We start from the raw sequence: 55,822 nt of genomic DNA, 5'->3' as shown, positions 1-55,822 counted from the left end.
CCGGTTTCCTGAAGGACGCCTGCACGGCCTTCGGCGGCCACATCATCGTCGGCCTCGATGCGAAGGACGGCAAGGTGGCCACCGACGGCTGGAGCAAACTGACCGGCCACGAAGTGGTGGACCTCGCGAAGAAGTTCGAGGACTGGGGCGTCGAATCCATCATCTACACCGACATCGGCCGCGACGGCATGCTCACGGGCATCAACGTCGACGCCACGGTGAAGCTGGCGCAGGCCCTGACGATCCCGGTCATCGCCTCCGGCGGCCTGTCCTCCATGCAGGACATCGAGGCCCTGTGCGCCGTGGAAGACGAAGGCATCGAGGGCGTGATCTGCGGCCGCGCGATCTACTCGGGCGACCTGGACTTCGCCCAGGCGCAGGCGCGGGCCGACGAACTCAAGGAATAGTCCTTGCTCGCCAAGCGCATCATCCCCTGCCTGGACGTCACCGGCGGCCGGGTCGTCAAGGGCGTCAACTTCGTGGAACTGCGCGATGCGGGCGACCCGGTGGAGATCGCCGCGCGCTACAACGAGCAGGGCGCCGACGAACTCACTTTCCTGGACATCACCGCCACCAGCGACGGGCGCGACCTGATCCTGCACATCATCGAGGCCGTGGCCTCGCAGGTGTTCATCCCCCTGACCGTCGGTGGTGGCGTGCGCACGGTGGAAGACGTGCGCCGCCTGCTGAACGCGGGCGCGGACAAGACCAGCTTCAACTCCGCCGCGGTGGCCAACCCCGACATCATCTCGGCGGCGTCCGCCAAGTACGGCGCGCAGTGCATCGTGGTGGCCATCGACGCCAAGCGCCGCAGCGCCGAGGACGCCGCCACCCGCGGCCCGGGCTGGGACGTCTACACGCACGGGGGCCGCCGCAACACGGGCCTGGACGCCGTCGCCTGGGCCACCGAGATGGCGAAGCGCGGCGCCGGCGAGATCCTGCTCACCAGCATGGACCGCGACGGCACGAAGTCCGGCTTCGACCTCGCGCTCACCCGCGCGGTGAGCGATGCCGTGCCGGTGCCGGTGATCGCCTCCGGCGGCGTCGGCAACCTCGATCACCTCGCCGACGGCATCCAGCAGGGCGGCGCCGACGCCGTGCTGGCCGCCAGCATCTTCCACTACGGCGAGTACACCGTCGCCCAGGCGAAGGCGCGGATGGCGGAGCGGGGCATCCCGGTCCGCACCTGAGCGCGGATCGCGGCGGCGTGTCGTGGGACAATCGGGCCATGGACTGGCTCGATGAAGTCAAGTGGGACGCCCAGGGGCTCGTCCCGGTGATCGCCCAGGAAGCGAAGACCGGCGACGTGCTCATGTTCGCCTGGATGGACCGCGCGGCGCTGCAGAAGACGGCCGAACTCGGTCGCGCGGTGTATTTCAGCCGCTCGCGCGGCAAGCTGTGGTTCAAGGGCGAGGAGTCCGGCCACGTGCAGCAGGTGCACGAGATCCGCATGGACTGCGACAACGACGTGCTGCTGCTCAAGGTGACGCAGCTCGGGCACGACCCCTCCATCGCCTGCCACACGGGCCGCCACAGCTGCTTCTTCCAGCTCTGGCGCGACGGGCAGTGGCAATCCGTGGAGCCGGTCTTGAAGGACCCGTCCACCATCTACAAGTAGCGAGACATGAGCGATCCCCTGGCCCGCCTGGCCGACGTCATCGAAAGCCGCAAGCCCGCCAACGGCGGCGATCCCGACGCGAGCTACGTCGCGCGGCTGCTGCACAAGGGGCCCGACGCGTTCCTGAAGAAGATCGGCGAGGAGGCGACCGAGGTCGTCATGGCCGCCAAGGATTGCGACCAGGGCGGCGACCCGAAGAAGCTGGTCGGCGAAGTGGCCGACCTCTGGTTCCACAGCATGATCGCGCTGGCGCACTACGGCCTGAAGCCGGCGGACGTGATCGCGGAACTGCAGCGGCGCGAGGGCCTCTCCGGGCTGGAGGAGAAGGCCCTGCGCAAGGCGCAGGCCCGCGAGGCCGGGGGCGAATGAGACTCTCCTGGGGGTTGCCATGGCGGAAACCGACTACGTGACGCTCGAAGACGACAACGGCAACCCGGGCCGCCGCACCGTGATGCACGTCCTGTACGGCATGCACACGGTGGCGCCGTTCACGCTCTGGAGCCTCTCGCTGATCGCGCTGGTCGTGCACTACGTCAAGCGCGCGGACGAGACCGACGCCCGCTACGTGGCGCACCACAGCTACATGATCCGCACCGTGTGGTGGACGCTGCTGTGGCTGCTGATCACGTCGCCGCTGTGGCTGCTCTTCGTCTTCCCCGGCGCGATCGCGTACACGCTCATCGGCGCCTGGTACCTGTACCGCTGCCTGCGCGGCTGGCTGCGCTTCAACGACAATCGCTATCCCGATTGAGTCCCGCGGCCATGAACCACGACCCGAACTGCATCTTCTGCAAGATCGTCGAGGGGAAGATCCCCTCGAAGAAGGTGTACGAGGACGAGGACGTCCTCGCCTTCCACGACATCCACCCCTGGGCGCCGGTGCACTTCCTGCTGATCCCCAAGGAGCACGTCACGTCGATGGCGCACGTCGAGGAGCGGCACGCCGCGGTGCTGGGCAGGATCATGACGCTCGTGCCGAAGCTCGCGCAGCAGGAAGGCTGCCGGCCGTACCCGGAAGGCGGCTTCCGCATCGTGTGCAACACGGGCGCGGACGGCGGACAGGAAGTGCCGCACGTGCACTTCCACGTCATCGGCGGGCCGCGGCCCTGGCTGAAGGGCTGAGCAGTTCCCACACGGGGCGAACTTCCCAGCCCGACTAGAATCCGAGCAGTAAACAGGAGTAATCCATGGGTTCCTTTTCCATCTGGCACTGGCTGGTCGTGCTGTTGATCGTGGTGCTGGTCTTCGGCACCAAGAAGCTGAAGAACATCGGCTCCGACCTCGGTGGCGCCGTCAAGGGTTTCAAGGACGGCATGAAGGACGGCAGCCAGCCGGACACTCCCGTGCCGCCGCAGTCGCAGGTCACCGCGTCGCAGGGTCCGTCCGGCGCCCCCGCGGACAAGACCACCATCGACGTCGAAGCCCGCAACAAGTCCTGATCCGCGGTTCCTGAGTGATCGACCTCGGCCTGTCCAAGATGGCGCTGATCGGCGCCGTGGCCCTGATCGTGATCGGGCCGGAGAAACTGCCGCGCGTCGCGCGGACGGTGGGCACGCTGCTGGGCAAGGCCCAGCGCTACGTGAACGACGTCAAGGCCGAAGTCAACCGCTCCATGGAGCTCGACGAGCTCAAGAAGATGAAGGAGACGGTGGAGAGCGCGGCCCGCGACGTCGAGAGCTCCGTGTCCACCGCCGCGTCCGACTTCGAGAAGCAGTGGCAGGACGCGACGTCCACCGCGCAGGATGCGCTGCCCGACGCTTCGCCGTCCTATCCCGAGTACAAGCACCCGAAGAAGAAGTGGCGCGTGAAGCAGGGCGCCGTGCCCCACTGGTACAAGGCCCGCACGGGCGTGCGCACCCGGGCGCTGTCCGGTGCGGCCCGTGTGGCAAAGTACCGCCCGCAGAAGTTCAACTGAAAGCGGGGCCGGCAGCGCCGGCGGCCGTTCCCCTATGTCCACAACACCGAACGACCAGGAAGACGAGCTGGCCGGCACCGAGCAGCCCTTCGTCGCGCACCTGATCGAGCTGCGCGACCGGCTGATCAAGGCCGTCATCGCCATCGCCGTCGTCGCGGCGGTGCTGGCCGTCTACCCGGGTCCCGCCGCCCTCTACGACCTGCTGGCGCAGCCCCTCGTGGCGCACCTGCCCAAGGGCGCCACCCTGATCGCCACCTCGGTGATCTCGCCCTTCGTGGTGCCGCTGAAGATCCTGCTGATGGCGGCCTTCCTGGTCGCGCTGCCCGTGGTGCTGTGGCAGGTGTGGGCCTTCGTGGCGCCGGGCCTGTACTCGCACGAGAAGAAGCTGGTGCTGCCGCTGGTGATCTCCAGCACCATCCTGTTCTTCATCGGGGTGGGGTTCTGCTACTTCTTCGTGTTCGGGAAGGTCTTCTCGTTCATCCAGAGCTTCGCGCCCAAGAGCATCACGGCCGCGCCGGACATCGAGGCCTACCTGAGCTTCGTGCTCACCATGTTCCTCGCCTTCGGCGCCGCCTTCGAGGTGCCGATCGTGGTGGTGGTGCTGGCGCGCATGGGCATCGTCTCGGTGGAGAAGCTGAAGGAATTCCGCGGCTACTTCGTGGTCCTCGCCTTCATCATCGCCGCCGTCATCACGCCGCCCGACGTGGTGTCGCAACTCGCGCTCGCGATCCCGATGTGCCTGCTGTACGAAATGGGCATCTGGGCGGCGCAGATCTTCATCAGGCACACGAAGGCACCGGACGAAGAGGGCGAAGCGGCGAAGCCTTGATCCCGTCGTTCCCGCGGAGGCGGGAACCCACGGCTTCCTCGAAGATGCGGCGCACTGCGCCGCATTTGCTTTCCTGGCGGGTACGGAGGCTGGGTTGCCCGAAGGGCACCCCAGCTTTTCGCAACGGCGCGGGTTGCTGGGGTGCGCTCCGCGCAACCCAGCCTACAGGGCTCGGTCCGTCCCAGCCCTTTGCGGCCGGATCAGCGCTGCTGCGGCAACCCCGGCTGCTGCGGCACCTGGCGCGGTTTCGGACGCTTGCCGGGGGTGACCGTGACGTCCAGGTTGTCCTCCCGGCGCTGCAGCTTGAACTGCGTGGCCATGCCGGGCTTGAGGGCGGCGACCGAGGTCAGGAGTTCGGAGACGTTGGCGATGTCCTTGCCGCCCACCTGCACCACGACGTCGCCGGGGCGGATGCCGGCCTGCGCGGCGGGGCCGTTCTGCAGGACGCCGGTGATCAGCACGCCCTTGCGGGCCTTCACGCCGAAGGTCTCCATCAGCTCCGGCGAGAGGTCGGCCGGCTCCACGCCGATCCAGCCGCGGGTGACGACGCCGTCCTTGACGATGCCCTCCAGCACCAGCTTGGCCGTGGAGACGGGAATCGCGAAGCCGATGCCCATGCTGCCGCCCGAGCGCGAGTAGATGGCGGTGTTGATCCCCATCAGGTTGCCGTTGACGTCCACCAGCGCCCCGCCCGAGTTGCCCGGGTTGATGGCGGCGTCGGTCTGGATGAAGTTCTCGAAGGTGTTGATGCCCAGCTGGTTGCGCCCCAGCGCGCTCACGATGCCGCTGGTCACGGTCTGGCCGACGCCGAAGGGGTTGCCGATGGCCAGCACCTGGTCGCCCACCTGCAGGGCGTCGGAGTTGCCGAGGGTGATGACCGGCAGGCGCTCCAGGTTGATCTTGAGGATGGCGAGGTCGGTCTCGGGGTCCGTGCCGATGATGCGCGCGCGGGCCTTGCGGCTGTCGTTGAGGGCGACCTCGATCTCGGTGGCGCCCTCGACCACGTGGTTGTTGGTGAGGATGAAGCCGTCCGGGCTGATGATCACGCCGCTGCCCAGGCCGCTCTGCGGCACCGAGCCCTGGTCACCGAAGAAGAAGCGGAACCACGGGTCGTTGGACGAGGGGCGGTCGGCCGCCTTGCTGGTGTTGATGCTCACCACGGCCTGCGACGCCCGCTGGGCCGCGACGCGGAAGCTGCCCGCGGGCGGAGGCGCGTTGACCGACGTGGGCGCCTCCGACAGGGCGACGCCGGTGGTGCCCGTCGTGACCGGCCGGGTGCGCAGCCACTCCGGCTTCATCGTCAGGACCACGAAGTAGACCGCCAGCAGCACGGTGACGGCCTGGGAGAACACCAGCCAATAGCGTCGCATGTTGTATCTTGGGAAAGCCCGAGTGTATGCCCGCGCGACTGCGCGAGGGCCAGCCGCAGGGCGGCGCGGATCAGGTGGCGGCGCGCTGCGTGGCCGCCACCGGCTGCAGCAGGGGCCGGGCCGGCCGGCCGTGGAAGCTGGCCTGCTCCGCGGGCACCGGCTCGCCCGTCTGCGGGTCCGCCAGGGCGGCACGCGAGCGCATCTGCCGCGCCGCCTCGGCCAGGCGCTGCGCCTCGTCCAGCACGTCCTCGACTTCGAGGGGGCGGCGCCGCAGGTGCACGACGCCCACCCCGAAATCGACGCGCACCCGCATGGCCTCGCCGTTGCGGCCGGTGACTTCCACCGGCTGCCGCAAGGTGCCTGCCAGGCGCAGGCCGATGGTGCGCAGCCAGGGGCGGGCCGGGATGGTCTCCACGAGGCCGACGAAGCAGCGGTCCCAGTAGCGCCCGACCGGGTTCACCAGGCCGATCTGGCGCTGGATGCGCCCCGCCAGGGTCATCCAGACCTCGTTGAGGGCCGCGTTGCCCGCCAGCGTGGCGATGCGCTCCGGCTCGAAGATGGTGACGGCCAGCAGCGCGCCTTCGCGGCCGGTGCGGCGCCGCCGCTTCTGCGCGGCCAGCAGCTGCTGCACCAGCGCCGTGGAACTGTGGACCTGGGTCACCGGATCGATGGCCGTCGCGCCGCCCTCGCGCGTGCGCCAGGCGCGGCGCGCGCGCCGCCACAGGCCGTGGCCGGTGACGGCGTTGCTGCCGACCGCGGCGACGGCCAGCGCGACGTGCACCGCCAGCGGCCAGGGGCCCCGGTGCATGGCCAAGGCGTACAGGCCGGCGATGGCCGGCAGCGTCAGCGCGCAGCCGCCCGCCATGACCAGCGCGAGCCGGTCGCCGATGGTCCAGGCGCGGACGGTCAGCCAGCACGTGAGGCCGCTCCCCAGCAGCGAGAGCAGCGCCGCGGCGGGCAGCTGCAGCTCGCCCGGCAGCAACAGCGCGGCCACGCCGCCCGCCGGCACGCCGAAGGCGGCAGCGCGCAGCACCGCGGCCATGAGGCGGTCGCGCTCACCCGCGCCCAGCCAGCCCTGGATCCAGAAGCTGGAGACGCCGACGCACACCGGCCCGGCCAGCACCTGCAGCACGCGCAGCCGCTCCGGGCCGGGATGCGCCAGCTGCCGCAGCACGCCGCTTTCGACCAGCACCAGCAGGAACACGCTCAGGTGGAAGGCCAGCGCGCGCAGCTGCGCGGGACCGGGCCGCCGGAAGAGGTCGCCGGCCCGCGCGAGGCCCACGGCGGCGATCGCGCCGAGCGCCATGCTCCACACCACCAATGCGATCGTGCCCATGGACGCTCCTGTGCAAGCCGCCGATGGTGCGGCCGGCGGCCGCGCGGGGCATAGGACAATGGGGCCTGATCGCTGTGACCTCTTTCCCATGACCCACCGGCAAGACCTGCTGCAAGCCTTCGATTCCCTGCTCGCGCCGGAGCGCTTCAAGGACTACGGTCCGAACGGGCTGCAGGTGGAAGGCCGCGAGACCGTGCGCAGCATCGTCTCGGGCGTGACGGCGAGCCGCGCGCTGATCGAGGCCGCCGTGGAGCGCGGCGCCGACGCGATCTTCGTGCACCACGGCCTGTTCTGGCGCGGGCAGGACGGGCGCGTGACCGGCTGGATGAAGCAGCGCCTGGCGCTGCTGCTCGCGCACGACATCAACCTCTACGCGTACCACCTGCCGCTGGACGCGCACCCGGAGCTCGGGAACAACGCGCAGCTCGGGCAGCGCCTCGGCCTGCAGGCGAGCAGCCGTTTCGGCGAGCAGGACCTCGGCTTCATCGGCGGGCGCGCCGACGGCCAGGTGTTCGCGGACACCGATGCGCTGGCGGCCCACGTGCGCCAGGCGCTGGGCCGGCCCGTCACCGCGGTGGCGGGCGCGCCGGGCCCGATCCGGCGCGTCGCCTGGTGCACGGGCGGCGCGCAGTCGTACTTCGAGGCCGCGATCGCGGCCGGCGCGCAGGCTTTCCTCACCGGCGAGATCTCCGAGCCGCAGGCGCACTACGCGCGCGAATGCGGCGTGAGCTTCCTCGCCTGCGGGCACCACGCGACCGAGCGCTACGGCGCGCCGGCGGTGGCGGCGCACGTGGCGCGCGAGCTCGGGATCGCGCACGAGTTCGTCGACGTGGACAACCCGGCATGAAGCCGATCGCGATCACCATCGGTGATCCGGCCGGCATCGGGCCGGAGATCATCGCGAAGGCCTATGCGCAGGAGCCGGAGCTCACGCGCGGCACCTTCGTCGTCGGCGACGTCGAATGCCTGCGGCGCGGCACGCGTTCCGTGGCCGGCGACGCGCCTCCGCTGCCCGTCGCCGTCATCGACGATGTCGTCGACGTTGTGGACGTGCCGCCACGCTGCATCCCCTTGTTGCAGGTGGGCACACCTTTCACCGATTTGCCGACGATCGGGAAAGTCGACGCTGCCGCCGGCCGCCTCGCCGCGGAGGCCGTCACTTGGGCCGCCCGCGCCGCCCTGCGCGGCGACATCGCTGCGCTGGTCACCGCGCCCCTGCACAAGGAAGCGCTCGCCGCTGCCGGCGTGCCTTTCCCGGGCCACACCGAATTGCTGCAGGCGGAAGCCGCGCTGCATGCGGGCGTCGCCGTGGAGCAGATGCCCGTGCGCATGATGCTGGCCAACGAGGAATTGCGGACGGTCCTCGTGAGCATCCACGTGGCGCTGCGCGCCGCGCTCGATGCGGTGACCTGCGAACGGGTGCTGGAGACCTTGCGCATCACCGACCGCACGCTCACGCGCGCCCTCGGCCGGCGCCCGAAGGTCGCCGTCGCGGGACTGAATCCGCACGCGGGCGAAGGCGGCCTGTTCGGCCGCGAGGAACTGGACGTGATCGTGCCGGCCATGCAGGCCGCCGAGTCCGAGGGCCTGGACCTGCACGGTCCTTTCGCGCCCGACACGGTGTTCATGCGCGCGCGCCGCGGCGAATTCGACGTGGTGGTCGCGATGTACCACGACCAGGGGCTGATCCCCGTGAAGTACCTCGGCGTGGAAAAGGGCGTGAACGTCACGCTGGGGCTGCCGCTGGTGCGGACCAGCCCGGATCATGGGACGGCGTTCGATATCGCGGGGACGGGGAAGGCGGATGCGTCGAGCCTGGTCGAGGCGATCCGGATGGCGCGGGGGCTTGCTGGGGTTCGCTGACGCGAAACCCAGCCTACGGGCGCCGGCTTCCTGGGTTTCGTAGGCTGGGTTGCGCGAAGCGCACCCCAGCACCCCCTCACCGCGCCGCCGGCAACCCGTTCGTCTTCAGGCTGTCCCGGATCTCGCGCAGCAGCTGCACGTCCTCCGGCGGCGGCGCAGGTTCGGCCTTGGCTTCCGGCGCCGCGTTCAGGCGCCGCAGCCGGTTGACCTGCTTGACCATCAGGAAGATCACGAAGGCCAGGATCAGGAAGTTCACGGCCACGGTCACGAAGTTGCCCCAGGCCAGCACCGGCACGCCGGCCTTCTTCAGCGCGTCCAGCGTCAGGGGGGTGCCGGCCGGCGGCTCGGCGAGCACGAGGAACAGGTTGGAGAAGTCCAGCTTGCCCACGATGCGCGAGATGAGGGGCATCACCACGTCGTTCACCAGCGAGTCCACGATCTTGCCGAAGGCCGCGCCGATGATCACGCCCACGGCGAGGTCCACCACGTTGCCTTTCACGGCGAATTCGCGGAATTCGTGCAGCAGCTTCCCCATCGTCCTCTCCTCTTGCGCAAAAGCCGGAGTATGCGCGAGGCAACGCGAGGGTGGAATCCGGTGGATACGACCCGCTACAATCGCCGGTTGACCCTCAACAACGAGAGATCCTCGAGGACCCCATGAGCAACTCCACGGTGGACGCCAGCAAACGGACGTGGCTGATCGCGTCAAGTTGTGCGGGCGCGGTGGGCGCGGGCTTTGTCGCCGTCCCCTTCGTCAGCAGCTTCCAGCCTTCCGAGCGCGCCAAGGCCGCCGGTGCTCCCGTCGAAGTCGACATCTCCGCGCTCGCACCGGGCCAGAAGATGACGGTCGAATGGCGCGGCAAGCCCGTGTGGATCCTGCGCCGCACGCCGGAGCAGCTCGCGGGGATCAAGAAGGTCGACGCCGAGGTCGCCGACCCGCAGTCCAAGCGCACGGCCTACCCGACGCCCGAATACGCGCAGAACGAATACCGCTCGATCAAGCCCGAGATCTTCGTGGCCGTGGGCATCTGCACGCACCTGGGCTGCTCGCCCACCGACAAGCTGCAGCCGGGCCCGCAGCCCTCGCTGCCCGATGACTGGCAGGGCGGCTTCCTGTGCCCCTGCCACGGCTCCACCTTCGACCTGGCCGGCCGCGTCTACAAGAACAAGCCGGCCCCGGACAACCTGGAAGTGCCTCCGTACACCTTCCTGTCGGACACCCGCCTGCTGATCGGCGAAGACAAGAAAGCCTGAACGGACGCACCATGGCCGAATTCAAGGAAATCTCCCCGAACGCCAGCACCGGCGCCAAGCTGAACAACTGGCTGTACAACCGCTTCCCGACCGCGTACGACGCGTACAAGGTCCACATGTCGGAGTACTACGCTCCGAAGAACTTCAACTACTGGTACTTCTTCGGCTCGCTGGCGCTGCTGGTGCTGGTGATCCAGATCGTCACCGGCATCTTCCTGGTGATGCACTACAAGCCGGATGCGGCCGTGGCCTTCGCGTCCGTCGAGTACATCATGCGCGACGTGCCCTGGGGCTGGCTGATCCGCTACATGCACTCCACGGGTGCCTCGGCCTTCTTCATCGTGGTCTACCTCCACATGTTCAAGGCCATGATCTACGGCAGCTACCGCAAGCCGCGCGAGCTGGTCTGGATCTTCGGCTGCACGATCTTCCTGATGCTGATGGCCGAGGCCTTCTTCGGCTACCTGCTCCCCTGGGGCCAGATGTCCTACTGGGGCGCCCAGGTGATCGTGAACCTGTTCTCCGCCGTGCCCTTCGTCGGCCCCGACCTCGCCCTGCTGATCCGCGGCGACTACGTGGTGAGCGACGCGACGCTGAACCGCTTCTTCAGCTTCCACGTGATCGCGATCCCGCTGGTGCTGATCGGCCTGGTGGTGGCGCACCTGTTCGCGCTGCACGACGTCGGCTCCAACAACCCCGACGGCGTGGACATCAAGGCGAAGGACTACCCGAAGGACGCCAACGGCCACTCCGTGGACGCGGTGCCCTTCCACCCGTACTACTCCGTGCACGACATGGTGGGCGTGGCGGTGTTCCTGATGGTGTTCAGCGCGATCATCTTCTTCGCGCCGGAGCTGGGCGGCTACTTCCTGGAGTACAACAACTTCATCCCGGCCGACCCGCTGGTGACGCCCGCGCACATCGCGCCGGTCTGGTACTTCACGCCCTTCTACTCGATGCTGCGCGCCACCACCGAGGTGATGGTCAACGTGTTCTGCATCATCGTGGCGCTGGCGGCGGTCTGGGCCTTCTTCAGGAGCCGCCTGTCCTTCATGGGCAAGGTCGCCGCCGTCGTGGCCGCACTGGTCGCGATCGTGCTGCTCAAGACCTTCGACGCCAAGTTCTGGGGCGTGGTCATCATGGGCGGCGCCGTGGTCATCCTGTTCTTCCTGCCCTGGCTGGACAAGAGCCCCGTGCGCTCCATCCGCTACCGTCCGGGCTGGCACAAGGCGGTGTACGGCGTGTTCGTCGTGTTCTTCCTGGTGCTCGGCTACCTGGGCATCCAGCCGCCGTCGCCGCTGGGCACGCTGGCCGCGCAGGTCATGACCATCTACTACTTCGGCTTCTTCCTGCTGATGCCGTGGTGGAGCCGCCTGGGCGCCTTCAAGGCCGTGCCCGACCGCATCACCTTCGCGCACTGAAGCCCGGAGCCGACAGAATGAAAAAACTGATCCTCTCGTTCCTGCTGGCGCTGGGCGTGGCGGCCGGCGCGCACGCCGCCGGCGGCGAAACGGTGCACTGGGACAAGGCGCCCAGCAACACGAACGACCTGCCGTCGCTGCAGAACGGCGCCAAGCTGTTCGTCAACTACTGCCTGAACTGCCACTCCGCCGCCTTCATGCGCTTCAACCGCCTGCAGGACATCGGCATCAGCGAGCAGCAGATCAAGGACAACCTGCTGTTCATCAGCGACAAGGTGGGCGACACGATGAAGGCGCCCATCGACCCGAAGGAAGCCAAGGAGTGGTTCGGCGCGGTCCCGCCCGACCTGACCCTGATCGCGCGCTCCCGCTCGGGCCACGGCGGCACCGGTGCGGACTACCTGTACACGTACATGCGCACCTTCTACCGCGACCCGTCGCGGCCCACCGGCTGGAACAACCTGGTGTTCCCCAACGTCGGCATGCCGCACGTGCTGTGGGAGCTGCAGGGCGACCGCGAGCCGGTGTTCGACAAGCGCGAGGAGCACGGCCACGAGGTGAAGGTCTTCACGGGCTGGAAGCAGGTGAGCCCCGGCGCCCTGACGCCCCTGAAGTACGACCAGGCCGTCGGCGACCTCGTCGGCTACCTGAGCTGGATGGCCGAGCCGGCGCAGAACCACCGGGTGCGCGTCGGCGCCTGGGTGCTGCTGTTCCTGGCCGTTCTCACGGTCATTGTCTGGCGCCTCAACGCGGCGTTCTGGAAAGACGTTAAATAACGGGTTGTAAGCGGCCGGACGTGCGTCCGGCCCGCTCCCTTGTTCAGAGTGGGCTGCAGCCGCACCCACTCTTTTTGGTTTTCTGAGGACTTTCAATCATGATGGTGCTGTATTCGGGAACGACCTGCCCCTTCTCGCATCGCTGCCGTTTCGTGCTGTTCGAGAAGGGCATGGACTTCGAGATCCGTGACGTCGACCTGTACAACAAGCCGGAAGACATCAACGTGATGAACCCGTACGGCCAGGTGCCCATCCTGGTCGAGCGCGACCTCATCCTGTACGAGTCGAACATCATCAACGAGTACATCGACGAGCGCTTCCCGCATCCGCAGCTGATGCCCGGCGACCCGGTCGACCGCGCCCGCGTGCGCCTGTTCCTGCTCAATTTCGAGAAGGAGCTGTTCGTGCACGTGTCGACGCTGGAATCGCGCGCGTCCAAGGGCAACGAGAAGGCGCTGGAGAAGGCCCGCTCGCACATCCGCGACCGCCTCACCCAGCTCGCGCCGGTGTTCCTGAAGAACAAGTACATGCTGGGCGAGAACTTCTCGATGCTCGACGTCGCCATCGCGCCGCTGCTCTGGCGCCTGGACTACTACGGCATCGAGCTGTCGAAGAACGCCGCGCCGCTCCTGAAGTACGCCGAGCGCATCTTCTCGCGTCCTGCGTACATCGAGGCGCTGACCCCGTCCGAAAAGGTGATGCGCAAGTAAATGTTGGCCCCCACGCTTGCCGCCTTCGGCTTCGGCGCTGCCCCCCGAGGGGGCGTCGGCCGCCTTGGGGCGGCCCGGCGGCGGCCGAAGCGGTAAGCTAGCGGTTCAGCAGTTTCTCCGCCGCATGAACGCACTCGAATCGACCTCCACCCGCCCGTACCTCATTCGGGCCCTCTACGAATGGTGCACCGACAACGGCTTCACGCCGTATGTCGCCGTGCTCGTCGACGAGACGGTGCAGGTGCCGCGCGAGTACGTGAAGAACGGCGAGATCGTGCTGAACATCAGCTACGACGCCACCTCGTCGCTGAAGCTCGGGAACGACTTCATCGAGTTCAAGGCGCGCTTCGCCGGCAGCGCGCGCGAGATCATGGTCCCCGTGAACCGGGTGATCGCGATCTACGCGCGCGAGAACGGCCAGGGCATGGCCTTCCCCGTGCCGGTGCCCGGCGCGCCCGCGGAAGACGCCGCCCCCGCGCCGTCGAAGCCGTCGCCGCTCTCCAGCGTGCCCGCCGCGCCGGCGGAAGAGGGCAAGGTGGTGCAGCTGGTGACCCCGGAAGAGGGCGGCAAGCCCCCGGGCACCGAACCCCCCAAGCCGCCGGGCGGCCCGCGGCCGGCGCTGAAGCGCATCAAATAAGATCCGTCCGCACCCCGCCGGTTTAGCTCAGTCGGTAGAGCAACCGCCTTGTAAGCGGTAGGTCGTCCGTTCGATTCGGACAACCGGCACCATTCCCCCACGCCTCACGCGCGCCGCACCACCAGCGCCACGGCCGCGATGCGTTCCGCCTCCGCATACGCGGGCTCGTCCAGTTCCTCGCCGAACACGTCGGGGTCCAGCTCCTCGTAGCGCCAGTCCCAACCGCCTTGCTCCAGCTCGGGAGCGAGTGCCTCCAGCAGCGGATCGTGCCCCTGCGCCATTGCCACGCCCGTGTAGAGCACGAGGCGTCCCCCGGGCGCGAGCCGCGGCAGGCCTTCGCGCACGATGCGCAGGGAGAGCGCTTCGCCGAAGCGGCCACCGCCGTGGCGGTAGGCGCGTTCGGTGCGATCGTTCAGGTAAGGCGGGTTCGCCACCACGAAGTCGAGGTCGCCTTCCACGGGGGCGTACAGGTCCCCTTGCACCAGCGTGGGCGCGCTGCACCCGGCGTGCGCCGCGTTCGCGGAAGCGAAGGCAAGGGCCCGCGCATTGATGTCCGCCAGCACCAGCGAATCCATCGCACCGCCGCTTGCCAGTGCAGCCGCTATGCCGCCGGCCCCGCTGCCGCAACCCACGTCCAGGATGCGGGCACCCGGGCGCAGCGGCGAGCCGGCGAGTTCCTGCTCCACGAGCTGGACGAAGCGGTAGGTGTCCGGACCGAAGAACACGGCGTCCGGCGCCGTCGTGGGATACGCGTCGTGCGCACAGAGCTGCGCACCGAGCGAGGAGAAGCGCACCTTGCTGCGAAGCAGCCCGGCGCCCGCCGGCTCCGCGAGGCCTGCCGATTGCAGCAGGTCCATGGCACGCGCGGGCAGCAGCGCAGGGCGGAACGGTCGGCTCCAGCCGAACACGTCACGCAGGCCGCGTGCCGGCCCCGCGTCGCGCGCCAGCACCCGCGCGTGCGTGGCCGGCGTGACGGTGGTGAAGCGATAGCCTTCCGCGCGCAGCCACTGCGCCAGCGGCACCAGTGCCGCGGACAGCAGGGGGCCGGAAGCCTCCTGCCCCTCTTGCTGCGTGCTTCGCGATGACGAGCGTGCCTGGATCCTGGTCATGCTCGCAGCATGTCACAGGTCGCGTCGGCGCGGTGACGCGCTGTTGCATTCGTTGCGTTCACAGTCCAGCGATGCGGGATTGACGCGATGCGGCACGAGCCGCCAAATACGCGTCCCCCAAGCGCGCGGTACAGCGCGTGGTGGTCTGTCCGGAGGTGGACCATGTCATTCGCAGCAGCCGCCGATGTGGGCCTCGTCGGCCACAACCGCGGCTTCGGCGCCGCGCTGGAATTCGCGCGCAAGGCGGCGCGCCACACCTGCCCGCTGCTGATCGTCGGCGAGACCGGCACCGGCAAGGACCAGGTCGCGCGCCTCGTGCACGCCCTGAGCCCGCGCGCCGACGGCCCTTTCGTCAGCCTCAATTGCGCGGCGCTGCCCGACTCGCTGATCGAGAGCGAGCTGTTCGGCTACGAACGCGGCGCCTTCACCGGCGCGGGCCGCTCGTACGCGGGCCGCTTCATGGCGGCGGACCACGGCACGCTCTTCCTCGACGAACTCGGCGACCTGCCGCTCGCCTCGCAGGCCAAGCTGCTGCGCGCCATCGAGCACGGCGAGGTCACGCCGCTCGGCAGCACGCGCCCGCGCAAGGTCGACCTGCGCATCGTCGCCGCCACCCACCAGCCGCTGGAGGCCATGGTGCGCGAACACCGCTTCCGCCAGGACCTGTTCTACCGCCTCAACGTGGCGCGCGTGCACCTGCCGCCGCTGCGCAACCGGCGGGACGACATCCTCGAACTGGCGGCGCATTTCATGGAGCCGCTGCGGCGCACGCAGGAAGGCGCGCGCGTGGGCTGGTTCGACGCGTCGGCGCTCAACCGGCTCCTGGGCCACGTGTGGCCGGGCAACGTGCGCGAGCTGCGCAACGTGATCGAGGCCATCTTCATCGACCCGCCCGACGGCCCGATCACCGAGCGTTCGCTGCCGTCCTACCTCACGCATGCGGAAGGCTGGGAGGACCGCGGCGGCGGCGCGGCCGGCGAGGAGGAGGTGGACGAGCGCCAGCGCATCCTCGACAGCCTGTGCGCGACGCACTGGAACAAGTCCGCGGCCGCGCGCAAGCTGCGCTGGTCGCGCGTGACCCTCTACCGCAAGATGGCCAGGTACGAGATCACGCCCGCGCGCGGCGCGTAGCGGTCACGGGTCTTCGGGAGGGGCCGGCGTGATGGGACCGAAGGCCGCCTCGTACTCCACGATGCTGCGATCGAGCAGGGCCCGGAACACCTTCGCGTACGCCGGCGCCGTGACGATGCGCGTGTGCGCCAGCGCGAGGCCTTCCGCGCTTTCGTAGGCCTGCGCGAAATCCAGCAGGAACTCGAAGGCGTTGAAGCCCACCTCGAAGTGGTTCGCATACGCTGCCGGCTCGGCCGCCGCCTGGGGCGCAGGCGGCGGCAGCGCCGTACGCGCCCGGGGCGGGTCGAGCGGCGGCATGGTTCAGGCCACCGCGGTCCCGCCCTGTCCCGGACGACCCGGCGACGGGAAGTTGGGGATCATCCCCGGCAGCGCCCCCGCGGCCGGCGCCGGCCGCCCCGCGACGGCCGCGGGCGCGCAAGGCGCCTTGCAGTACTCGAAGTGGTGCGGGTCCGTCGGGGCGAACCGCGCGCCCCAGCGGAAGTGGAAGGCCTCGAACAGCGCGACGATCCGCGGGTCCATGCTGCCGAATGGCCGGGCGGCCACGTTGTCCACGTTCTCGGGATAGTTGAGGTCCATCGCGATCCCCGGCGCGTGGTCGGACATCGTGTGCGCGGAGATGGCCGCTGCGATGACGGCCGCGCGCGAGGCCGGCGTGGCGTCGGTATTGAGGCGGTTCACCTTCGCCTGGGTGGGCGCCGAGAACGGCGCGCCGATGGGGCCGCCGGTCGTGACGACGATGCGCGGGTTGTGCTTGACGCCGCGGAACGCGATGGCGCCACTGGTCTGGTACAGCAGGTCGTTCCAGCCGAGTTCGCGGAGCGCGCGGAACAGCGCGATGGCGACCGGGTGCAGCTGGTTGAGGAGCTGCATGCGGGTGGCGACGCCGCCGCCGTCGCGCAGCGGGAAGGTTCCGCGCGCGAGCTCGACGCCCTGCAGGTCGAACATGCCCAGCGCGCCGGCGGGCGCGTTGCCGGGCGCGTCGGTCCGCAGCATCTCGGCGTTGAGCAGGCCATCGAGCGTGATCGGCGCGCCGGCCACCAGCGGCGGATGCGCGGCATCCACGGCGGCCACGCGACGGTCCCACGCCGTCTTGAAGGCCGCCCGTTGCACGGCGGTGTTCACGTGCGCCGGCACGGTGAGCAGCCCGGAATACAGGGGCAGGCCGGGCGTCGCCGCATTCAGTTCCGAGTCCCACTGGCGGCCTGCGAGGCCCCGGCGCCAGGACGCGTAGCGCCCGTTCCAGTTGCCGGCCGGCATGGCCGTGTCGATGAAGCCGAGGCGGGTGATCACCTGGCGCACCTCCGCGCTCACCGCGGGGATCGGGTTCGGCACCGCCGTCACCCAGTCCGGCGCCGGCGGGATCCACCAGCGCGTGCCGGTGGCGTTCTCGACCTCGCGCCGCAGGTGCGACAGCATGGCCCACCCCAGGCATTCGAGCACGAACGCTTCCGCCGCCGACGTGGTCCGCCGCGCGAGCTCGCGGAAGTGCCCGGGAACGTGCAGCAGCAGGCGCTGCACCAGCTTGGGCGTGGCGGAGCGGCTGTCCTCGTCGAAGAACGCGGGCTCCCAGCGCAGGCGCGCGAACAGCTCCGTGAGTGCACTGGCGCCGAAGGCCGCGGCGATGGGCACGAGCCCGGCGCGTGGGACGCGGCCACGCTGTGCGGGCGTCAGTCCGGCCGTGGTCAGCGCCGCGTCGATCGCGGCGGTGGTGGCCGTGGTCGGCTCCGGCAGGAAGGAGGCCGGGACCACCGTGAACACCGCGGGCGCGTCGTTGAACACGCCTTGCCGCGGCACGAAGGCCACGCCGAAGCGCGCCGGCGCCTGCAAGGCCCACGCCTCGTCGTCCGCCAGCGCGGCCGGCGTTCCGCCGGCGGCCTGCAGCAGCTTGCGCAGGGGCTTGTAGTGGCCGTAGACGTGGGTGGTGTTCACGGGCGCCCAGGCGCTGTCGGCCGCCGCGAGGTCGCCGCTGCGCTCGAGCCGCCAGCCGGTGAAGTTCGCGGTGCCCGCCTTCTTGTCGGGCACGAGGCGCCAGTACGCGACCGCGGGACCGATGTCCTTCGGATTCGAGGAGCGCGATTCGGCGGTGCAGAAGACGATGCGGTCGCCGCGCCGCTCGGCCCACGCGAGGATGCGGATGTGCCCGGAGAGCCACATCGTGTCGCCGCCGCACAGATGCGCGGGATCGGTGACGCGCTCGAACGGGCCCTGCCCGCCCTTGAGCGCGGCGGAGTTCGTGCTGTGCGGCGCCGCGATGCTGTCGGCTGCCGTGGCGGTGTTGAACAGCCCGACCAGCTTGTTGATCGCCTGCGCCACGAAGCCCGAGCAGTCCACGCCCAGCCCGTAGTGCTTCAGGAAGGCGCGCAACGTGTCCGGCGTGGCGCTTCCCCCGACCACGGCATCCGTCACCAGCACGCCCTTGGCATCGGCCGCTTCCAGCAGCTCGCGGATCGAATCCGTCGTGGCCTTGCCGATGCGCGTGTTCAGGAAGCGCTTCTCGCCGATCAGCGAGCGCAGCGCGGCGGGCGCGGCGGCGCGGTGCTGCTCCGCGAGCTTCGCGCGCTCCTTGCTCGCGGCCCCCGACTTGTCGTTGACGTTGATGTAGTAGGGCGGATGCACGTTCACGGTCTGCGTGCCCACCTTCACCGGGATCGCCTTCCAGAGGGCGAGGAAGTCCTCCACCGTGCTGCGGATGCGCGCGTCCCACGTGCTGCCATAGCCCAGCGCGCCCGCCACTTCCCAGGTGCCGAGGGCCAGCGGGTCGTCGCTGGCCAGCGCCTGCGACTTCGCGGTCGCGGGCTTGCCGGAGCGGTCGAGCGTGTAGCGCGGATTCGGGATCGGCCCTTCCGCGGCGATCAGCGTGCTCAGCTGCGGATCCTTCAGCACGTCGGCCACCGTGCGCGTGGCGCCGTCGACCTTCATCGTCGGCCAGACCAGGCGCACGCCGTGGCTGTAGTCGACGAAGCCCGGGCCGTGCGCGAACGAGGGCCAGCCGCGCATCACCTGCCCGTTGCTGCGCGGCGCCTGGTAGGGGACGCCGGCGGCCGTGAAGGCGCCGTAGAAGGCGAGCGTGGCCGCCGGCTTCACCTCGCCGGTCTCCTTGTCCTTGCGCGGATGGATGTAGTTCCTGCTGATGACGAGTTCCTTCTTGTGCCCCGCCGTGAGGATGGTCGGCGGCCGCCGCAGCTGCGCGTCGATCTTGCGGCTGTGCACCAGGTACTCGCTGGTCGCGTCCTGCAGCTTCGCCCGCGAGGTGCCGGCATAGTTGCCCTCGATGAAGGCCAGCTTGGTGGGCGCCGCCTGGTAGACCTGTTCCACCATGCGAGCCGTGGGCAGCAGGCATTCGAAGAAGTCGGCCACGCGCTGCGCGGTCACCGGGTCCATGGGGATGCGCACGTTGTCGGACTCGCTGCCGATGCAGAGCACGTCGGGCGTCACGTAGTACTCGAAGTCGTGGCTGGTGCCGGACTTGTCCTTGCCGGTGAGCCGCACGGTGTGGAAGGCCAGCAGCGAGGGCGGGATGTTGCCCGACTTCAGCTGCTCGAAGATGCGGTTCTCGCGTTCCACGCCCTTCTTCTCGCCCAGGCTGGCGATGAACTCGGAACCGGTGGGCGCGATGGGCGGCCGCTCCATCTTCTTCTGCGGCATCGTGACGTCCTGCGCCTCGGCTTCCCAGTCCAGCGCCTGCGCGCCTTCGGCGTCCACGCTTTCGTCGACCCAGTCTTCGTACGCCTGGGCGCGCGCGGCCGGCGCCGGCAGGTCCGCCGCCTCGGGCGACAGGTCGTTGGCCGGATCGGCCAGCAGGCGCCCGCCGCAGGCTTCGGGCACGCGGCCGTGCCAGGTCTTGGACGTGTCGGTGATCGCCTGCGCGCGGAAGCGCTTGCGCAGCAGCTCGCGCACGCCGGGGTCCGTCACCGCGTCCAGCTGCTTGCGCAGGAAGGTCTCGGTGTCCTTCGCCACCTTGGCCGTGCCGGTCTTGTCGATGAACACGATGCGCAGGTGCGCGGCCGTGTCCTGCAGGTAGCGCCGGCGCTCCTCGTCGTTGCGCTTGCCCAGCGCCGCCGCATCGCGGGCGATCGCCCTGGCCACCCAGCCGTCGGCCGCGGTCAGCGTGGCGAGGCCGCCGTAGGTGGCGTCGAAGAACTCGCAGCCGCACAGCATGCGGTAGTCCTTCAGCGCCGCCAGCAGCTTGTCCACCGCCCGCCAGCCGCCGGAATGGCAGGTGAGCACCAGGCGCCCGCGGCTCAGGCTGCCGCCGCGCAGCGTGGAGAAGCGCTGCAGCGCCTCGTCGACGAAGGCTTCCATCTTCGCCTGCGAGAGGACCTGCGGGAAGTTGAAGCCGTCGCCGACCCGCGAGCCGTCATCCTCGTCGTACCACTTGAAAGGCACGCCGTGCGGCACCAGGCCCAGCGTGGGCCGCCCGACGCCGGGCGAGCGCAGCTCGATGCCGCTGCTCCTGGCCATGTGGCCCAGCGTCGCGGCCTTGCCGCGCTTGAAGTTCCAGTGGCCGTGGAAGTGGATCACCACGTCCACCGGCCCGCTGTACTTCGCCGGGATGCGGGCCCAGCGCAGGATGCAGTTGTCGCCGTTGAGGTCGTAGGGGAACTCCGGGTCGCGCGGCACGGCGAGCGACGCCAGGTGCAAGGCCTGCTCGCCGGCCTCGTCCTTCACGTCGTACGCGCTGGCCGGAAGCTCGAGGTCGCCGCCGAACACGAGCGCACTGGCGGGCGTGGCGAGGACGAGGGTGGATGGCTGGTGCTGCAGGCGCATGGCGATCTCCTGGCGGATTTCAGGGAGCGGGCGCGGGCGCCTTCGCGCCCTCGCCGCCGTGGCTGTTGACCGGGGTGTTGGCCCCCGGGTTGGGCGTGTTGCCCATGATCATCGACATGAGTTCGGGCTTGGCGAAGCGCTCCATCGGGAAGTAGTCGCTCTTGAACTTGAGGTCCACTTCGCCGGTGAGGTCGGCGTGCACGTCGATGGCGTCGGCGCTGTTGGCCTTCTTCGACGAGACGTAGGCGACGCTGGTGGTCGCCTCGCCGCCGGGGCCGCCGAAGAAGCCGGCGATGCCGCCGCCGAAGTGCACCGTGCTCTCGTGCCTGGCGTCGAACTGGCTCGCGCTCTCGGCCTGGGCGAGGTCCTGCGCGTTGATCTGGAAGCCCATGCGCGCATAGATGCGCCCGCTGGTGATGACGATGCGGTTGATGCCCATGAGCATCATCGTCGAGAGCATCTGGTGTCGGCTCTTCGCCAGGTAGCGGCGCGCGGCCGGCACGAGCTTCTCCTCGGCCGCCTCGTCCGAGATGTCGACGTCCTCGTCGAGTCCGAGCGTGCCGCGGAAGTCCGGCTTCGCCGCGCCGTCGGCGCCGTCGCGCACCGTCATCTTCGGGCTGTCGCCGCTGGTGTCCACCTTGAAGTGGCTCGGGTAGGCGCTGGCGAGCCAGTCGCGCGCGTTGTTGTCGCTGATGTTGTCGGCCATGAACTGGTCGACCGTCTTCGACACGTTGGCCAGCAGCTTCCCGTAGGCCTCCATCTGCTGGATGCTCGCGTTGACGATGGCCTGGAAGGTGCCCTTGATCAGGTCGGCGACGAAGGTGGGGAAGGCGATCGCGTTGAGCGTGTCGCGCGTGATGCGGCCCACCTGGTTGGCCGCGCGCGCCTCGAAGTGCTCCTGCTTCACGGGCGGCGGCCCGCGCAGGGCCTCGACGGCAGCCAGCGCCGTGGGCGCCTGCGGCGGCGCCACCGGCAGGGTCTCGCGCTGGTGCAGCACCGGCGTCTGCCCGAGCCGCTTGGACTGGGCCCACTCCTCGTGCACGAGGGCGGCGGTGTAGCCCGCGATCTTCTCGAGGTCGCGGCCCATGAGGGCACGGCGCTCGGCCGGCAGGTCGTGGAAGGCGGGGCTGGACTCCAGCAGCGCCTGCACCTGCGCGTGCACCAGCCGCGACACCGGCGGCGTGATGCGCATGCCCTGGGCCAGCGGCGCCGTGTCGAACGGACCCGGCAGGCTGGGCGCGGCGGCGTTCAGTGGACGGTCCATGGCAGTCCTTTCGCGGCGAGCGCAAGGCCTTGCGCGTCCTCGCCTTCCGGTGGGGGCTCGGGCGGGGCCTCGGCTTCGGGCTTGCCCTTGTCCTTCGCCTTGCCCTTGGCGCCTTCCTTGGGCTTGGCTTCTTCCTTCGGCTTGTCCTCTTCCTTCTTCGCCTCCGGTTCCGGCACCGGGTCGTTGGCGTGCGGGTCGAGCGTGCCCTTGCCGATCGGCGCCGTCGGCAGCGCCGGCGCGGTCGGCAGGGGCGAGCCCACCGGCGTCATCGTCGGCGGCGGCTCGCGCTTGCGCCGCACGGGCGGGGGCGGTGGTGGCGGCGCGCCGACGGTGGGCGCAGCGAACGTGGGCGGCGGGTTCGCTTCGGGAACGGCGGTGTTGCCCGAGATCGCCTTCAAGGTGTTGGGCGGCGCGAAGCGTTCCACCGGGAAGTAGTCGCTCTTGAAGTGCAGTTCCACCTCGCCGGTGAGGTCGGTGCTGGTGTTGATCTCCGCGTCGCTGCCGGCGCGCTTGCTGCTCACGTAGGCCAGCGACGCGGAAGCTTCCACGCCCCACACCAGCGCGTTGTAGTGGCCGCGCACCGCCACGCGCGCATCCACGTCCTCGGCCGTGCGCTCGAACGCGCTGTCGCTCGTGTCGATGTGGAAGGCCATGGTCGCGCGGATCTTTCCCGCCGTGACCACGATGCGGTTGATCCCCATCAGCACCATCGTCGACAGCATCTGCAGCCGCGTCTCCGCCATGCGGCGGCGCGCGGCGGGCAGCAGCGTCTCCTCGATGGAGGACTCGTCCAGGCTGGCGCTGGTGTGCAGCTCGCCCTCGAAGTTCGGCGGCGGCAGCTGGTCGGCGTTGTCGCGCGGGACGGCCTTGCCGTTCTTCAGCTGCAGGTGCCGGGGATACGTGTCGGCGAGCCAGGCATGCGCGTGTTCGTCGGTGACGTTGTCTTCCATGAACTGGTCCACCGTCTTGGACACGTTGCCCAGCAGCCGGCCGAAGGCTTCCATCTGCTTGATGTTGGTCTGGAAGATCGCGTCGAAGGTGCCGCGGATCAGGTCGGCGACGAAGGTGGGGAAGGCGATGGCGCGCAGCGTCTGCTGCGTGACGTTGCCGATCTGGCTGGCGGCGCGCGGCTTGAAGTCGTTGGCCTGCGCGGTGGCGAGGGCGGGCGGCTGCGTGGCGGGAGCCACGGGACGGCTGGTGCGCGTTTCCTTGAGCACCGGGGTCTGCCCGAGCTTCTCGGACTGCCAGTAGATGTCACGCAGGCATTCCGCCGCGTAGGCCGCCACGCGCACCAGCTTGTCCTGCAGGGCGCGGCGTTCGCCGTGCGCGAGCTCGTGAAAGGAAGGCGTCGCCTCCAGCAGGCTCGCCACCTGCGAGCGCACCAGCGCTTCGGTGGCCGCCGTCGGCAGGATGCCGTTGGGGTCGGGCGGCGTGGCGAAGGCCCCGCTCAAGGTAGTGGGCGGCTCGCGCGCTGGCCGGGCAAGGACGGCGCTCATGCAGACACCTCGAACGCCGTCTCCGGCACGCCGATCGCGGAGGAAGGCGGCGGCAGCATCGTCGCCTGCGGCACCGGCAGCCCGCTCGCCACCAGCCAGCGCACCGCCGCCTGCACGGTCTCCGCGTCCGGCAAGCTCGTGGCCGCGGCGGGCAGCGCGCGCAGCAGCGCCTGGCCCGCGGCCCCGCGGCGCGCGGCGGCGTCGCGCTGCAAGGCGCCTTCTTCCGGCAGCAGCTTCGTGAGCGACTCCCAGGGCGAGCGCGAGAGCAGCCAGCGCATCAGTCCCGCATCGCCCAGGATGTCGAAGGCCTGCAGCGAGCGCGCATGGATGCGCCTTGCGGACTGCACGAGCCAGGCTCCCGGCTGCGCCGCCACGACCGCGAGCAGGTCCTGCGCGGCCGCCTGCCACGCTGCCTGGCTCGCGAGGCCCGGCTGGCCGGCCAGGCGGCTGCGTTCGAGGTCCGCGCGCACGGCGGCGGTGGCCAGGCGCAGCAGCCGCTGCAGGAAGTCGAGCCGCGCGTCGTCGCCGCGGCCTTCGCCCATGCCGAACAGCCGGCCGAAGATCACCGCGCGCTCGGAGCGCGCGGGGTGGTCGCGCGCCGAGAGGAAGAAGCGTTCCAGCCTGCCGATGGTGTTGCGGTCCTGCAGGGCGAGCCGGTAGCGCCGTTCCGCCAGCGCTTCCACCGCGGGCAGCACGCGCGCTTCTTCCAGTTCCGCGTGCAGGTACAGCGCTGCATAGGCGGCGAGCGCGTCGGCCGCCGGCGTGACCGGCGGCGCCGCCGGCAAGGGCGGCAGCGCGAGCCGCAGGGGATCGTCGGCGGCCGCCATGGCGCGCGCGCGTTGCGCCAGGCCTGCCTGCGCGGTGCGCAGGGCGAGGGCCAGCACGTCGAGGGCGCTGCGCATCGCCGTTCCTTCAGCGGAGGGCCACCGGCTGCTTCGGCGCCGGCAACGCGCCGACGGGCGTGGCACCCGCCGGCGGCGTGGCGCCTTCGGGCGTCTTGCCGCGGATCGCCTGGATCTGCATCACGTCCACCATGCGCTCCATCGGGAAGTAGTCGCTCTTGAACTGCACGTTGACCTTGCCGGCCAGCTTGGCGTGCATCTGCACCTTGGCGTCGGAGTCTTCGCTGCGCGAGGTGGTGACCGAGAAGTTGGCGGAGTCGTCGTGCGTGGACTTGCCGTACCAGCTCTGGTTCAGCTTCTTCTTCGCGCCGAGGCCGAGGAAGCCGGAGCTCTCGCGGCTGTAGTCGCCCTCGTAGCCGTGCTCGGACTTGTTCTGCGAATGCCAGTCCGCCGAGCGCTCCTGCCGCATGCGGCGCTTGACCGCATCGGTGGTGTTCAGCTCGAACATGCACGATGCCTCGATCGTCCCGTTGGTCACGACCAGCCGGTTCACGCCCATCATCACCATCGTCGCCAGCAGCTGCTGCCGGTCCAGCGCCATGCGACGGCGCGCCGCCGGCACCAGCTTGCCTTCGATCTCGTCGTCGTCCACGGAGGTCACCGGCTCCGGCAGGCCGAGGTCGCCCTGCAGGTCGGGCAGGTTCTCGTCGTTCGAACCCTGGCGCTTGCGCACGCGCGGCTTGTCGCCGGAGATGTCGATCTCGAAGTGCTCGGGGTAGCGGTCGGCCAGGTAGTCGCGCGCGTTGTTCTCGCTGACGTTGTCCTTCATGTACTGGTCGACCGACTTGCTGACGTTCTTCACCAGCTCGGCGTACGCCTCCATCTGCTGGATCGACGAGTGCACGATGGCGTTGAACACGCCGTCGATCAGCCCCGCGACGAACTGCGGGAAGTCCACCTTCTGGATCATCTCGGTGAACGCGGTCGAGCCCTGCTGCGCCGCGACCGCGCCGCTCTGCGCGAAGCGCGAGCCGGCGGTGTCGCCTTCCGGCAGCGGCGGCTTGTCGGCCATCGCCGCCACGGGCGTGCGGCCGGCCAGCGTCACGGCGTCGGGCCGCGTGCGGCCGTCGGCGCCGCCGAGGATGTAGTGGAAGGCGCGCACCGTGTCGTTGGCCACCTTGGCGCGCTGCGCGGGCGGCAGCCGCGCGAAGGCGGCGCTGGAGGTCAGGCCCTCCTTCACGCGCTCGCGGATCAGCGGCAGCAGGCGGTCGTCTTCGGCGGCCATGGCGGGACCTCCTCAGCGCCCGGGCGCCGGCAGGCCCGGCACCGGCGGCAGCGCGGGCATGGCCGGCAGCGGCGGCGGCGCGGGCAGGGGCACCGCGGGCGCGGGGGCGGCGGACGGCGTCTTCTCGCGGATCTGGTTGATCTGCAGCGCGTCCACCATGCGCTCCATCGGGAAGTAGTCGCTCTTGAAATTGAGCTTCACCTTGCCCGCGAGCTCGGCGTGCAGCTTGATCTCCTCCTCGTTCTTGTTGGTGTCCACCGTGGACACGCTGAACGTGGCGCTGCTGTCGCGCGTGTGGCCGTTGTACCAGCTGCTGTTGCCCGAGTACTTGCTGCTCTTGTTGCTGAACCAGCCGCCCTTGTTCTCGCCTTCCCAGTGCGAGTCGCCCTTGCCGCCCCACTCGTCGTGGCTGCCGCTGGTGGTGGTGCCGCCGGAGGTGTTGGTGCGGTTGCGGGTGCGCGTGTCGCGCGTGTCCAGGCGGAACAGGCACGAGGCCTCGATCGTGCCGTTGGTGACCACCAGCCGGTTCACGCCCATCATCACCATCGTCGCCAGCATCTGCTGGCGGTCCATGGCGATGCGCTGGCGTGCGGCGGGCACCAGCTGCTGCTCGGCGGAGTCCTGGTCGAGGCCCGACATCGGCACCTTGAGGCCGAGGTCGGCGAAGAAGTCGGGCAGGTTGGATTCGTCGGCGCCTTCGCGCGGCTTGACCTTGGGCGCCTCCTGCGTGTAGTCCATCTCCAGGTGCTCGGGATACTTCTGCACGAGGTAGTCGCGCGCGTCGCCTTCGGTCACGTTGTCCTTCATGTACTGGTCGACCGACTTGCTGACGTTCTTCACGAGTTCCGCGTACGCCTCCATCTGCTTGATCGAGCTGGTGACGATGGAGTTGAAGACGCCGTCGACGAGGCCGCCGACGAAGGAGGGAAAGTCGACCTCCTGCACGAGGTTGGCCATCGCGCTGCCGCCCTGGCGCGCCGCCTCGCCGATGGGCGGCGGCGCGGGCACCGTGAAGCGGCCGCCGGGCACCGGCGCGCCGGCCTGCGCCTGCGCGAGCGGCGCGAAGCTGCTGCTGTTGCCCGCCAGTTCCACGCCGGCCGGCCGCGAGCGGCCGTCGGCGCCGCCGAGGATGTAGTGGAAGGCGCGCACCGTGTCGTGCGCGATCTCCGAGCGCTTGGCCGCGGGCAGGGCGTTGAACGCGGAACTGCTGGTCAGGGCCTGCCGCACGCGCGCGCGGATGTCGCCGAGCAAGCGGTCGTCCTCGAGTGCGACGGCGTCCATGGCAGGCTCCGGTGAAGGTCAGGCGACGGGAAGCCAGGCGGAGGAAGACCACAGCGCCTGGCTGGCGACGGGCTCGGGCGCGCGCGGCGCGGGCGCCGGCGCTTCCGCGGGGCGGCGGTTGCGCAAGCCTTCCAGCCGCGGGTCGAGCGAGGCGGGCCGCAGGTACAGCGCGACGCGCGCCGGCAGGTCCGGACGCACCCACACCGACAGCACGGACACCGTGCCCGGCCCGGGATAGCCGTCCGGCGTGAGCGCGGTGAGCCAGCGGTCCATGCCGTGCACGCTGCGCGGCCGCTCGCTCATTTGCAGGCGCGTCAGCGCCATCAGCTGCGACGGCAGGTCGGGGATCGCGTCCAGGCTGACGTCCAGCCGCATCTCCACGCCCTGGCGCAGCGGCCGCAGCGTGACCATCGCGGCTTCCGCGGGCAGCACGAAGCGCGCGCCGAGGATGAAGGCGACGGCACTCATGAGGCCGGCGTGGCGGTGCGCGAGCCCGAGCTGGTCCATCAGCGGCTGCAGCGCGGGCAGCGACAGCGGCCGTTCGCTCTCGAACGACAGCTGCTGCGCACCGGCCGCGCGGCCGCAGCGCACCGACATGATCACCGGCCGCAGCCCCGGCATCGCTTCCAGCGCGAGCCGCGCGATGCGGTGCAGCGGTGCCGGGAGGGCGTCCATCAGTCCCGGTCCCCATTCGCAGTGCACGTACGACTCGGCCAGCCCCGCGCGGTCGAAGGCGCTGCCGAACGCGGCGCCCCAGGAGGCGCCGCGGCCGTTGTCCTGCGAGCGGATCGCCTCCAGCTGGTTGTCCAGCCAATGGCGCGCGGCGCGGCCGAAGTGGCGGTCCACCACGTGCGTCATCGCGTGGCTGGCGCTGGCGATGCGGTCGGCGCCGGTGACGCCCTGCCCCGCGGCGCGCATCACGAAGTTCAGCTGCTCGGGCGTCTGTTCCGAGAAGTGGGTGGACAGCGGCGCGTCGTCGGTCGGCTCGCCGTAAGGCACGTCGAGCTGCTCGTCGATCGCCTCGCCGACGTCATCCAGCGGATCCGCGGTCCCCAGCTGGCGTGCCGACTGCGACAGCAGCCGCCGCGCCCGCAGGGCGAGGGTGTCTCTGGGCTTCATGGCCATGCTCCATCAGTGCAGCGAGGACAGCAGCTGCTGCACCTGGTCGGGGTTGGGCGTGCCGCTGGCCGTGAGCTGCTTCAGCTTGTTCAGCACGTCCATGCCCGACGTGTCGCCGCTGGTGGAGGTGCCGGGCAGGGTGGGGATGCTGGGCACCGTGTTCATCTCGACCGGTTGCGCGTACTGCTTCACCTGGTCGTCGCGCACGCCATTCACGGCGAGCCAGAGCTGCACGCTCGTGAGGATCTGGTTGGTGTCCGCCGGGCTCAGGCCGCTCGGCGGCCGCGTCGACGTGGTGGTGATGGCGAAGCCGCTGCTCACGCTGCCCGCGAGCGCCGGGTCGAACAGGAAGGGCACGCCGGTGGCGCTTGCCGACAGCGCCGGCGTGTTGCGCGCCAGCACGTCGAAGATGCGGCTCGCGGCCTGCGCCATCGTGCTGTACTTGGCCCAGTTGGGCGCGCCGCCGAAGTCCTGCTGCGCGACGCGCTCGATCACCTGCCAGTGGTTGCTGGCGGCATACACGCGCAGCACCGGCGGCTGGTTCAGGATCTCGATCGCGCGCTGCAAGTGGCGGTTGATGCGCGCGGCGACGTGGAAGCTGCCGCCCCAGGCATACAGCGATGCGTTCTGCGCCACTTCGAAGGCGCACTTGCGCACCTGTTCGTCGGTGGTGGCGAGGATGGACGTGCGGGTGGTGAACATGCGGTCCACCTCGCGCTGCCGCGTGAACTCCGAGACCGCGGAGATGAAGCGCAGGAACAGCTGCTCGAAGTTCTTGTTCGGCGCCACTTCCTTGGACACCTCGCCGCCCGGCATGCCGATCATGCGCGCGTACTGCGAGCGGCGCTGCGCCTCGTTCAGGCGGTCCTCGCTTTCCCAGTAGTAGTCGTCGATCGCCTTGCCGGCCGCGCCCTGGCCGAAAGGCAGCAGGCCGTTCATGAACAGCTCGGCGACGCGGTCCGCCACGCGCAGCGGCAAGGCCTTCTCCAGCAGTGCCAGCGGGTACACCAGGCCGATCACGCGGATGTTGTCGCTGTTCAGGTCGGCGTCGCCGCCGGCGTTCTGCGTTCCGCCCGGGAGCGTGCCCGGGGGCAGGCTCAGCGAGTCGCCGGTGGCGCGCGACTGCACGTACTGGTCCAGCGCGATGCGGATGGACGACTCGAGGTCGGGGTGCCCGAACTTGATGCTCGCGCCGTTGCCGATGATGCTGCGCGCCACGAACGCGAACTCCTGGTGCGAGATGCTGGTGCTGCCGCCCTTGAACTTGGGCAGCGTGTCGGCGATGAACTTGTAGACCTCCGACAGCGGCACCGTGGCATTCGGCGCGCCGACCGCGGGCATCTCGCCGATCGATTCCAGCCACGCCCGCTGCAGCGCCGTGCGCAGGCTGCCGGAGTTGGCGTCGGCCTCGCCATCCAGCAGCACCATGCCCAGCACCGCCGCCGCGGAGGGCACCGTCTTCACGTCCGCCTGCGCCGCCGAGACGCCGAAGGTCACCTGCAGTTCGCTGGTCACCTTGTCGGTGAGCGCCTTGACCAGCGTGTCGCGCGTGTTGGGGTCCTGGAACAGGGGGATCGAGCTCGGGTCGACGAAGAAGGTGGCGGACATGGAAATCTCCTTGAGGAACTGGACCAGCAGGTGAACGTCGGCATCGGTGGGTCGCCCGATGACGACGCGCAGGGCCGGCCCGACGAGCGGCCGGAGCGAAGCGAAGGGAAGGCGCGAGAGCGTCGTGGGCAGGGCCTTGAGCCCGGACTCCGGCAGCTCCAGCGCGGGGTGGCGTTCGATGGCGCGCCCGAGCAGGGCGGCCAGCATGAGGACGTAGCCCGGGGGCGCGGGCCCGCTCGGGATGCGCGCCGCGGCGGGTCCCTTCCCGAGGAGGTTGAGCAACTGTTCCGCGGTGCCGCTGTCGGTGGCACCGAGGGCCAGCTGCAGGTCGCGGATCGCCTCCGCGCGTTCGGCGGCGGGCAGGCGTGCGATCGCGTCGACCAGCAGGGTCCACGCGTTCTGTTCGTTGCCGGGGGTGGGCTTGGTCGCCATGGGTCACCTCGTCTTGGCATGCGAGGCATCCAGGGCCTCGATCGCGGCCATGCAATCCAGCAGGCCCGCACCGGTTTCCTCGCTCGCGCCGCCGGGCAGCGCACGCGCGCTGCCGCACAGCAGCGCCCGCACGGCCGCTCCGTCCAGGCTCTGGCCGCGCCGCTTCGCGCGCGCCACCAGCAGCGCCGCGGCGCCGGCCACGAAGGGCGAAGCGAACGACGTCCCGGAGCTGGTCTGGTAGCCACGGCGACCGACGCCCGCCACGGCCTCGCCCGGCGCGCACAAGGCGATCTGCGGGCCCCAGGTGCTGAAGCGCGAGCGGTGGCCCAGCGCGTCGACGGAGCCGACCGCGATCACCTCCGGCAGCGCGGCCGGATAGAACATCTGCCGCTGGCCGCTGTTGCCCGCGGCGGCGACGAGCACGCAACCGCGCGAGACCGCGTAGCGCACCACGGCGCGATGCGGCGGCACGGCGTGGGCGTCGTCGCCATCGACGGGCGAGCCCAGGCTCATGTTGATGACCGTCGCGCCCAGGTCCACGGCGACCTTGATGCCGGCGTCGATGTCCGGCAGCGCGCCGACGCCCATCAGGCGGCCGCCGGCGGTGTCGCGGCGCGCGGCCGCGAGCACGCGCACCGGCAGCAGCATGCACAGGCCCGCCAGGCCGCGCGGAACGCGGAAACCCTGCGCGCCGATGATCCCGGCCACGAGGCAGCCGTGGCCGACTTCGTCGTACGGGTTGTAGTCCCAGCCGCGCGAGTCGCCGACCAGCCGGGTCGATGCATTCAGCCGCCCGAGGCCGAGATCGACCGTGTCGTAGCCCGCGAGGCAGCGGCGCTGGAATTCGGGGTGGCCGACCACCACGCCCGTGTCGACCACGGCGACGGTGACCGACGCGTCGCCCGCCTCGCGTGCCAGCGCCTCGACGGCGCGGATGCGGCGTTGCGGCTCCATCACCTCGTCCCGCGTGAGCACGCGGCGCGCGCGGGTCGCGGGCGGGGCGGCGTCGAAACTCGTGACGGCCAGCGTCTGCAACTGGCACTGCTCCACCGCGCCCATGTCGCGCAGGGACTCGCGCACGCGCACCGCGGCGTCGGGGTTGCCCAGTTCCACCTGGTAGCTGCGCGACAAGCCCAGGGCTTCTTCCTGGTCGTCGAAGCCGACGTGGTGCTCGCCGGGGCGGCCGAGCGAGCGGCGCGCGTGGAAGATGCGGCGGAAGCGCGCGCCGTCCGCCTGTTGCCGCACCAGCGCGTCGATGCGGCCGCCATCGAGCACGGGGCTCGGCCGGCCCGCACCGGACAGGCAGTCCAGGTGCGCGGGCACGGCGGCCGCGGCGACGCCGGAGCGCAGCGTGAGCGTGAGGAAGCCGTCGCGCTTCATGACGGCCGCCTCGCGGGAGCCCACGGGTCGTCGCCGGCGGCTTCCCCGGGCGCGAGGTGCAGCGGATGCACCAGCGCGAAGCAGTGCGGCGGCTCGTCGCCCAGGCTCACTTCCAGCGCACCGGGCTGGAAGCCGTGCGGCAGCAGCACCACCAGGCGGTCGTCGTCGAGCTCGTCGATCTCCAGCGCCTCGCCGTTCAGGCGCACCGTGGGCGGATACGCCTCGTGCTGCAGGTTGCTGCCCGGCAGCGTGAGGCGCCGGGTGCCCGGGTCGACTTCGAGCACGCCCGCGGCGATGGCCGCGTCGTCCGCTGCGAGCGACTGCGCTTCGGGCAGGTCCTCCTGCGCGAGCAGCTGGCCCAGCTTGTTGCGCAGCACGGGGGAAGGCAGCGGGCGCGACGGCAGCGGCCGGGGCGTGGCCACGGGCGGACGCGGGACGAAGACGGGCGGACGCGTGTCGAGCACCGGCGGACGCGGCGCCGGCACGGGCGGGCGAGGCGCGGGAACGGGCGGCGTCGGCGCCACCACCACGGGCGGCCGCGGCGCCGGCGGGTTGGCCGGGCCGAGCCGCGGGCGCCCCGCCAGCAGCGCCTGCCGCAGCCGGTCCACCGGCATCGCGGCCATGCGCGCCACCGTGCTCGCGCCGGTGCTGCCGTTCAGGCGATCGAGCTGCGCGAGGTTGGTCACGCCCAGGCGTTCCAGGCGCATCTGCTCCTCGGGCTTCAGGCCCAGGTTGTCCAGCGGCGTCGAGCGCGTGGCGGCGAGCGAGATCGTGTTCTCCTCGATCATGGGCTTGGTGATCGTGGTGAAGTCCATGGCGAGCGTGCTCGCGCCGGCCTCGTTGGGGCCGGCGGCGCGCAGCATCACGTGTCCTTGGGCATCCATGTCGACGAACACCTTGAGTTCCAGGTGCAGCTCCTTCAGGGCGTAGGTGAGGGGGCGGTTGACGGCCTTGATGCGCAGGGCGTCCTGCACGCGATCGAGCTGGGTCGTGATCGAGGTGATGAAGTCCTCGACCAGGAAGCCTGCAGCGGCGGACACGTTGCGATCGGCCAAGTCATCACTCCTCCAGGACCAGCTTGGCGCCCAGGCGCTGCACCGGCGGCAGGAAGCCCGCCTGCCAGCGCGAATGGGGCGCCTGCGCGAGGAACACGAGCTCGCGGCCGCGCACCGCGGCGGTGACCTCCACCGGCATCTCGACGTCGAGCGAAGTCACGACGAGGCCGCTTTCCTCCGGCGCCGCGAGGCCCTGGAACAGCTGCAGCAGCGTGTCGGCGAGTTCGGTCCTCATGAGGCCGCTCCGACGGGGGCCCACGGGTCTGCGGTCAGCGCGAGGCCCTGGCCGGCGATCTTCGGTGCGGCGGGCGTCGCGGGGGTGGGCGCCGGGAGTGCGGGCGCGGCGACGACGGGCGCCGCGGGCACCGCAGGCGTTCCCGGCACCGCCCCGGGTGGCGCGGCCGGCGCCGGCACCTTCGCGTTGTTGTTGATCAACTGGATGGCCGCCGAATCGGCGAAGCGCTCCAGCGGGAAGGTCTCGCTCGCGAAGCGCACGGTGACCTGGCCGGTGAGGTCGGCCCGCACGTTGATCGCGCTCTGCGCGTTGAGGCTGGTCGTGTTGACCATCACGCTCGTCGCGCCGAAGGGGTTGCGGCCGGCCGTGCCGCTCATGTTGCCGCTGGTGACCTTGTTCTGGTCGAACTTGATGTTGGTCGACTCGGTGGCGTCGATGTGGAACATCAGCTTGGCGCTGATCTCGCCGTCCTTCACCACCACGCGGTTGATGCCCATGAGCACCATCGTCGCCAGCGTCTGCTGCCGCCGCTCGGCCATCTGCCGGCGCGTCGCGGGCACCACCACCTCGTTGATGCTCTGCTCGTCCAGCTGGTCGGGCGTGCTCAGGCCCAGGTCCTTGAAGAAGCTGGGCAACTCGCCCGAGGTCTGGTTCACCACCAGCTTCGCGGCACCGCTGCTCGTGTCGCGCCCGAGCACGCCGCTGTACTGGTCGGCCAGGTAGTCCTTGGCCTGGCCGTCGGTCACGTTGTCGGCCATGAAGCGGTCGACGGTGCCGGCGACGTTCTTCAGCAGCTCCGCGTACGCCTCCATCTGCTGGATGGACGCGTCGACGATGGCCTGGAAGGTGCCCTGGATCAGCGAGGCGACGAAGGTCGGGAAGTCGATCGCATTGAGCGTGGCGCGCGCCACTTCGCCGACGCGTCCCACGGGGCCGCTGCCGGCGGGCGCCGGGGCCGGCGCCGGTGCGGGCTGCAGGCCGGGCGAGGTCTGCGTCGACGGCGATGACGAACCGAGGCCCGACTGGTCGCCGCCCGGTGCGAGCTGCGAGCGCAGGTCGGGCGCCATCTGCCCCGCGAGGCGCGGCGCGCCGCCCGGGCCCGACGCCAGCGCCTGCTGGATCCGCGCGAGCGAGCGGTCGAATTCGCGCCGGGCCTCGTGGCCCAGCGCGTGGTAGGCGGGCGCCCGGTCCAGGACCTGCCGCAGCTGCTGCACGGCAGCGATCTCGTGGCCGGACAGCGGGGCGATGGTGGTGGCGGTGCGCATGGCGGGGGGCGCGTGCGCTCAGAGCTGGAACAGGCGATCGGCCGCCGACGCTTCGCGGATGCGCTGCAGGCGCGCCGCCCAGGGCGTGCCCTGCGCGTGCCGCCCCATGGCCGCAACGATCTCGTCGCGCCCCAGCACCGGCGAGGCCGCGTTGGGGCTCGCGCGCATCGCGGCGATCAGCGCCGCGTGCGTCGCGACGTCCCACACGCCCGTGGGCGGCAGCTTCTGCGCCGCCTGGAAGGACTGCAGGTCCGCGGCTCCGAGGCGCGCCAGCGCGGCCTGCTTCATCGCGGTGGTCTCCACCGGCGTCGCGCATTCGAGGATCCACGCGAGCGCGCCGTCCGCGCCCATCTGCACCGCGCGGTCGATCGCCATCGCGAGGCCCTGCTCGGAATCGAGTCCGATCTGGCGGCAGACGCCGACCACCGGCTGCACGTAGAGGCTCGCGGCGAGTTCGTTCTGCGCCGCCTGGAAGGGCGGATGCTGCCCCGCGCGCCTGAACCGCGCGAGCCAGGGCTCCTGCCACAGGCGCTGGCCGCCGACCGGCCGCAGCCGCTGCGAGAAGCCGTCGCCGGACTGCCAGGCGCGCGGGCCGTCCGCGGCGGTGGTCACGGCGATCAGCGTGTCGGCGTCCGGGAACGTGCTGTCGAAGGTCGCCCGGTCGCGCTCGCGCATCAGCACCAGCAGCTGGCCCAGCGTGCCGTGCTCCTGCACGAAGGGGAAGCCGCCGAAGGTGAGCCCGAGGTGGTAACGCTGGTAGGCCGGGTGCGCGGTGCCGAAGCGGCCGGCGAATTCGCCGTCGTCGATGACGCGGGCGAAGCCTTCCTTGCCCGACTCGAAAGGCATGATGCGCGCGAGGATCGCCTTGCAGGCGGCGATGTCGAAAGGCACGCGCGCGGGCTCGACGGCGGCGGCGTAGCCGTCCGCGTAGTCGTCGCCGTAGGCTTGCGCCGCCGCCTCGATCTCGACTTCGTCCTCGTCGCGTTCCCCCGCCTGCGCGACGTGCGCGCTGTCGGCATCTTCGTCGGGCAGCATCTCGGGAAGGGCGTCGCGGGGGGCGTCGTAGGCCTGCGCCTCCTCGTGTTCCGCGCGATAGGCCGGAGCGTCGTCCCGGTCCTCCGCCTGCTCCTGGTACGCGCGCACCGGGGCGGGCTCGCGCTCGGCCGCGGCGTAGGCGGACGGGGCGCCGAAGCCGTCGTCGTAGTCGTCGCCCCCTTCGCCGTACGCGGCCGCCGTGGCGTCGGCCTGGTCCTCGCCCACCTCCTCGTACGCGCGGACCGGCGTGGCGGGCTCGCCGGCCAGCGAGGCGGGATTGGCGTAGCCGTCGTCGTAGTCGTGGCCGGCCGCATAGGCGTCTTCGAAGACGTCGTGGAGTTCCTCCTCGCCGTAGGCGGCGGCGGTTTCCTCGTCCGACGGGATGGGCGCGTCACCGTCGTCGGCCGCGAGGCCCACCGATTCCGGCACGGTGCCGCCGACGTCCTCGCCGATGTCCTCGTACGCCTGTCCCCGGGCATCCTGCGCATCGACGCGCAGCAGCAGCCCCACCGGCGTGCCGAACATGAGCCCGAGCGAGCCGTTCAGGCCCGTGTCCACGCTCACCGAGGGCGCCTCGCGCGGCAGCGACTCCGGTGCCTGCGAATAGGTGGCGCCGGTGCCGTTCTCGTCGGCGTAGGCGATCAGCGTGTAGTACAGGCGCGGCGCGGGCAGCATCGGGTGCAGCGCGCTGCGCGGCACGAGGTAGAAGCAGGGTGGCCCGTCGAAGGCCAGCAGCCCTTCGCGCTGGCTGTCGTAGAAGTTGGAGGCGTTGCGCGCGCCGGCCTGGTCGGGGGCGAACAGGGCGCGGTCGCGCGCGACCAGCACGCGGAAGCGCGGGCGGCCGCCGGTGTCGACGCTGAAGCCCAGGTCGCTGTGGCGCTTGTCCAGCGTGTCGTGCAGCGGGGTGATCCGCGGCACGCCCGACGCCAGCGCGCGGGTCCTCAGGGCAGCACCGTGCTCGATGGTCAGCATGGACGACTCCTCGTGGCTCAGCCCCCGCCCTGCGCAAGGCGTGTGCCACCACGCAAGTCCTTGATTGCGCGCGGGATTCGCGGAAAGGCGGGGGAGGGGTGGTCAGCGGGTGCGACAACGGGCGTGGACAGCCGGGGCCGCACCGATACAGATCTGTCACGGCACGACCGATAGCCCCGCCTTCCGGCGCCCCTTGCAGACGACCGGCACGCCCTCCATGACGAGCGGAACGCTCGCGACGGCCGGTGTCAACCGCCGGGACGAGCGGGGGCGCAGCTTACTTTTGGTGGCTTCCCACCTTCAGGCGGATGGAAGTAATCTCCCACCCACGGCTGATGAGCTTCTGTTGCAGGAGTGGCAACAACTGACGGAGCTTCGCAGCCGCCGCGTTGCTGTCCACCAGCAGGCACCACGTGGTCCCCTCGACGGGACCGGGCCGGATGGACGCACGCAAGGGCGCAGGGATGGAGGCCTCGATCGCCCTGAGCCTTTCGCCGGAATCTCGCGCGAGCTGGGCGAGCCGCGCGAGCGTCGGCGCCTCCTCGGCGGCCTGTTGCAGGCTGACCGGGTGATGCCGGCGGATCGTTGGGGACGAGGACATGAGGGGGAAAAGAAGATGCATTTCATTATCACGGATGCCTGGCTCGCCAAGAGCCGCGCGGTCCACCTGAGCGGAACGAAGCTGGTCCTCGCGCTGCTCACGCTGGCGCTGGTGCTGGTGTTCCTGTCCGCGGGCCTCTACCACTGGGTGCTGCTCAAGGGCGCCCGCGAGCGCTGGCCCGTCATCGGCTCGGTGGTGCGCTTCGTGGTGCAGGACGAATTCGAGCAGCGCGACCGCTTCATGCGCGAGAACCTCGACGCCATGGCGCGCAAGCTGGGCGACATGCAGGCCCGCATGCTGCAGCTGGAGGCGCTCGGCGAGCGCGTCGGCGGCCTGGCCGGCGTGAAGCCGGAGGAGATCAAGGTGAGCAGCGCCGGCCGCGGCGGCGCCTTCGTGCAGGGCCGCCCGCTGACGCTGGAGGAAGTGCAGGCCACGCTGGCCGACCTGGAGCACCTCACCGGCGAGCGCACCGACCTGCTGACGGTCATGGAGTCCCGCCTGATCGACCAGCGCCTGAAGAAGATGATGGTGCCGACGCAGAACCCGGTGAACGCGCCGGTGGGCTCGCGCTTCGGCTGGCGCATCGACCCCTTCAACGGCCGCCAGGCCCTGCACACCGGCCTGGACTTCCAGGCCAACGTCGGCATGCCCATCGTGGCCGCGGCCGGCGGCGTGGTGGTGACCTCGGAGCCGCACCCCGAGTACGGCAACATGGTGGAAGTGGACCACGGCAACGGGGTCGTCTCCCGCTACGCCCACGCCTCGCGCCTGATCGTGAAGAAGGGCGACCTGGTCAAGCGCGGGCAGCAGATCGCCCTCGTGGGCACCACCGGCCGGTCCACCGGCCCGCACCTGCACTTCGAGGTGCTGGTGCAAGGCGTGCACCAGGACCCGTCCAAGTTCCTCGCCGGCAACGGCCAGGTGCCCGTGCCGGCCCACGACAACGTGGCCCAGATCGCGGTCGGGCCCGACCATCGCCCGCACTGAGCGTCCCGCATGACGAAAAAGCCCCGCCGCGCGGGGCTTTTTCATGCCTCTTCCGTCTGCACCGGCCTACAACCCTGCACAGTTAAAATCCCCTGCTTTGGCTGCCGCCCCGCCCCGGGCCTTGTGGAACGTGCAAGGCGGCGCCACCTGACCCTGCTGAACAACTAAAGGACTGCGCTGTCCGGACCGCCCGCCCAGGCGGTGCCTGACGACCTCGCGCCCATGGCCACCAACTTCCTGACCAAAATCTTCGGCTCCCGCAACGACCGCCTGATCAAGCAGTACCGGCGCACCGTGGAGCAGATCAACGCGCTCGAGCCCTCGCTCGAAAAGCTGTCCGACGAGCAGCTGCGCGCCAAGACCGAGGAGTTCCGCGGCCGCGTGGCGCAGGGCGAGGAGCTCGATGCCCTGCTGCCCGAGGCGTTCGCCGTCGTGCGCGAGGCCTCCAAGCGCGTCATGCGCATGCGCCACTTCGACGTGCAGCTGATGGGCGGCATGGCGCTGCACCAGGGCAAGATCGCCGAGATGCGCACGGGCGAGGGCAAGACGCTGACCGCGACGCTGCCGGTGTACCTGAATGCGCTCTCGGGCAAGGGCGTGCACGTCGTGACGGTCAACGACTACCTGGCCAACCGCGACGCGCAGTGGATGGGCCGCCTGTACAACTTCCTGGGCCTGACCGTCGGCGTGAACCTGCCGCACATGCCCAAGGACGAGAAGAAGGCCGCCTACGGCGCCGACATCACGTACGGCACCAACAACGAGTACGGCTTCGACTACCTGCGCGACAACATGGTGTACGAGGTCGCCGACCGCGTGCAGCGCGTCCTGAACTACGCGATCGTCGACGAGGTGGACTCGATCCTGATCGACGAGGCGCGCACCCCGCTGATCATCAGCGGCCAGGCCGAGGACCACACCGACCTGTACATGGCGATGAAGTCCGTCGTGCCGCTGCTCACCAAGCAGGAAGGCGAGGCCGACCCGCGCACCGGCGAGGGCGTCACCAAGCCCGGCGACTTCACGGTGGACGAGAAGACGCACCAGGTCTTCCTCACGGAGCAGGGCCACGAGAACGCCGAGCGCATCCTCGCCAACCTGGGGCTGATCCCCGAGGGCGCGACGCTGTACGACCCGGCGAACATCTCGCTGATGCACCACCTGAACGCGGCGCTGCGCGCGCAGCACCTGTTCCACCGCGACCAGCACTACGTGGTGCAGGACGGCGAGGTCGTCATCGTCGACGAGTTCACCGGCCGGCTGATGCAGGGCCGCCGCTGGAGCGACGGCCTGCACCAGTCCGTGGAAGCCAAGGAAGGCGTGCAGATCCAGCCCGAGAACCAGACGCTCGCCTCGATCACCTTCCAGAACTACTTCCGCCTGTACGGCAAGCTCGCCGGCATGACCGGCACGGCCGACACCGAGGCCTACGAATTCCAGGAGATCTACGGCCTGGAGACGGTGGTGATCCCGCCGAACAAGCCGAGCAGGCGCGACGACCAGCTCGATCGCGTCTACAAGACCTCGCGCGAGAAGTACGAGGCGGCGATCCAGGACATCCGCGAATGCCACGAGCGCGGCCAGCCCGTGCTGGTCGGCACGACCTCGATCGAGAACTCCGAGATCATCTCCGACCTGCTGCAGAAGGCGGGGCTGCCGCACCAGGTGCTCAACGCCAAGCAGCACGCGCGCGAGGCGGACATCGTGGCCCAGGCCGGCCGCCCGAAGATGATCACGATCGCCACCAACATGGCGGGCCGCGGCACCGACATCGTGCTGGGCGGCAACGTGGAGAAGGCGGTCGAAGCGCTGGAGGCCGACGAGACGGTGGACCCGGCCGGCAAGCAGGCCCGCGTCGCCGAACTGCGCGCGCAGTGGCAGCAGGACCACGAGAAGGTCGTGGCCCTCGGCGGCCTGCGCATCATCGCCACCGAGCGGCACGAGTCCCGCCGCATCGACAACCAGCTGCGCGGCCGCTCCGGCCGGCAGGGCGACCCGGGCTCCTCGCGCTTCTACCTGAGCCTGGACGATCCGCTGATGCGCATCTTCGCGGGCGACCGCGTGCGCGCCATCATGGACCGCCTCAAGATGCCCGACGGCGAGGCCATCGAGGCGGGCATCGTGACGCGTTCCATCGAGAGCGCGCAGCGCAAGGTGGAAGGCCGCAACTTCGACATCCGCAAGCAGCTGCTCGAATACGACGACGTCGCCAACGACCAGCGCAAGGTGATCTACCAGCAGCGCAACGACATCCTGGACGCGGGCCAGCTCGGCGCGCAGATCGCGGCGCTGCGCGAAGGCTGCTTCACCGACATCGTGCACCAGTTCGTGCCGCCGGAATCGGTCGAGGAGCAGTGGGACCTGGCCGGCCTGGAGAAGGTCCTCAACGACGACTGGGGCATCGCGCTGCCGCTGAAGGCCACGGTGGAGTCGTCCGAGTCGATCACCGACGAGGACATCGTGGAGAAGGTCGTCGTCGCCGCCAACCAGGCCTTCGACGCGAAGGTCGCGCAGATCGGCGAGGAGAACTTCACCCACTTCGAGCGCATGGTGCTGCTGCAAAGCATCGACACCCACTGGCGCGAGCACCTCGCCGCGCTCGACTACCTGCGCCAGGGCATCCACCTGCGCGGCTACGCGCAGAAGCAGCCGAAGCAGGAGTACAAGCGCGAGGCCTTCGAGCTGTTCGGCCAGATGCTGGACGCGGTGAAGAACGAAGTCACCCGCGTCCTCATGACGGTGCGGCTGCAGTCCGCGGAGCAGGTGGAGCAGGCCGCGGAGGACATGGAAGACCGCGCCGAGCGCATCGCCAACGTCACCTACACGGCGCCGACGGAAACGGGCGAGGTGGAGAGCATGACGGACACGGCCACCGCCGTGGCGCAGCGCCCCGCAGCGGCGGCGGCTGCCGTCGCTGCGGCGGCCGGTGCGCGCGTCGGCCGCAACGATCCCTGTCCTTGCGGCAGCGGCAAGAAGTACAAGCACTGCCACGGGCAGCTCACTTAATCCGTCCTTACGCGGCTGCCTTAACCCGCGTTGCCGACGAGTAACAAGCCGTAAAGACCCCTGTCAGTCCTGACAGGGGTGCGCTCGCGCGTTCGCAACAACTTGCATCCAATGGTCAGCTCTGGAGTGAGGAGTTGTCCATGGAAGTCGTTGAGAAAGATGTCACGAACGGAACCGCTGGTTCCCCCCAGGCGACCGGTCCCGGCCTGTCGCAACACCTGCGGTCGCGCATCGCGCGCGAATTCCGCGATCGCTACGAAAAGGAGTGGGGCAAGCGCTTCGTGACCCACGGGAGCCCTCCGGGCCCCGACGCGGTGCGCCTCGACGGCAACGATTACCTCGGCGTCACGGGGCACGCGGACATCGTGAACGCGCAGATCGCGGCGCTGCGCAACCAGAAGGACTTCGTGGTGCAGTCGGGCGTGTTCCAGCTCGATGGCAGCAGCCACCACCGCTTCGAGCAGGCGCTGGCCGCCTTCGTCGGCCACGAGACGGCGCTGCTGTGCCAGTCCGGCTACACGGCCAACCTGGGGCTGATCCAGGTGATCGCCGACCCGGAGACGCCCGTCTACGTCGACAGCCTGGCGCACATGTCCCTGTGGGAGGGCGTGCGCGCCGCCGGCGCGCCCGCCACGCCCTTTCGCCACAACGACCCGGAGCACCTGTCGCGCATGATCGCGCGCGGCGGCCCGGGCCTCGTGATCGTCGACTCCGTCTACAGCACCACGGGCGCGCTGTGCCCGCTGGCGCGCATGGTGGAAGTGGCGGAGCAGCACGGCTGCATGATCCTGGTGGACGAGTCGCACTCGCTCGGCACGCACGGCCCGCAGGGCCGCGGCCTCTGCGCCGAGCTGGGGCTCAGCCACCGGGTGCACTTCATCACGGCCAGCCTCGCCAAGGCGTTCGCCGGTCGCGCGGGCTTCTTCACGATGCCCGAGGAGCTGCGGCACTACCTCATGTGCCACAGCTATCCCAGCATCTTCAGCTCCTGCCTGCTGCCGCAGGAGATCGCGGGCCTGCATGCCACGCTGCAGATCATCGAGGGCGCCGACGATGCGCGCGCGGCCCTGCGCCGCAACACGCAGCGCCTGCGCGCGCGGCTCGTGCAACTGGGCTACCCCATCCAGCACGGCAGCGAGCAGATCATCTCGCTCGAGGCCGGGCCGGAAGTGGAGACGCTGGCGCTGCGCGACGAGATCGAGAAGCGCAACGTGTTCGGCGCGGTGTTCTGCGCTCCCGCGACGGCCCGCAACCGGGCCATGGTGCGCCTGACGCTCAACGCGGGCCTGACCGACGCGGAGCTCTCCCACGTGGAGGCGGTCTGCGAGGAGATCGCCCCGATCGTGAAGCCGTGGGAGTGGCAGATCGCGCGCCGTAGGGTGGCCGGCGGCACGCCGGGAAGGTGAGCGACGCGAACCCCACCGATCGCGTTCAATCCTGCACGAACCGCTTCGGCTGGCGCGCCAGCCAGCGGCTGTAGCTGTTGTCCGGGTCCGGGCCGTTGGGCGTCTCCACGGGGAAGACGGCGCCCAGCAGCCCGCCGGGCTCGCCCACGGCGAAGGCGTTCACCAGCGAGATCGGCTGCGTGGACGACAGGGCTTGGCGAAGCTCGATGTCCGCGAGCCTGGTGCCGGCGCGGATCTCCTCCACGTCGGCCGCGCCCACGCCGGCCACCTCGGCCAGCTCCGCGAGGGCGTGCAGGCCCTGGCGCGTCTCCAGCTGCAGCCACGCGACCTTGCCGTTGGTGTCCATGCCGAGCACGCCGAAGGGCGCGCCGATCACCACGTGCTCGACCCAGTGCTTCTGCGTGAAGGTCGCCAGCCAGGCGTCCACACCCGGCGAGCGCAGCAGCGCGTTCTGCTCCTGCGTGAGGGTGGAGCGCCAGATCTGCGCGTGGCGCGCGTGGGAGGTGAAGAGCAGGTGCTCCACCGCTTCGCGCAGCCGCCGCGAGATGTCCTGCGTCTGCTTGGGAATGAACTGGTCGATCAGCCCGCGGTTGAACGCGCGCACGGCCACCTGTTCGTCGGCCTGGCCGGTGAGCAGCACGCGGGCGCCGGGCCAGTCGCCGAGCTCCGCGAGCACCTGCAGGCCGTCCATGCCGGGCATGGAGAAGTCGACCACGCACACGCGCGACAGCGCATAGCGCTCGGTGTAGCGGGACCAGTAGGCCAGGACCTGCGGGATGAGGGGCTTGCCCTCGCGCCAGAGGCTGATCAGCTGCTGCTGGTTCCAGGCGTCGGCCTCCCAGAAGGGCGGCTCCTGCATGAGGTGCGCGATGGCGTCCGTCGGGCGCAGGAACAGCCTCAGGTGCCAGCTGCGCGGGAGCACGAGCGCGAGCATCTCGAGGTAATCCGGGTCGTCGTCCAGGAAGACGACGGTGCCGGGACGGTGGAACAGGGGAAACGTCATGGCGGGCTGGCGGACCTGCATTGTCCTATGCGACCGGCAGCTCGATCGTGAACACGGCGCCCTGGTGGGGCGCGGTCTTCACGCGGATGGTGCCGTGGGCGCCGTGCACGACCCGCTGGCAGAAGGCCAGTCCGAGCCCGTGGCCGGTGCCGCGGTCGGTGGAGAAGAAGGGCTGGAAGATGCGCTTGCGCAGGTCGGCATCCATGCCGATGCCGTTGTCCGTGAAGACGATGCGCCCCCGCTGCCCGTGGGCGCCGACCTCGATGAGGAGGTCGCCCGGCTGCGGCGAGGACGAGGCCGCGGCGAGCGAGCGCAGCGCGTTCTTGGTCAGGTTGTCGATCACCTGGTGGAACATGTCGCGCGAGCCGACGAACTGGAAGTCGCCGTAGACGCGCACCACCACGGCCTGGCGCTCGCGCGTGCTGCGGTAGGGATAGGCCTCGGTCGCATGGCGCACCAGCGCGGCGGCGGAGATGCGCTCCGGGTTGCCCACGTGCCGCATCAGGCGCGCGTTGGTGATCTGCATGTCGATCTGGTGGTTCATGTTGCGCACCAGGGTGTTCAGCCGCGTGCCCAGCTGCAGCAGCCGCTCGCCGCTCTCGCCGGCATGCTGCGGCGCCTCGTTGCGCACCGCTTCGGCGATGAGCTGCATGGTGGCCAGCGGCGTGCGCAGTTCGTGGGCCATGATGCCCATCGTGCCCAGCGTGAAATGGAGCTGCTCGCGCCGCAGGTTGGAGGACGAGATGCCCAGGATCAGCCCCATGAACCAGCAGAAGGCGAGCACCACCATGTTGGTGAGCGAGCGTTCCAGGCTCATGTCGGGCGTCGGCGGGCCGAACGTCTCGAACGCGAGCCATGCCACCAGCATGCCGGTGGCCCAACCGAGCGTGGCCAGGCGCCAGTCGGTGAGGTGGTAGTAGATCAGCAGGGCCGCGCCCAGGCTCGCGAGCCACACCGCGTTGCCGCTGTTGCAGAAATACATCCACGAGAAGAACCACGGCAGCGTGATCCAGAAGATGCCCGAGAAGATGATCGCGGCCCCGCGCGTGGGCGGCGAGGCGGTGACGCCCGGGATGACGAGCAGGCTCAGCCCGCACAGCGCCATCAGCAGGCGCAGGAAAAGGTTCTCGTAGGGCTGCGGCAGCCACAGCGCCCACACGGCGTAGAAGACGGGGTGCCCGAGCATGGTCGAGACGCCGAGCGCGCGGATCCGCCACTGCGAGGGATGCAGGATCGGCTCGACCAGCGACTGCAACACCTCGTCCGAGGCTTTCTGGCGCAAACGCATGGAGATGGATCCGAGTGCAGCCCGCGGCGGCAGGGGATAGGCGGCGCGCTGCAGTTCCTCGTTCATGGTGGGTGGTCCGTTGGTGATATTGTCACAGCCCGGCAGCGGTACGAACGAATGGGCATGGGGATCCCTGTTAACTTTGACAGTGTCAGCCTGGACGGCATCCTCAGCGACTGGGTGGCGGCGCTGCGCGAATTCTCCGTGGAGGCCGTGGTGGTGCTCGGGCCGGACCCGTTCGGCAGCTCCGACGACCGCCAGGTGGTGGCGGTGCACCCGCCCCTGGTGGCCGAGGCCGCCGCCGCCCTGGCGGAAAGCCGCGACTTCGGCGCCCGCTGGCGCGACTCCGATGCGCCCCTGGTGGCCTGGCAGACCATCGCCAAGTCCGACCCCCTGCACACCAGCCGCTGGCGCCTGCTCTGGATGGCGCACGGCTACCAGACCGTGGTGCGGGTGGAGTTCTCGCTGCCCGCGGGGCGCGCCTTCGAATGCTTCATGTTCAGCCCGCGCGAACTCACCGACCGCGCCGACGCGGCGCTGCTCGCCTGGTCGGCCCTGAACATCTGGCCGCTGGTGAAGCGCTCCATCGCCACGGCGCGCTCGCGCCTGAGCCCCCGCGAGCGCGAGTGCCTGGAGCTCGCCTTCCAGGGCAAGACGGCGCGCGAGACGGCGCAGGAGCTGCAGTGCACCGAGCGCACCGTCAACTACCACCTGGCCAACGCCATGAACAAGCTGAAGGTGGACAACAAGATGGCGGCGATCCAGCGCGCGTGCTGGCTCGGGGCGCTCTAGTTTCGTCCTGACGGGGGCTGGGCCGCAGCAACCGCCGGGTTTACCATTGCGGCCCATGAGCGCCTCCGACGACGACCGCACCGCGTCCCTCATGACGCCCGCCAGGCTGGCGCAGCTGCAGGTGCGGCCCGCGCCGGCCGCTTCGCCCACCGCATGGCTGGACCAGATGGCCACCGATGCCGGCAGCGGCCACGTGCGCCGCCTGCAGGACCTGCGGCAGCAGCTCGAGGCGGAGGTGCGCTCGCGCGAAGGCGACTTCCCCCCGGCCGCTGCGAGCTGCGACGCCCTGCGCGGCGCCGTCGAACAGGTCGATTTCTCCGCGGTGCAGCCGCGGGGCTGGCTGGCGCGCGCCACCGGCAAGGGCAAGGAGGCCGTCGCCGCGTTCAAGGCGCAGCACGGCAAGGTGACGCATGCGGCGGAGGACCTGGCCGACGAGGTCCGCGGCCTGCAGAAGCAGCTCGCGGCCCAGGGCGGCGGGCTGGACAAGCTGGCGCTGGAGATCGGCGCCGAGGTGCGCGCCCTCGAGAAGATCATGGACCAGGGCGCCCGCTGGCTGCAGGACATGCGCAACCAGCTCAAGGCGCGCGAGGCGCCGGAGGACGATCCGGATGCGGTGCGTTGCGAACTGCTGGTGGCGCGGCTGAAGCTGCTGCGCACGGTGGTCTCCACCATGCAGCAGGCCGTGGAGCGCTGCAAGGCCGCGCGGGCACGCCGCACCAGCGTGCTCGCCTCGCTGCAGCAGCTGCTGGACGAGGAATGGAAGTCGGCGCAGCAGAAGCTGGGGGCCGTCGTCCGCGAGGTCGAGGAGTCCGGTGCGGCCGACGCGGAAAGCCTGGAGCGCGCGGGCCGGGCGCGCGAGACCCTGCAGGGCGCCCTCAAGCAGGCCGCCCAGGACTGCACCAACGTGCAGGCGCTGGAACAGGCGGCGGCCGACGAGGTCGCCGCGCTGCAGGTGCCGCTGCAAGCCGCAGCATGAGCCGCCGGGCCGCCCCAGGGCTCATGGCCCCGCAGTGCGCAGCACGGAGGGTAGTCCAGTGACCTTCCTGGCCATCGACATCGGGAACACGCGCCTGAAGTGGGCGGTGTACCCGCAGGCCGTGGTGGGCGCGCAGCCGATCGCGAGCGGTGCGGAGTTCCTGGAGAACATCGACAAGCTCGCCGACGGCGAGTGGGCCGGCCTGCCGTCGCCCGAGCGGATGCTGGGTTGCTGCGTGGCCGGCGACGCGGTGAAGCGCCGCGTCGAGGAACAGATGGAGGAGCTCTGGCTCGTGCCGGCGCACTGGGTGGTGCCGAGCGCGGCGGAGGCCGGCATCGTGAACGGCTACGACCACCCGACGCGCCTCGGCGCCGACCGCTGGGTCGCCATGATCGGCGCGCGCCAGCGCATGCTGGCCAGCGGTCCCGAGCGGCCGATGGTGGTCGTGATGGTGGGCACCGCCGTGACGGTGGAAGCCGTCGACGCGCACGGCCGCTTCCTGGGCGGCTTCATCCTGCCGGGGCACGGCATCATGCTGCGCGCGCTGGAAAGCGGCACCGCCGGCCTGCACGTGCCCACCGGGGAGGTCGTCGAATTCCCCACCAACACCAGCGACGCCCTCACCAGCGGCGGCACCTTCGCCATCGCCGGCGCCATCGAGCGCATGGTGCAGCACGTCCGCGAGCACTGCGGCGCCGAGCCGGCCTGCTACATGACGGGCGGCGCCGGCTGGAAGATGGCCCCGCACATGCTGGAACGCTTCGAACTGCTGGAAAGCCTCATCTTCGACGGCCTGCTGGTGATCGCGCAGTCGCGGGCGGTGGCGGCTTGAGGGGCGCTCCACGCTGGGGTGCGCTTCGCGCAACCCAGCCTACGGGCCCTGGTGATCGCGCAGTCGCGGGCGGTGGCGGCTTGAGGGGCGTTCCGCGCTGGGGTGCGCTTCGCGCAACCCAGCCTACGGGCCAGCGATGCCGGCGGGCGTAGGCTGGGTTGCGCGAAGCGCACCCCAGCGATTCGTCATTCCCCTCCCAACCCGTCCACCGCCTGCAGCAGCGCCTCCCGCGACTGCGCCAGGATCTGCCCGCGCCACGCGTCGGTGTCCGTGTAGAACGCTTCCATCATGCGCTTGCGGATCGCGGCCGCCTTTTCCGCGGGGGCGTCGGGGTGCGCGTTGAGCCACTGCTCGCCCCGCAGCGCATTGAACACGTCCATCACCGGCAGCGTGCCGTACTCCATGGCAATGCCCGTGTACTCCGCCTGCGGGCACTCCTCGTACGCCGCCGTGAACATCAGGCCCGTCAGTCGCGCCGAGGACGAGGAGCCGTCGTAGAAGGAGACCACGGGCGTGCGGCCATCGCCGCCCCACCACGCCTGCGCGCGCGCGAGCGCGACGGGGTCGTCGATGCCCGCGTAGATGCGCTCGCCGACGCCGCTCGGGCCGAGGCCGGTGTGGATGTCGATCCAGGCGATGCGGCCGGCGCGGCGGCCGTGGGTGCGCAGCACTTCGCGCAGCGCGAGGTTGCTCCAGGTCGGGGCGCGGCCGCCGAAGTAGAGGCCGTCCGGGTGGGTGTGCTGCCCGCCCGAGACCACCGCCTGGAAGGCTTTCTCGCCGTGCTTCGCGATGTACGCGCCCAGCGCGTGCTCGTTCTCCGCCGTCGGCGGCCACTCGGGCGGCACCAGCACCGGATGCAGTTCGCCGAAGCCGGGGTTCTCCGGCAGGGGCGCCGCGAAGTCGTGGAAGTTGCGGTTCAGGTCGACGTTCTCATGCGTCGTCCGGCGCAGGTGCGAGAAGCCGTAGGGGTTCAGGCCGTGGATGTAGAGCACGGCCACGCCCTGGTCGGCGGCGCGTTGGCGGAACTCCGCGTCGCGCAGCGCCGCGACCTGCACGCCGCTGCCGCAGAAGCCCTCGACGCCGTGGCAGGCGCTGCTCAGGACCAGCAGCTTCGCCGCACTCGGATGGCCTTCGCGCGCGACGTCCATCGCGAGCGCCTCGCCTTCGAGGCCGGGCAGGGGATGGGGCTTGCCCTCCACCTGCAGGCCCGCGTCGGCCGCGGCTTGCAGGAACTTCCGGCGGGCCTCGGCGTAGCTGCGCGAGAACGCGCCTGCGGCGCTCACGCGCTGCCCTTGGCCAGCCACTCCTCCGCCAGCCGCACCCAGTAGGTGGCGCCCAGCGGGATGAGGTCGTCGTTGAAGTCGTAGCTCGGGTTGTGCAGCACGCACGGTCCCGCGCCGTGGCCGAATTCGCGGTGCGAGCCGTCGCCGTTGGCGATGAAGCAATAGGCGCCCGGCTTGGCCTGCAGCATGAAGGCGAAGTCCTCCGCGCCCATCGTGGGTTCCTGCACGAGGACGTTCTCCTCGCCGACGATGGTGGCCATCACCTTGCGCGCGAAATCCGCCTCGGCCTGCGAGTTCACCGTCGCCGGGTAGTTGCGCTCGAAGCTGAACTCGCACTGCGCATCGTGCGCGGCGCAGGTGTTCTCCGCGATCTGGCGCATGCGCTTCTCGATCAGGTCCTGCACTTCCTCGCGGAAGGCGCGCACGGTGCCTTGCAGCTCGCAGCTGTCGGGGATCACGTTGGTGGCTTCGCCGGCGTGGATCATGGTGACCGAGACCACGCCCGCGTCGATCGGCTTGACGTTGCGGCTGACGATGGTCTGGAAGGCCTGCACGACCTGGCAGGCCACCGGCACCGGGTCCACGCCCAGGTGCGGCATGGCGCCGTGGCCGCCCTTGCCGCGGATGGTGACCTTGAATTCGGCGGTGGACGCCATCACCGGCCCGGGGCTCACGGCGAAGCGCCCGACCTGGCCGCCCGGCCAGTTGTGCATGCCGAAGACGGCTTCCATCGGGAATTTCTCGAAGAGGCCGTCCTTGATCATCTCGCGCGCGCCGCCGCCGCCTTCTTCCGCGGGCTGGAAGATCAGGTAGACGGTGCCGTCGAAGTGGCGGTTGCGGGCGAAGTGCTTCGCCGCCGCGAGCAGCATGGCGACGTGGCCGTCGTGCCCGCACGCGTGCATCCGGCCGGCGTGCTTGCTGGCGTGCGCGAAGGTGTTGAATTCCTGCATGGGCAGGGCGTCCATGTCGGCGCGCAGGCCGACGGCGCGGGAGGAAGTGCCGTTCTTGACGATGCCGACGACGCCGGTGCCGCCCAGGCCGCGGTGCACCGGGATGCCCCATTCGGCGAGCCTGGCCGCGATGACGTCGGCGGTGCGCACTTCCTCGAAGCAGAGTTCGGGATGGGCGTGGATGTCGCGGCGGACGGCGACGATGGACGCAGCTTCGGTGACGATGGAGTCCAGGAGCTTCATGGTGGTGCGAGGGGGTCCTGCTGGGAGCCTGCCAGTCTACCGAGGTGCAGGAAGCATGCCTATGAGGGGTAATCCGCGAAATCTTTTCGCGCAGAATGCGGCGCATGGCTGCCACCCCTTCCGCGCCGCGCGCCCTCGCACTGGCGCGCACGCTCGTCGGCTTCAACACCGTCAGCGCGAACACCAACCTGCCGCTCATCCATTGCATCCGCGACGAACTCGCGCGCCTGGGCGTGAAGAGCCGGCTGAGCTACAACGCGGACAGGACCAAGGCGAACCTGTTCGCCACGCTGGGCGAGGGCAAGCCGGCGGGGCTGATCCTCTCCGGCCACACGGACACCGTGCCGTGGGACGGGCAGGACTGGTCGGTGGATCCGCTCGGTGGCGTGGTGAAGGACGGCCGCCTGTACGGCCGCGGCTCGGCGGACATGAAGGGCTTCATCGCCACGGCCGTCGCCCATGCGGAGCTGTTCCTGAACAGTTCGGCGCCGTTCGCGATCCACTTCGCCTTCAGCTACGAGGAGGAGATCGGCTGCTTCGGCGTCAAGGAGCTGATCGCCGACCTGCGCGACGCGGGCATCGCACCGCTCGCGTGCATCGTCGGCGAGCCCACGTCCATGGTGCCCGCCATCGCGCACAAGGGCGTGTACCGCTACCGCTGCTGCGTGCGCGGCAAGGAGGCGCACTCCTCGCTCACCCCGCACTCGGTGAACGCGATCGAGATGGCGGCGCGCGTGGTCGGCCGCGTGCGCGACATGGCGGAGGGATTCGAGCGCGAGGAGCCGCGCTATGCGGGCTTCGACGTGCCGTTCTCCACGGCGAGCGTCGGCCAGTTCCACGGCGGCATCGCGGACAACGTCGTGCCGCGCGACGCGGAGTTCCGCTACGAGTTCCGCGACCTGCCGACGGCCGATGCGCGGGCCATGCAGGAGCAGGTCGTGGCGTATGCGCGCTCGCTGGAACCGGCGATGCGGAAGGTGGCGCCCGACACGGGCTTCCGCTTCGAGACCCTCTGCGAGATCCCGAGCTTCCTCGGCTCCGAGCAGGACGGCGTGACGCAGCTCGCGATGCGCCTCGCCGGCGAGCCGCGCACGACCAACGTGGCGTTCGGCACGGAAGCGGGGATCTTCAGGAATGCGGGGATCCGCACGGTGGTGTGCGGGCCGGGCAGCATCGGCCAGGCGCACCAGCCGGATGAATACGTGAGCCTGGAGCAGCTGGGGCGGTGCCAGGCGTTCATGGAGGGGTTGGCACAGGTGCGGGGGATCTCTTGATCTTGATCGGTGGGGTTCGCTTCGCTCACCTTCCGGCGCTGTCGCGCCGCCACCCTACGAATTCCCGGCGCCCCCTGCAGGGTGGCGCGGCGAAAGCCGCGGAAGGTGAGCGCCAGCGTTCGAGTGACGCCGTGGCGGCACGTAGCCCGAAGAGAAGGCGAAGCCGAGCCTCGGACAGCCCACCGATGACCCCGCCTTACGTCCGCACCTTCCCATCCCCCGTCAGCATCGACAACTCCACGAACTTCGACGCCACGTGGTCGTTCGGCGAGAACGACACCGTGAAGCCGCCGAAGTCCTCGTTGCCGATGGCCTCCAGCCCCGCCACCACGCCTTCGTGCGTCGGCTTGCCGCGGCGGATGCCTTCGGCCATCACCTTCGCGGCGAGGTAGCCTTCCATGCTCGAGAAGTTGGCCTGGTAGTCGCCGCCCGCCTTCTTCACGGCGGCGAGGAACTCGCGCGTGATCGGGCGCGCCGCGTTGTACGGCGAAGGCATCACCTGCGAGACGACCACGCCCGTGGCGTCCTTGCCCAGTTCGTCGGCCAGCGCCTGCGTGCCCACGAAGGACACGTTGAAGAAGGTGCCGCCGAAACCGGCCGCCCGCGCCTGGCGGATGAACGCCGCACAGGCCTTGTACGCTCCGATCTGCACGATCGCATCCGGCTGCGCCGCGACGAGCTTCCTCACCGCGCCCGCCACGTCCACGGAGTTCCGTTCGACGGTGGCCTGCGCCAGCACCTTCATGTTGCGCGCCTTCATCGCGAGCTCCACGCCGTCGAGGCCGGCCTTGCCGTACGCGTCGTTCTGGTGGAAGACCGCGATCCCGTGCACGTTGAGCGAGGTGAGCTGCTTGACGATCAGCTCGGTCTCGTCGTTGTAGGAAGCGCGCACGTGGAAGGCCCAGCGGTTCAGGGGCTGGCGCAGCGCCATCGCGCCGGTGAAAGGCGCCACGAAGGGAATCTTCGCGGCGGTTGCCAGCGGCAGGGCGGCGACGCTGGTGGGCGTGCCGATGTAGCCGAAGAGGGCGACCGGGTCTTCCGCGATCAGCTTGCGCGTGTTCTCCACGCAGCGATCCGGCTCGTAGCCGTCGTCCAGCTTCACCAGCTCGATCTGGCGGCGGTGCAGCCCGCCCTGCGCGTTGAGCTGGTCGAAGTAGAGCTTCGCGCCCTGGTGGAACTGGATGCCCAGCTGGGCGGATGGACCGGTGAAGGGGGCGGACTGGGCGAGCAGGAGGCGATCGCCCTGCGCGCGCAGCGCAGGAGCGCCCGCGAGGGCGGCCGCGCCGGCGAGGGCACGGGTGAAACGGCGTCGGTTGAGCATCCGGACGATTCTCCGGACCGGGCCTTGCTTTTCGCTGTCGGATGGGCCTGGGGCCCTAGGCCAAATCCCTAGCGCGCCACACGGGTTGGTTACCATGCACGCCACCGCGCCCGCCCGCCGACGACAATGGACCGCATGCTGGAGACCGTCCCCGCAGCCGCCGCACGCCAGGTGCCCGGTGCCTGTCCGCACGACTGCCCCGACACCTGCGCCCTGGTCACCACCGTGCAGGACGGCGTGGCGGTGCGCCTGCAGGGCAACCCGGCGCACCAGCCCACCGACGGCGTCCTGTGCAACAAGGTGTCGCACTACCTGGAGCGCACCTACCACCCGGAACGCCTCCTGCAGCCGCTGCGCCGCAGCGGCCCCAAGGGTTCGGGCCGCTTCGAGCCGGTCTCCTGGGACGCCGCGCTGGACGACATCGCGCGCCGGCTCTCCGCGATCGCCGCGCGCGACCCGCAAGCGATCCTGCCTTACAGCTACTGCGGCACCATGGGCCTGGTGCAGGGCGAGGCGATGGCCGGCCGCTTCTTCCACCGCCTGGGCGCCTCGCTGCTCGATCGCACCATCTGCGCCTCCGCCGGCGCCGAGGCGCTCGTCCAGACCCTGGGCGCCAAGGTCGGCATGAAGGTGGAGTTCTTCGCCGAGGCGGGGCTGATCCTCGTGTGGGGCAGCAACGCGATCACCAGCAGCGTGCATTTCTGGCGGCTCGCGCAGGAGGCCAAGCGGCGCGGCGCCAGGCTGGTGTGCATCGACCCGCGGCGCACCGAGACGGCGGAGAAATGCCACGAGCACGTGCAGCTGCTTCCCGGCACCGACGGCGCGCTGGCCCTCGCGCTGATGCACGAACTGGTGGTCCACGACTGGCTGGACCACGACTACATCGCGCGCCACACCTCGGGCTGGGAAGGCCTGCGCGAACGCGCGCTGCGCTGGACGCCCGAGCGCGCCGCGCACGTGTGCGGCATCCCCGCGCAGCAGATCCGCGACCTGGCGCGGGACTACGGCACGATCCGCCCCGCCGCCATCCGCCTGAACTACGGCATGCAGCGCGTGCGCGGCGGCGGCAACGCGGTGCGCGCGGTGGCGTGCCTGCCGGCGCTCGTGGGCGCGTGGCGCCATCGCGCGGGCGGCGTGCTGCTTTCGAGCTCCGGCTTCTTCCCCGCCGACCGCGCGTGGCTGCAGCGGCTGGACCTGCTGGGCGATCGCCGGCCGCGCACGATCAACATGGTCACCATCGGTGACGACCTGCTGCGGCCGTCCTCGCCGTCCTTCGGCCCGGCGGTCGAGGCCGTCGTCGTCTACAACAGCAACCCGCTGGCCGTGGCACCGGAGTCGGGCAAGGTGGCGCGCGGCTTCGCGCGCGAGGACTTGTTCACCGTGGTCCTGGAGCAGTTCCACACCGACACGGTGGACTACGCGGACTACGTCCTGCCCGCCACGACGCAGCTGGAACACTGGGACATCCACGGCACGTACGGCCACACCGACGTGATGCTGAACCAGCCCGCGATCGCGCCCGTGGGGCAGTCCCGGCCCAACACGCAGGTGTTCCGCGAGCTGGCGCAGCGCATGGGCTTCACGGACGCGTGCTTCCGCGACAGCGACGAGGACCTGTGCCGCCGCGCCTTCGGCGGCCACGTCGATTTCGAGCGGCTGCTGGGGCAGGGCTTCGCGAGCCTGCACATCCCGGACGCGCCGTTCGCCGATGGCGGCTTCCCCACGCCTTCGGGCAAGTGCGAGTTCTTCAGCGAGCGGCTCGCGCGCCAGGGCCTCGACGGCCTGCCGGACCATGTGCCGAACTACGAGGCCGCGGGCAGCTCGCAACGCCATCCGCTGGCCATGATCTCGCCACCGGCGCGCAACTGGCTCAACTCCACCTTCGTCAACGTGCAGAGCCTGCGCGACATCGAGGGCGAGCCGCTGCTGGAGATACATGCGGACGATGCGGCCGCGCGCGGCATCGTGGACCGCCAGATGGTGCGCGTCTTCAACGACCGTGGCGAGTACCACTGCCGCGCCCGCGTGTCGAAGCGCGCGCGCCCCGGCGTGGTCAACGGCCTGGGCATCTGGTGGCGCAAGCTCGGGGCCAACGGCACCAACGTCAACGAACTCACCAGCCAGCGCCTGACGGACCTGGGCCGCGCGCCCGTGTTCTACGACTGCCTGGTCGACGTCCAGCCCGCGTGAGGAAGAAGGCACTGTTCATGGGATTGGCGGGCGTGGGAGCGGTGGCAGTGGCGGCGACGCTGTGCCTCACCGGGTGTGCGAACGTGGGCTACTACTGGCAGTCCGTCACGGGGCACCTGAACATCATGGCGGCCGCGAAGCCGATCGACGAACTGCTGCAGGAGCCGCAGACGTCCGAGCGGCTGCGCGAGCGCCTGAAGCTGGCGCAGCGCATCCGGCGCTACGCGGTCACCGAGCTGCACCTGCCGGACAACGCCAGCTACCACCGCTACGCGGACCTGCACCGCACCGCCGCCCTCTGGAACGTGACCGCCGCCCCGGCGTATTCGCTGGAGCTGAAGACCTGGTGCTTCCCGGTGACGGGCTGCGTGGGCTACCGCGGCTACTACGACGAGAAGCGCGCCCGCGTCGATGCCGCGGACCTGGCGCAGCAGGGCTACGAGACGAACGTCTATCCGGTCACGGCGTATTCGACCCTGGGGTTCATGAACTGGGCGGGGGGCGACCCGCTGCTGAACACCTTCATCGGCTACCCCGAAGGGGAGCTGGCGCGCCTGGTCTTCCACGAGCTCGCGCACCAGGTGATCTATGCCAAGAACGACACGACCTTCAACGAGTCGTTCGCCACCGCCGTGGAACGCCTGGGCGGCGAGCGCTGGCTGCGCACGCAGGCCGACGACAAGGCGCGGCAGGAATACGCGGCCTACGACGGCCGCCGGCGCGCGTTCCGCGAGCTGTCGCGGCGCACGCGCGAGGACCTGAAGGCGCTGTACGAGACGCCGGGCATGGCGCCCGATGCGAAGGAAGCCGCCAAGCAGCAGCGCATGGCGCAGTTCCGCGAGGAATACGAGCGGATGAAGGCGGGCCACGGCGGCGAGGAGCGCGTGTGGCGCGGCTACGACCGCTGGGTGCGCGAGGCGAACAACGCCTTCTTCGGGGCGCAGGCGGCGTACGATGAACTGGTCCCGGGCTTCGAGGCCCTGTTCCACGCCAACGGGGACGACTGGCCGCGGTTCTATGATGCGGCCCGGCAGCTCGCCGCCCTGCCGAAGGAGGAGCGGCACCAGAAACTGAAGGAGGCCGCCGGTGGCTGACATCCGCATCGTCCGTGAACACGCCCTGGGCCTCGAACAGGCGCGCAAGCTCGCCTGGCGATGGGCCGAGGTGGCCGAGAAGAAGCTGGACATGGAGTGCACCTACGAGGAGGGCAAGACCCACGACACGGTGCGTTTCGAGCGTCCCGGCGCCAGCGGCGAGCTGCACGTGGGCAAGGACAAGTTCCAGCTGCACGCGAAGCTCGGCCTGCTGCTCGGCGTCTTCAAGGGCAAGATCGAGAGCGAGATCGTGAAGAACCTCGACCAGCTCCTCGAGCAGGAGGACCCGCTGCATGCTTTCGAGCAGGGGCTGGCGAAGCACGAGGCGAAGAAGGCCGCCAAGCATGCCAAGCCGCATGCGGAGGGGCACAAGCCGGCGGGGAAGACGGCGGCGAAGGCGGCGCCGCGCAAGCACAAGTAGCCAAGGTGCATGTCATTGCGGGCTTGACCCAGTAGTGTCCGGAGATCCATTCTCATTTGAGCGCTAAGTTGTTGATGCGCATGGAGAAAGAGGTGGTCTCCGGAGAAATCTATATCGATTCCGCGTGAGCTGGCTTGGACACTTTCCGCT

Annotated in this window: 51 protein-coding genes and 1 tRNA gene (1 of these 52 cut by a window edge); 28 read left to right on the top strand and 24 right to left on the bottom strand. The window is 70.4% G+C overall.

Going from position 1 to position 55,822, the window contains the following annotated elements; all coding sequences use genetic code 11:
• The 9 genes from hisA to tatC all read left to right on the top strand — a co-directional run.
• Positions 1 to 407, top strand: partial view of a 1-(5-phosphoribosyl)-5-[(5-phosphoribosylamino)methylideneamino]imidazole-4-carboxamide isomerase gene (gene hisA / locus H8N03_RS16365; RefSeq protein WP_187077272.1) — the 3' portion only. It extends 334 nt beyond the left edge of the window; the window shows 407 of its 741 coding nt (coding positions 335-741); the start codon falls outside the window, past its left edge; its stop codon occupies positions 405 to 407.
• Between the two features lie 3 nt (positions 408 to 410).
• Positions 411 to 1,190, top strand: a complete 780-nt coding sequence (gene hisF / locus H8N03_RS16360) for an imidazole glycerol phosphate synthase subunit HisF (RefSeq protein ID WP_187077271.1) — start codon at positions 411 to 413, stop codon at positions 1,188 to 1,190.
• 38 nt (positions 1,191 to 1,228) lie between these two features.
• Positions 1,229 to 1,618 (top strand): phosphoribosyl-AMP cyclohydrolase, encoded by a 390-nt coding sequence (gene hisI, locus H8N03_RS16355; protein ID WP_187077270.1) that lies wholly within the window; start codon positions 1,229 to 1,231, stop codon positions 1,616 to 1,618.
• A 6-nt stretch (positions 1,619 to 1,624) separates the two neighbouring features.
• On the top strand, positions 1,625 to 1,987 hold the full coding sequence (locus H8N03_RS16350; protein ID WP_187077269.1) for a phosphoribosyl-ATP diphosphatase: 363 nt from the start codon (positions 1,625 to 1,627) through the stop codon (positions 1,985 to 1,987).
• 19 nt (positions 1,988 to 2,006) lie between these two features.
• Positions 2,007 to 2,369 carry a DUF4870 family protein gene (locus tag H8N03_RS16345; RefSeq protein WP_187077268.1) on the top strand — a complete coding sequence of 121 codons (363 nt, stop codon included), beginning with the start codon at positions 2,007 to 2,009 and terminating at the stop codon, positions 2,367 to 2,369.
• Positions 2,370 to 2,380: 11 nt separating this feature from the next.
• Positions 2,381 to 2,740, top strand: a complete 360-nt coding sequence (locus H8N03_RS16340) for a histidine triad nucleotide-binding protein (protein ID WP_187077518.1) — start codon at positions 2,381 to 2,383, stop codon at positions 2,738 to 2,740.
• 65 nt (positions 2,741 to 2,805) lie between these two features.
• Positions 2,806 to 3,057, top strand: coding sequence for a Sec-independent protein translocase subunit TatA (gene tatA / locus H8N03_RS16335; RefSeq protein ID WP_187077267.1), 252 nt, complete (start codon positions 2,806 to 2,808; stop codon positions 3,055 to 3,057).
• 14 nt (positions 3,058 to 3,071) lie between these two features.
• Positions 3,072 to 3,533 carry a Sec-independent protein translocase protein TatB gene (tatB, locus tag H8N03_RS16330; RefSeq protein WP_187077266.1) on the top strand — a complete coding sequence of 154 codons (462 nt, stop codon included), beginning with the start codon at positions 3,072 to 3,074 and terminating at the stop codon, positions 3,531 to 3,533.
• Positions 3,534 to 3,567: 34 nt separating this feature from the next.
• Entirely contained in the window at positions 3,568 to 4,362 is a 795-nt protein-coding gene (tatC, locus tag H8N03_RS16325) for a twin-arginine translocase subunit TatC (protein ID WP_187077265.1), read from the top strand.
• Positions 4,363 to 4,562: 200 nt separating this feature from the next.
• Here the strand turns inward: tatC and H8N03_RS16320 are convergent, their stop codons facing one another.
• On the bottom strand, positions 4,563 to 5,732 hold the full coding sequence (locus tag H8N03_RS16320) for a S1C family serine protease (RefSeq protein ID WP_187077264.1): 1,170 nt from the start codon (positions 5,730 to 5,732) through the stop codon (positions 4,563 to 4,565).
• 70 nt (positions 5,733 to 5,802) lie between these two features.
• Entirely contained in the window at positions 5,803 to 7,068 is a 1,266-nt protein-coding gene (locus H8N03_RS16315) for a nucleotidyl cyclase domain-containing protein (protein WP_187077263.1), read from the bottom strand.
• Positions 7,069 to 7,156: 88 nt separating this feature from the next.
• On the opposite strand from H8N03_RS16315, the gene H8N03_RS16310 reads away from it, so the two are divergent.
• Both H8N03_RS16310 and pdxA read left to right on the top strand, forming a co-directional pair.
• On the top strand, positions 7,157 to 7,915 hold the full coding sequence (locus H8N03_RS16310) for a Nif3-like dinuclear metal center hexameric protein (protein ID WP_187077262.1): 759 nt from the start codon (positions 7,157 to 7,159) through the stop codon (positions 7,913 to 7,915).
• Complete coding sequence (gene pdxA / locus H8N03_RS16305; RefSeq protein ID WP_187077261.1) at positions 7,912 to 8,931, top strand: 4-hydroxythreonine-4-phosphate dehydrogenase PdxA; 1,020 nt, start codon at positions 7,912 to 7,914, stop codon at positions 8,929 to 8,931. Before H8N03_RS16310 ends, pdxA begins: the two co-directional genes overlap by 4 nt.
• Before the next feature lie 76 nt (positions 8,932 to 9,007).
• Here pdxA and mscL read toward each other — a convergent pair whose 3' ends face one another.
• A complete protein-coding gene (mscL, locus tag H8N03_RS16300) occupies positions 9,008 to 9,466 on the bottom strand; it encodes a large conductance mechanosensitive channel protein MscL (RefSeq protein ID WP_187077260.1) in 459 nt (152 codons plus the stop codon).
• Positions 9,467 to 9,588: 122 nt separating this feature from the next.
• Between mscL and petA the strand changes: the two genes are divergently transcribed.
• The 6 genes from petA to H8N03_RS16270 all read left to right on the top strand — a co-directional run bounded on the left by petA (position 9,589) and on the right by H8N03_RS16270 (position 13,821).
• A complete protein-coding gene (petA, locus tag H8N03_RS16295) occupies positions 9,589 to 10,185 on the top strand; it encodes a ubiquinol-cytochrome c reductase iron-sulfur subunit (RefSeq protein ID WP_187077259.1) in 597 nt (198 codons plus the stop codon).
• Between the two features lie 11 nt (positions 10,186 to 10,196).
• The gene (locus H8N03_RS16290; protein WP_187077258.1) at positions 10,197 to 11,606 is read left to right on the top strand and encodes a cytochrome b; all 1,410 of its coding nucleotides are present in this window, start codon (positions 10,197 to 10,199) and stop codon (positions 11,604 to 11,606) included.
• Between the two features lie 17 nt (positions 11,607 to 11,623).
• On the top strand, positions 11,624 to 12,382 hold the full coding sequence (locus tag H8N03_RS16285) for a cytochrome c1 (protein WP_187077257.1): 759 nt from the start codon (positions 11,624 to 11,626) through the stop codon (positions 12,380 to 12,382).
• Positions 12,383 to 12,480: 98 nt separating this feature from the next.
• Positions 12,481 to 13,092: a glutathione S-transferase N-terminal domain-containing protein gene (locus tag H8N03_RS16280; RefSeq protein WP_066702169.1), complete on the top strand. Its 612-nt coding sequence runs from the start codon at positions 12,481 to 12,483 to the stop codon at positions 13,090 to 13,092.
• Between the two features lie 124 nt (positions 13,093 to 13,216).
• The gene (locus tag H8N03_RS16275) at positions 13,217 to 13,729 is read left to right on the top strand and encodes a ClpXP protease specificity-enhancing factor (RefSeq protein WP_187077256.1); all 513 of its coding nucleotides are present in this window, start codon (positions 13,217 to 13,219) and stop codon (positions 13,727 to 13,729) included.
• Positions 13,730 to 13,745: 16 nt separating this feature from the next.
• Positions 13,746 to 13,821: transfer RNA gene (locus H8N03_RS16270), tRNA-Thr, on the top strand.
• Between the two features lie 12 nt (positions 13,822 to 13,833).
• On the opposite strand, the gene H8N03_RS16265 is transcribed toward H8N03_RS16270, so the two are convergent.
• Entirely contained in the window at positions 13,834 to 14,838 is a 1,005-nt protein-coding gene (locus H8N03_RS16265) for a methyltransferase (RefSeq protein ID WP_187077255.1), read from the bottom strand.
• 162 nt (positions 14,839 to 15,000) lie between these two features.
• Between H8N03_RS16265 and H8N03_RS16260 the strand changes: the two genes are divergently transcribed.
• Positions 15,001 to 15,969 (top strand): sigma-54 interaction domain-containing protein, encoded by a 969-nt coding sequence (locus H8N03_RS16260; protein ID WP_187077254.1) that lies wholly within the window; start codon positions 15,001 to 15,003, stop codon positions 15,967 to 15,969.
• Positions 15,970 to 15,972: 3 nt separating this feature from the next.
• On the opposite strand, the gene H8N03_RS16255 is transcribed toward H8N03_RS16260, so the two are convergent.
• The 15 genes from H8N03_RS16255 to H8N03_RS16185 all read right to left on the bottom strand — a co-directional run bounded on the left by H8N03_RS16255 (position 15,973) and on the right by H8N03_RS16185 (position 36,627).
• Positions 15,973 to 16,266 (bottom strand): DUF3467 domain-containing protein, encoded by a 294-nt coding sequence (locus H8N03_RS16255; protein ID WP_187077253.1) that lies wholly within the window; start codon positions 16,264 to 16,266, stop codon positions 15,973 to 15,975.
• Positions 16,267 to 16,269: 3 nt separating this feature from the next.
• Positions 16,270 to 20,736, bottom strand: coding sequence for a M15 family metallopeptidase (locus H8N03_RS16250; protein ID WP_187077252.1), 4,467 nt, complete (start codon positions 20,734 to 20,736; stop codon positions 16,270 to 16,272).
• A 19-nt stretch (positions 20,737 to 20,755) separates the two neighbouring features.
• Positions 20,756 to 22,000 carry a hypothetical protein gene (locus tag H8N03_RS16245; RefSeq protein WP_187077251.1) on the bottom strand — a complete coding sequence of 415 codons (1,245 nt, stop codon included), beginning with the start codon at positions 21,998 to 22,000 and terminating at the stop codon, positions 20,756 to 20,758.
• Positions 21,985 to 23,496 (bottom strand): hypothetical protein, encoded by a 1,512-nt coding sequence (locus H8N03_RS16240; protein WP_187077250.1) that lies wholly within the window; start codon positions 23,494 to 23,496, stop codon positions 21,985 to 21,987. Before H8N03_RS16240 ends, H8N03_RS16245 begins: the two co-directional genes overlap by 16 nt.
• Entirely contained in the window at positions 23,493 to 24,398 is a 906-nt protein-coding gene (locus H8N03_RS16235) for a hypothetical protein (protein ID WP_187077249.1), read from the bottom strand. Before H8N03_RS16235 ends, H8N03_RS16240 begins: the two co-directional genes overlap by 4 nt.
• A gap of 10 nt (positions 24,399 to 24,408) precedes the next feature.
• Entirely contained in the window at positions 24,409 to 25,623 is a 1,215-nt protein-coding gene (locus H8N03_RS16230) for a hypothetical protein (RefSeq protein WP_187077248.1), read from the bottom strand.
• A 12-nt stretch (positions 25,624 to 25,635) separates the two neighbouring features.
• Positions 25,636 to 26,904 carry a hypothetical protein gene (locus H8N03_RS16225; RefSeq protein ID WP_187077247.1) on the bottom strand — a complete coding sequence of 423 codons (1,269 nt, stop codon included), beginning with the start codon at positions 26,902 to 26,904 and terminating at the stop codon, positions 25,636 to 25,638.
• A gap of 18 nt (positions 26,905 to 26,922) precedes the next feature.
• Positions 26,923 to 28,023 carry a hypothetical protein gene (locus H8N03_RS16220; RefSeq protein WP_187077246.1) on the bottom strand — a complete coding sequence of 367 codons (1,101 nt, stop codon included), beginning with the start codon at positions 28,021 to 28,023 and terminating at the stop codon, positions 26,923 to 26,925.
• 12 nt (positions 28,024 to 28,035) lie between these two features.
• Positions 28,036 to 30,063 (bottom strand): hypothetical protein, encoded by a 2,028-nt coding sequence (locus H8N03_RS16215; RefSeq protein WP_187077245.1) that lies wholly within the window; start codon positions 30,061 to 30,063, stop codon positions 28,036 to 28,038.
• A 3-nt stretch (positions 30,064 to 30,066) separates the two neighbouring features.
• Positions 30,067 to 31,443 carry a S8 family peptidase gene (locus tag H8N03_RS16210; RefSeq protein ID WP_187077244.1) on the bottom strand — a complete coding sequence of 459 codons (1,377 nt, stop codon included), beginning with the start codon at positions 31,441 to 31,443 and terminating at the stop codon, positions 30,067 to 30,069.
• Positions 31,440 to 32,498: a hypothetical protein gene (locus H8N03_RS16205; protein WP_187077243.1), complete on the bottom strand. Its 1,059-nt coding sequence runs from the start codon at positions 32,496 to 32,498 to the stop codon at positions 31,440 to 31,442. Before H8N03_RS16205 ends, H8N03_RS16210 begins: the two co-directional genes overlap by 4 nt.
• 4 nt (positions 32,499 to 32,502) lie before the next feature.
• The gene (locus H8N03_RS16200; protein ID WP_187077242.1) at positions 32,503 to 32,733 is read right to left on the bottom strand and encodes a hypothetical protein; all 231 of its coding nucleotides are present in this window, start codon (positions 32,731 to 32,733) and stop codon (positions 32,503 to 32,505) included.
• On the bottom strand, positions 32,730 to 33,998 hold the full coding sequence (locus H8N03_RS16195; RefSeq protein WP_187077241.1) for a hypothetical protein: 1,269 nt from the start codon (positions 33,996 to 33,998) through the stop codon (positions 32,730 to 32,732). Before H8N03_RS16195 ends, H8N03_RS16200 begins: the two co-directional genes overlap by 4 nt.
• Before the next feature lie 18 nt (positions 33,999 to 34,016).
• Positions 34,017 to 36,005, bottom strand: a complete 1,989-nt coding sequence (locus tag H8N03_RS16190) for a hypothetical protein (RefSeq protein ID WP_187077240.1) — start codon at positions 36,003 to 36,005, stop codon at positions 34,017 to 34,019.
• Between the two features lie 277 nt (positions 36,006 to 36,282).
• Positions 36,283 to 36,627, bottom strand: coding sequence for a hypothetical protein (locus H8N03_RS16185; RefSeq protein ID WP_255428255.1), 345 nt, complete (start codon positions 36,625 to 36,627; stop codon positions 36,283 to 36,285).
• Between H8N03_RS16185 and H8N03_RS16180 the strand changes: the two genes are divergently transcribed.
• From H8N03_RS16180 to cqsA, 3 genes are all read left to right on the top strand, one after another.
• The gene (locus H8N03_RS16180) at positions 36,622 to 37,593 is read left to right on the top strand and encodes a M23 family metallopeptidase (RefSeq protein WP_187077239.1); all 972 of its coding nucleotides are present in this window, start codon (positions 36,622 to 36,624) and stop codon (positions 37,591 to 37,593) included. The genes H8N03_RS16185 and H8N03_RS16180 overlap by 6 nt on opposite strands.
• Before the next feature lie 222 nt (positions 37,594 to 37,815).
• A complete protein-coding gene (gene secA / locus H8N03_RS16175) occupies positions 37,816 to 40,599 on the top strand; it encodes a preprotein translocase subunit SecA (RefSeq protein WP_187077238.1) in 2,784 nt (927 codons plus the stop codon).
• Between the two features lie 140 nt (positions 40,600 to 40,739).
• Positions 40,740 to 42,005: an alpha-hydroxyketone-type quorum-sensing autoinducer synthase gene (gene cqsA / locus H8N03_RS16170; RefSeq protein WP_187077237.1), complete on the top strand. Its 1,266-nt coding sequence runs from the start codon at positions 40,740 to 40,742 to the stop codon at positions 42,003 to 42,005.
• Positions 42,006 to 42,030: 25 nt separating this feature from the next.
• Here the strand turns inward: cqsA and H8N03_RS16165 are convergent, their stop codons facing one another.
• Together H8N03_RS16165 and H8N03_RS16160 are read right to left on the bottom strand one after the other, a co-directional pair.
• The gene (locus tag H8N03_RS16165) at positions 42,031 to 43,029 is read right to left on the bottom strand and encodes a response regulator (RefSeq protein ID WP_255428254.1); all 999 of its coding nucleotides are present in this window, start codon (positions 43,027 to 43,029) and stop codon (positions 42,031 to 42,033) included.
• A 4-nt stretch (positions 43,030 to 43,033) separates the two neighbouring features.
• Entirely contained in the window at positions 43,034 to 44,362 is a 1,329-nt protein-coding gene (locus tag H8N03_RS16160; RefSeq protein ID WP_255428253.1) for a sensor histidine kinase, read from the bottom strand.
• A 57-nt stretch (positions 44,363 to 44,419) separates the two neighbouring features.
• On the opposite strand from H8N03_RS16160, the gene H8N03_RS16155 reads away from it, so the two are divergent.
• Genes H8N03_RS16155 through H8N03_RS16145 form a run of 3 tightly spaced genes read left to right on the top strand, consistent with a single transcriptional unit; the run spans position 44,420 to position 46,896 of the window.
• A complete protein-coding gene (locus H8N03_RS16155; protein ID WP_187077236.1) occupies positions 44,420 to 45,088 on the top strand; it encodes a helix-turn-helix transcriptional regulator in 669 nt (222 codons plus the stop codon).
• Between the two features lie 55 nt (positions 45,089 to 45,143).
• Positions 45,144 to 46,064 (top strand): hypothetical protein, encoded by a 921-nt coding sequence (locus H8N03_RS16150; RefSeq protein WP_187077235.1) that lies wholly within the window; start codon positions 45,144 to 45,146, stop codon positions 46,062 to 46,064.
• 58 nt (positions 46,065 to 46,122) lie between these two features.
• Entirely contained in the window at positions 46,123 to 46,896 is a 774-nt protein-coding gene (locus H8N03_RS16145) for a type III pantothenate kinase (RefSeq protein ID WP_187077234.1), read from the top strand.
• Positions 46,897 to 47,081: 185 nt separating this feature from the next.
• Here the strand turns inward: H8N03_RS16145 and H8N03_RS16140 are convergent, their stop codons facing one another.
• Positions 47,082 to 48,179: a M14 family metallopeptidase gene (locus H8N03_RS16140; protein ID WP_187077233.1), complete on the bottom strand. Its 1,098-nt coding sequence runs from the start codon at positions 48,177 to 48,179 to the stop codon at positions 47,082 to 47,084.
• Complete coding sequence (locus H8N03_RS16135; RefSeq protein ID WP_187077232.1) at positions 48,176 to 49,372, bottom strand: M20 aminoacylase family protein; 1,197 nt, start codon at positions 49,370 to 49,372, stop codon at positions 48,176 to 48,178. The genes H8N03_RS16140 and H8N03_RS16135 overlap by 4 nt, the downstream gene beginning before the upstream one ends.
• Before the next feature lie 104 nt (positions 49,373 to 49,476).
• Here H8N03_RS16135 and argE point away from each other — a divergent pair, with 104 nt between their 5' ends.
• Complete coding sequence (gene argE / locus H8N03_RS16130; protein ID WP_187077231.1) at positions 49,477 to 50,646, top strand: acetylornithine deacetylase; 1,170 nt, start codon at positions 49,477 to 49,479, stop codon at positions 50,644 to 50,646.
• Between the two features lie 196 nt (positions 50,647 to 50,842).
• Here the strand turns inward: argE and H8N03_RS16125 are convergent, their stop codons facing one another.
• Positions 50,843 to 51,967, bottom strand: coding sequence for an ABC transporter substrate-binding protein (locus H8N03_RS16125; protein WP_187077230.1), 1,125 nt, complete (start codon positions 51,965 to 51,967; stop codon positions 50,843 to 50,845).
• Positions 51,968 to 52,102: 135 nt separating this feature from the next.
• Between H8N03_RS16125 and H8N03_RS16120 the strand changes: the two genes are divergently transcribed.
• The 3 genes from H8N03_RS16120 to H8N03_RS16110 are packed head-to-tail and all read left to right on the top strand — an operon-like array spanning position 52,103 to position 55,672.
• Positions 52,103 to 54,157: a molybdopterin-containing oxidoreductase family protein gene (locus H8N03_RS16120; RefSeq protein WP_187077229.1), complete on the top strand. Its 2,055-nt coding sequence runs from the start codon at positions 52,103 to 52,105 to the stop codon at positions 54,155 to 54,157.
• A 17-nt stretch (positions 54,158 to 54,174) separates the two neighbouring features.
• Complete coding sequence (locus tag H8N03_RS16115) at positions 54,175 to 55,251, top strand: aminopeptidase (protein WP_187077514.1); 1,077 nt, start codon at positions 54,175 to 54,177, stop codon at positions 55,249 to 55,251.
• A complete protein-coding gene (locus H8N03_RS16110; protein WP_187077228.1) occupies positions 55,244 to 55,672 on the top strand; it encodes a polyhydroxyalkanoic acid system family protein in 429 nt (142 codons plus the stop codon). The genes H8N03_RS16115 and H8N03_RS16110 overlap by 8 nt, the downstream gene beginning before the upstream one ends.
• Positions 55,673 to 55,822 lie beyond the last annotated feature (150 nt).

The sequence above is a fragment of the Ramlibacter cellulosilyticus genome (assembly GCF_014297465.1).
Classification (GTDB): Bacteria; Pseudomonadota; Gammaproteobacteria; order Burkholderiales; family Burkholderiaceae_C; genus Ramlibacter; species Ramlibacter cellulosilyticus.
The sequence above is the reverse complement of the archived record's forward strand: the minus strand, read 5'-3'. Positions and strand labels throughout refer to the sequence as shown.

Bases quoted from the DNA above. Each gene is read 5' to 3' on its own strand.
- hisI (WP_187077270.1), top strand. From the start codon at position 1,229: ATGGACTGGCTCGATGAAGTCAAGTGGGACGCCCAGGGGCTCGTCCCG.
- H8N03_RS16350 (WP_187077269.1), top strand. From the start codon at position 1,625: ATGAGCGATCCCCTGGCCCGCCTGGCCGACGTCATCGAAAGCCGCAAG.
- H8N03_RS16345 (WP_187077268.1), top strand. From the start codon at position 2,007: ATGGCGGAAACCGACTACGTGACGCTCGAAGACGACAACGGCAACCCG.
- H8N03_RS16340 (WP_187077518.1), top strand. From the start codon at position 2,381: ATGAACCACGACCCGAACTGCATCTTCTGCAAGATCGTCGAGGGGAAG.
- tatA (WP_187077267.1), top strand. From the start codon at position 2,806: ATGGGTTCCTTTTCCATCTGGCACTGGCTGGTCGTGCTGTTGATCGTG.
- tatC (WP_187077265.1), top strand. From the start codon at position 3,568: ATGTCCACAACACCGAACGACCAGGAAGACGAGCTGGCCGGCACCGAG.
- H8N03_RS16320 (WP_187077264.1), bottom strand. From the start codon at position 5,732: ATGCGACGCTATTGGCTGGTGTTCTCCCAGGCCGTCACCGTGCTGCTG.
- H8N03_RS16315 (WP_187077263.1), bottom strand. From the start codon at position 7,068: ATGGGCACGATCGCATTGGTGGTGTGGAGCATGGCGCTCGGCGCGATC.
- H8N03_RS16310 (WP_187077262.1), top strand. From the start codon at position 7,157: ATGACCCACCGGCAAGACCTGCTGCAAGCCTTCGATTCCCTGCTCGCG.
- pdxA (WP_187077261.1), top strand. From the start codon at position 7,912: ATGAAGCCGATCGCGATCACCATCGGTGATCCGGCCGGCATCGGGCCG.
- mscL (WP_187077260.1), bottom strand. From the start codon at position 9,466: ATGGGGAAGCTGCTGCACGAATTCCGCGAATTCGCCGTGAAAGGCAAC.
- petA (WP_187077259.1), top strand. From the start codon at position 9,589: ATGAGCAACTCCACGGTGGACGCCAGCAAACGGACGTGGCTGATCGCG.
- H8N03_RS16290 (WP_187077258.1), top strand. From the start codon at position 10,197: ATGGCCGAATTCAAGGAAATCTCCCCGAACGCCAGCACCGGCGCCAAG.
- H8N03_RS16285 (WP_187077257.1), top strand. From the start codon at position 11,624: ATGAAAAAACTGATCCTCTCGTTCCTGCTGGCGCTGGGCGTGGCGGCC.
- H8N03_RS16280 (WP_066702169.1), top strand. From the start codon at position 12,481: ATGATGGTGCTGTATTCGGGAACGACCTGCCCCTTCTCGCATCGCTGC.
- H8N03_RS16275 (WP_187077256.1), top strand. From the start codon at position 13,217: ATGAACGCACTCGAATCGACCTCCACCCGCCCGTACCTCATTCGGGCC.
- H8N03_RS16265 (WP_187077255.1), bottom strand. From the start codon at position 14,838: ATGACCAGGATCCAGGCACGCTCGTCATCGCGAAGCACGCAGCAAGAG.
- H8N03_RS16260 (WP_187077254.1), top strand. From the start codon at position 15,001: ATGTCATTCGCAGCAGCCGCCGATGTGGGCCTCGTCGGCCACAACCGC.
- H8N03_RS16255 (WP_187077253.1), bottom strand. From the start codon at position 16,266: ATGCCGCCGCTCGACCCGCCCCGGGCGCGTACGGCGCTGCCGCCGCCT.
- H8N03_RS16250 (WP_187077252.1), bottom strand. From the start codon at position 20,736: ATGCGCCTGCAGCACCAGCCATCCACCCTCGTCCTCGCCACGCCCGCC.
- H8N03_RS16245 (WP_187077251.1), bottom strand. From the start codon at position 22,000: ATGGACCGTCCACTGAACGCCGCCGCGCCCAGCCTGCCGGGTCCGTTC.
- H8N03_RS16240 (WP_187077250.1), bottom strand. From the start codon at position 23,496: ATGAGCGCCGTCCTTGCCCGGCCAGCGCGCGAGCCGCCCACTACCTTG.
- H8N03_RS16235 (WP_187077249.1), bottom strand. From the start codon at position 24,398: ATGCGCAGCGCCCTCGACGTGCTGGCCCTCGCCCTGCGCACCGCGCAG.
- H8N03_RS16230 (WP_187077248.1), bottom strand. From the start codon at position 25,623: ATGGCCGCCGAAGACGACCGCCTGCTGCCGCTGATCCGCGAGCGCGTG.
- H8N03_RS16225 (WP_187077247.1), bottom strand. From the start codon at position 26,904: ATGGACGCCGTCGCACTCGAGGACGACCGCTTGCTCGGCGACATCCGC.
- H8N03_RS16220 (WP_187077246.1), bottom strand. From the start codon at position 28,023: ATGAAGCCCAGAGACACCCTCGCCCTGCGGGCGCGGCGGCTGCTGTCG.
- H8N03_RS16215 (WP_187077245.1), bottom strand. From the start codon at position 30,063: ATGGCGACCAAGCCCACCCCCGGCAACGAACAGAACGCGTGGACCCTG.
- H8N03_RS16210 (WP_187077244.1), bottom strand. From the start codon at position 31,443: ATGAAGCGCGACGGCTTCCTCACGCTCACGCTGCGCTCCGGCGTCGCC.
- H8N03_RS16200 (WP_187077242.1), bottom strand. From the start codon at position 32,733: ATGAGGACCGAACTCGCCGACACGCTGCTGCAGCTGTTCCAGGGCCTC.
- H8N03_RS16195 (WP_187077241.1), bottom strand. From the start codon at position 33,998: ATGCGCACCGCCACCACCATCGCCCCGCTGTCCGGCCACGAGATCGCT.
- H8N03_RS16190 (WP_187077240.1), bottom strand. From the start codon at position 36,005: ATGCTGACCATCGAGCACGGTGCTGCCCTGAGGACCCGCGCGCTGGCG.
- H8N03_RS16180 (WP_187077239.1), top strand. From the start codon at position 36,622: ATGCATTTCATTATCACGGATGCCTGGCTCGCCAAGAGCCGCGCGGTC.
- H8N03_RS16185 (WP_255428255.1), bottom strand. From the start codon at position 36,627: ATGCATCTTCTTTTCCCCCTCATGTCCTCGTCCCCAACGATCCGCCGG.
- secA (WP_187077238.1), top strand. From the start codon at position 37,816: ATGGCCACCAACTTCCTGACCAAAATCTTCGGCTCCCGCAACGACCGC.
- cqsA (WP_187077237.1), top strand. From the start codon at position 40,740: ATGGAAGTCGTTGAGAAAGATGTCACGAACGGAACCGCTGGTTCCCCC.
- H8N03_RS16165 (WP_255428254.1), bottom strand. From the start codon at position 43,029: ATGCAGGTCCGCCAGCCCGCCATGACGTTTCCCCTGTTCCACCGTCCC.
- H8N03_RS16160 (WP_255428253.1), bottom strand. From the start codon at position 44,362: ATGAACGAGGAACTGCAGCGCGCCGCCTATCCCCTGCCGCCGCGGGCT.
- H8N03_RS16155 (WP_187077236.1), top strand. From the start codon at position 44,420: ATGGGGATCCCTGTTAACTTTGACAGTGTCAGCCTGGACGGCATCCTC.
- H8N03_RS16150 (WP_187077235.1), top strand. From the start codon at position 45,144: ATGAGCGCCTCCGACGACGACCGCACCGCGTCCCTCATGACGCCCGCC.
- H8N03_RS16135 (WP_187077232.1), bottom strand. From the start codon at position 49,372: ATGAAGCTCCTGGACTCCATCGTCACCGAAGCTGCGTCCATCGTCGCC.
- argE (WP_187077231.1), top strand. From the start codon at position 49,477: ATGGCTGCCACCCCTTCCGCGCCGCGCGCCCTCGCACTGGCGCGCACG.
- H8N03_RS16125 (WP_187077230.1), bottom strand. From the start codon at position 51,967: ATGCTCAACCGACGCCGTTTCACCCGTGCCCTCGCCGGCGCGGCCGCC.
- H8N03_RS16120 (WP_187077229.1), top strand. From the start codon at position 52,103: ATGCTGGAGACCGTCCCCGCAGCCGCCGCACGCCAGGTGCCCGGTGCC.
- H8N03_RS16115 (WP_187077514.1), top strand. From the start codon at position 54,175: ATGGGATTGGCGGGCGTGGGAGCGGTGGCAGTGGCGGCGACGCTGTGC.